The organism is Wolbachia endosymbiont (group A) of Epagoge grotiana (assembly GCF_947251775.1).
Taxonomy (GTDB): domain Bacteria; phylum Pseudomonadota; class Alphaproteobacteria; order Rickettsiales; family Anaplasmataceae; genus Wolbachia; species Wolbachia pipientis.
Map to the genome: position 1 here is coordinate 288,358 of NZ_OX366387.1, position 57,671 is coordinate 346,028.

44 protein-coding genes and 2 pseudogenes (1 of these 46 running past the window's edge) are annotated in these 57,671 nt (G+C 34.4%); 20 read left to right on the forward strand and 26 right to left on the reverse strand.

Annotated elements, in window-relative coordinates; translation table 11 throughout:
• The 16 genes from OPR50_RS01470 to OPR50_RS01545 all read right to left on the reverse strand — a co-directional run.
• Window positions 1–134, reverse strand: the 5' portion of a protein-coding gene (locus OPR50_RS01470; RefSeq protein WP_265024171.1) for a PAAR domain-containing protein. 127 nt of this gene lie to the left of the window's left edge; 134 of the gene's 261 nt are visible here — the first part of the coding sequence; its start codon is at window positions 132–134; its stop codon lies beyond the left edge, outside the window.
• Entirely contained in the window at window positions 131–595 is a 465-nt protein-coding gene (locus OPR50_RS01475; protein ID WP_230609229.1) for a phage baseplate assembly protein V, read from the reverse strand. Before OPR50_RS01475 ends, OPR50_RS01470 begins: the two co-directional genes overlap by 4 nt.
• Complete coding sequence (locus tag OPR50_RS01480; RefSeq protein WP_264374883.1) at window positions 582–1,055, reverse strand: hypothetical protein; 474 nt, start codon at window positions 1,053–1,055, stop codon at window positions 582–584. Before OPR50_RS01480 ends, OPR50_RS01475 begins: the two co-directional genes overlap by 14 nt.
• Entirely contained in the window at window positions 1,052–1,549 is a 498-nt protein-coding gene (locus OPR50_RS01485; RefSeq protein WP_230609226.1) for a phage tail protein, read from the reverse strand. The genes OPR50_RS01480 and OPR50_RS01485 overlap by 4 nt, the downstream gene beginning before the upstream one ends.
• Window positions 1,550–1,855, reverse strand: a complete 306-nt coding sequence (locus tag OPR50_RS01490; protein ID WP_264377128.1) for a head-tail joining protein — start codon at window positions 1,853–1,855, stop codon at window positions 1,550–1,552.
• 124 nt (window positions 1,856–1,979) lie between these two features.
• Entirely contained in the window at window positions 1,980–2,984 is a 1,005-nt protein-coding gene (locus OPR50_RS01495; RefSeq protein WP_264376214.1) for a major capsid protein, read from the reverse strand.
• A 31-nt stretch (window positions 2,985–3,015) separates the two neighbouring features.
• Window positions 3,016–3,387 (reverse strand): head decoration protein, encoded by a 372-nt coding sequence (locus OPR50_RS01500; protein WP_230609220.1) that lies wholly within the window; start codon window positions 3,385–3,387, stop codon window positions 3,016–3,018.
• A 45-nt stretch (window positions 3,388–3,432) separates the two neighbouring features.
• The gene (locus OPR50_RS01505) at window positions 3,433–4,509 is read right to left on the reverse strand and encodes a S49 family peptidase (protein ID WP_264374880.1); all 1,077 of its coding nucleotides are present in this window, start codon (window positions 4,507–4,509) and stop codon (window positions 3,433–3,435) included.
• Between the two features lie 14 nt (window positions 4,510–4,523).
• Window positions 4,524–5,933: a phage portal protein gene (locus OPR50_RS01510; RefSeq protein ID WP_230609218.1), complete on the reverse strand. Its 1,410-nt coding sequence runs from the start codon at window positions 5,931–5,933 to the stop codon at window positions 4,524–4,526.
• Window positions 5,927–6,613, reverse strand: a complete 687-nt coding sequence (locus OPR50_RS01515; RefSeq protein ID WP_264707985.1) for a glycoside hydrolase family 25 protein — start codon at window positions 6,611–6,613, stop codon at window positions 5,927–5,929. Before OPR50_RS01515 ends, OPR50_RS01510 begins: the two co-directional genes overlap by 7 nt.
• An 8-nt stretch (window positions 6,614–6,621) precedes the next feature.
• Entirely contained in the window at window positions 6,622–6,846 is a 225-nt protein-coding gene (locus OPR50_RS01520; protein ID WP_230609214.1) for a gpW family protein, read from the reverse strand.
• Window positions 6,839–8,668 (reverse strand): phage terminase large subunit family protein, encoded by a 1,830-nt coding sequence (locus tag OPR50_RS01525; protein ID WP_264707983.1) that lies wholly within the window; start codon window positions 8,666–8,668, stop codon window positions 6,839–6,841. The genes OPR50_RS01520 and OPR50_RS01525 overlap by 8 nt, the downstream gene beginning before the upstream one ends.
• Window positions 8,665–10,155 carry an ankyrin repeat domain-containing protein gene (locus tag OPR50_RS01530; protein WP_264685685.1) on the reverse strand — a complete coding sequence of 497 codons (1,491 nt, stop codon included), beginning with the start codon at window positions 10,153–10,155 and terminating at the stop codon, window positions 8,665–8,667. The genes OPR50_RS01525 and OPR50_RS01530 overlap by 4 nt, the downstream gene beginning before the upstream one ends.
• Before the next feature lie 7 nt (window positions 10,156–10,162).
• A complete protein-coding gene (locus OPR50_RS01535) occupies window positions 10,163–10,639 on the reverse strand; it encodes a hypothetical protein (protein WP_264374889.1) in 477 nt (158 codons plus the stop codon).
• The gene (locus OPR50_RS01540) at window positions 10,636–11,862 is read right to left on the reverse strand and encodes a DNA modification methylase (protein WP_265024172.1); all 1,227 of its coding nucleotides are present in this window, start codon (window positions 11,860–11,862) and stop codon (window positions 10,636–10,638) included. The genes OPR50_RS01535 and OPR50_RS01540 overlap by 4 nt, the downstream gene beginning before the upstream one ends.
• 102 nt (window positions 11,863–11,964) lie before the next feature.
• A complete protein-coding gene (locus OPR50_RS01545) occupies window positions 11,965–12,429 on the reverse strand; it encodes a crossover junction endodeoxyribonuclease RuvC (RefSeq protein ID WP_264375270.1) in 465 nt (154 codons plus the stop codon).
• Between the two features lie 258 nt (window positions 12,430–12,687).
• On the opposite strand from OPR50_RS01545, the gene OPR50_RS01550 reads away from it, so the two are divergent.
• The 7 genes from OPR50_RS01550 (at window position 12,688) to OPR50_RS01580 (ending at window position 23,745) form a co-directional block, all read left to right on the forward strand.
• Window positions 12,688–16,224 carry a DEAD/DEAH box helicase gene (locus OPR50_RS01550; RefSeq protein ID WP_265024173.1) on the forward strand — a complete coding sequence of 1,179 codons (3,537 nt, stop codon included), beginning with the start codon at window positions 12,688–12,690 and terminating at the stop codon, window positions 16,222–16,224.
• 2,484 nt (window positions 16,225–18,708) lie between these two features.
• Window positions 18,709–20,766 (forward strand): AAA family ATPase, encoded by a 2,058-nt coding sequence (locus OPR50_RS01555; RefSeq protein ID WP_264336553.1) that lies wholly within the window; start codon window positions 18,709–18,711, stop codon window positions 20,764–20,766.
• Window positions 20,767–20,800: 34 nt separating this feature from the next.
• The gene (locus OPR50_RS01560; RefSeq protein WP_007302862.1) at window positions 20,801–21,301 is read left to right on the forward strand and encodes a sigma-70 RNA polymerase sigma factor region 4 domain-containing protein; all 501 of its coding nucleotides are present in this window, start codon (window positions 20,801–20,803) and stop codon (window positions 21,299–21,301) included.
• 17 nt (window positions 21,302–21,318) lie between these two features.
• The gene (locus OPR50_RS01565; RefSeq protein ID WP_265024174.1) at window positions 21,319–22,128 is read left to right on the forward strand and encodes an ATP-binding protein; all 810 of its coding nucleotides are present in this window, start codon (window positions 21,319–21,321) and stop codon (window positions 22,126–22,128) included.
• 23 nt (window positions 22,129–22,151) lie between these two features.
• Window positions 22,152–22,958 carry a helicase RepA family protein gene (locus OPR50_RS01570; protein ID WP_264704353.1) on the forward strand — a complete coding sequence of 269 codons (807 nt, stop codon included), beginning with the start codon at window positions 22,152–22,154 and terminating at the stop codon, window positions 22,956–22,958.
• A 33-nt stretch (window positions 22,959–22,991) separates the two neighbouring features.
• Window positions 22,992–23,492 carry a hypothetical protein gene (locus tag OPR50_RS01575; protein ID WP_264375670.1) on the forward strand — a complete coding sequence of 167 codons (501 nt, stop codon included), beginning with the start codon at window positions 22,992–22,994 and terminating at the stop codon, window positions 23,490–23,492.
• Window positions 23,493–23,595: 103 nt separating this feature from the next.
• A complete protein-coding gene (locus tag OPR50_RS01580) occupies window positions 23,596–23,745 on the forward strand; it encodes a hypothetical protein (RefSeq protein ID WP_264704352.1) in 150 nt (49 codons plus the stop codon).
• A 191-nt stretch (window positions 23,746–23,936) separates the two neighbouring features.
• Here OPR50_RS01580 and OPR50_RS01585 read toward each other — a convergent pair whose 3' ends face one another.
• Both OPR50_RS01585 and OPR50_RS01590 read right to left on the reverse strand, forming a co-directional pair.
• Complete coding sequence (locus OPR50_RS01585; RefSeq protein ID WP_265024175.1) at window positions 23,937–25,007, reverse strand: hypothetical protein; 1,071 nt, start codon at window positions 25,005–25,007, stop codon at window positions 23,937–23,939.
• Complete coding sequence (locus tag OPR50_RS01590) at window positions 24,967–26,202, reverse strand: hypothetical protein (protein WP_264375672.1); 1,236 nt, start codon at window positions 26,200–26,202, stop codon at window positions 24,967–24,969. Before OPR50_RS01590 ends, OPR50_RS01585 begins: the two co-directional genes overlap by 41 nt.
• Before the next feature lie 146 nt (window positions 26,203–26,348).
• Between OPR50_RS01590 and OPR50_RS01595 the strand changes: the two genes are divergently transcribed.
• The 5 genes and pseudogenes from OPR50_RS01595 to OPR50_RS01615 all read left to right on the forward strand — a co-directional run.
• A complete protein-coding gene (locus OPR50_RS01595) occupies window positions 26,349–27,032 on the forward strand; it encodes a hypothetical protein (protein ID WP_265024176.1) in 684 nt (227 codons plus the stop codon).
• A 16-nt stretch (window positions 27,033–27,048) separates the two neighbouring features.
• Window positions 27,049–28,986, forward strand: a complete 1,938-nt coding sequence (locus tag OPR50_RS01600) for a DUF4815 domain-containing protein (RefSeq protein WP_265024177.1) — start codon at window positions 27,049–27,051, stop codon at window positions 28,984–28,986.
• 12 nt (window positions 28,987–28,998) lie between these two features.
• A complete protein-coding gene (locus OPR50_RS01605; RefSeq protein WP_264376220.1) occupies window positions 28,999–30,186 on the forward strand; it encodes a hypothetical protein in 1,188 nt (395 codons plus the stop codon).
• A 4-nt stretch (window positions 30,187–30,190) separates the two neighbouring features.
• Complete coding sequence (locus tag OPR50_RS01610; protein ID WP_214303306.1) at window positions 30,191–30,376, forward strand: hypothetical protein; 186 nt, start codon at window positions 30,191–30,193, stop codon at window positions 30,374–30,376.
• A pseudogene (locus OPR50_RS01615) lies at window positions 30,373–30,912 on the forward strand (hypothetical protein); the annotation flags it as partial. The gene OPR50_RS01610 and the pseudogene OPR50_RS01615, both read left to right, overlap by 4 nt.
• Before the next feature lie 49 nt (window positions 30,913–30,961).
• Here the strand turns inward: OPR50_RS01615 and OPR50_RS01620 are convergent.
• Window positions 30,962–32,115 (reverse strand): annotated as a pseudogene (locus tag OPR50_RS01620) (IS3 family transposase).
• 66 nt (window positions 32,116–32,181) lie between these two features.
• On the opposite strand from OPR50_RS01620, the gene OPR50_RS01630 reads away from it, so the two are divergent.
• The 7 genes from OPR50_RS01630 to OPR50_RS01660 all read left to right on the forward strand — a co-directional run bounded on the left by OPR50_RS01630 (window position 32,182) and on the right by OPR50_RS01660 (window position 36,421).
• The gene (locus OPR50_RS01630) at window positions 32,182–33,084 is read left to right on the forward strand and encodes a phage tail tape measure protein (RefSeq protein WP_264376221.1); all 903 of its coding nucleotides are present in this window, start codon (window positions 32,182–32,184) and stop codon (window positions 33,082–33,084) included.
• Entirely contained in the window at window positions 33,084–33,431 is a 348-nt protein-coding gene (locus OPR50_RS01635; RefSeq protein ID WP_214303300.1) for a phage tail protein, read from the forward strand. Before OPR50_RS01630 ends, OPR50_RS01635 begins: the two co-directional genes overlap by 1 nt.
• Before the next feature lie 26 nt (window positions 33,432–33,457).
• Window positions 33,458–33,637, forward strand: a complete 180-nt coding sequence (locus OPR50_RS01640; protein WP_214303299.1) for a tail protein X — start codon at window positions 33,458–33,460, stop codon at window positions 33,635–33,637.
• Window positions 33,634–34,599: a phage late control D family protein gene (locus OPR50_RS01645; RefSeq protein ID WP_264339203.1), complete on the forward strand. Its 966-nt coding sequence runs from the start codon at window positions 33,634–33,636 to the stop codon at window positions 34,597–34,599. Before OPR50_RS01640 ends, OPR50_RS01645 begins: the two co-directional genes overlap by 4 nt.
• A gap of 58 nt (window positions 34,600–34,657) precedes the next feature.
• Window positions 34,658–35,203, forward strand: a complete 546-nt coding sequence (locus tag OPR50_RS01650; protein WP_214303457.1) for an ankyrin repeat domain-containing protein — start codon at window positions 34,658–34,660, stop codon at window positions 35,201–35,203.
• A 67-nt stretch (window positions 35,204–35,270) separates the two neighbouring features.
• Window positions 35,271–35,492, forward strand: a complete 222-nt coding sequence (locus OPR50_RS01655; RefSeq protein WP_214303297.1) for a hypothetical protein — start codon at window positions 35,271–35,273, stop codon at window positions 35,490–35,492.
• A 14-nt stretch (window positions 35,493–35,506) separates the two neighbouring features.
• On the forward strand, window positions 35,507–36,421 hold the full coding sequence (locus OPR50_RS01660; protein WP_265024160.1) for a patatin-like phospholipase family protein: 915 nt from the start codon (window positions 35,507–35,509) through the stop codon (window positions 36,419–36,421).
• A gap of 95 nt (window positions 36,422–36,516) precedes the next feature.
• On the opposite strand, the gene wmk (OPR50_RS01665) is transcribed toward OPR50_RS01660, so the two are convergent.
• From wmk (OPR50_RS01665) to wmk (OPR50_RS01685), 5 genes are all read right to left on the reverse strand, one after another.
• The gene (wmk, locus tag OPR50_RS01665; RefSeq protein ID WP_264685731.1) at window positions 36,517–37,452 is read right to left on the reverse strand and encodes a WO male-killing family protein Wmk; all 936 of its coding nucleotides are present in this window, start codon (window positions 37,450–37,452) and stop codon (window positions 36,517–36,519) included.
• An 89-nt stretch (window positions 37,453–37,541) separates the two neighbouring features.
• Window positions 37,542–38,450 carry a WO male-killing family protein Wmk gene (gene wmk / locus OPR50_RS01670; RefSeq protein ID WP_264374906.1) on the reverse strand — a complete coding sequence of 303 codons (909 nt, stop codon included), beginning with the start codon at window positions 38,448–38,450 and terminating at the stop codon, window positions 37,542–37,544.
• Window positions 38,451–38,536: 86 nt separating this feature from the next.
• Window positions 38,537–39,724, reverse strand: a complete 1,188-nt coding sequence (locus OPR50_RS01675; RefSeq protein ID WP_264376223.1) for a hypothetical protein — start codon at window positions 39,722–39,724, stop codon at window positions 38,537–38,539.
• Between the two features lie 170 nt (window positions 39,725–39,894).
• Entirely contained in the window at window positions 39,895–40,560 is a 666-nt protein-coding gene (locus OPR50_RS01680; RefSeq protein WP_264376224.1) for a JAB domain-containing protein, read from the reverse strand.
• Window positions 40,561–40,731: 171 nt separating this feature from the next.
• Entirely contained in the window at window positions 40,732–41,661 is a 930-nt protein-coding gene (gene wmk, locus OPR50_RS01685) for a WO male-killing family protein Wmk (protein ID WP_264377138.1), read from the reverse strand.
• A 364-nt stretch (window positions 41,662–42,025) separates the two neighbouring features.
• On the opposite strand from wmk (OPR50_RS01685), the gene OPR50_RS01690 reads away from it, so the two are divergent.
• Entirely contained in the window at window positions 42,026–42,922 is an 897-nt protein-coding gene (locus OPR50_RS01690; RefSeq protein ID WP_264376226.1) for an Rpn family recombination-promoting nuclease/putative transposase, read from the forward strand.
• Here the strand turns inward: OPR50_RS01690 and OPR50_RS01695 are convergent.
• Together OPR50_RS01695 and OPR50_RS01700 are read right to left on the reverse strand one after the other, a co-directional pair.
• Window positions 42,906–56,297, reverse strand: a complete 13,392-nt coding sequence (locus tag OPR50_RS01695; protein WP_265024178.1) for an ankyrin repeat domain-containing protein — start codon at window positions 56,295–56,297, stop codon at window positions 42,906–42,908. The two genes, OPR50_RS01690 and OPR50_RS01695, sit on opposite strands and share 17 nt — an antisense overlap.
• 101 nt (window positions 56,298–56,398) lie before the next feature.
• Window positions 56,399–57,634, reverse strand: coding sequence for a hypothetical protein (locus OPR50_RS01700; protein ID WP_265024179.1), 1,236 nt, complete (start codon window positions 57,632–57,634; stop codon window positions 56,399–56,401).
• Window positions 57,635–57,671: the final 37 nt, after the last annotated feature.

Consider the following 57,671-nt stretch of genomic DNA (forward strand, 5'->3'; position numbering starts at 1 on the left):
TTTCCTTCACTAAAACTATCTCCTTGCCTGCAAATTTGCTTACCATTTACAAAAATATTGTTACTGCCGCTAATGCAGAAATGTGGTATAGCTTCTCCACAGTAGTCTCCTAACCTCACTATTCCTTTGTTCAATTTAAGTCGATCCTTTCTGCTTTCAGTTTTATTCCACTTTTTGTCATTTCTATACTTGATCCCCCAGCCTTAAGTGTTATTTTGTCTACTACTTCAATCTCTAAATTATGCTTCTCTTTATCATATAATAATCTTGTCCCATCTTGAAATTTTACACTATTTATTTCTTTTTTATTCTCTGGTGCAGGGTATTTTTCCTGATATATTCCTGCTAACACTACTCCTAATGATAGTTCACCAAGAGGAGAAAATACCATTACTTGTTCATCGATATCTGGCGGAGACCAATCTCTATCTTTTCCTGCTTTGCTCGTTATCCAAGGTAAATAATCTGTTAAAAGTTCTCCTATTTTTACTCTTACTTTTGCTTTGTCATAATCTACCTCTTTTACAAGCCCTATTCGTACAATGTTTGCTAGCTTCCTATTCAGCTCTGAAATCGCAAAACTATGATCCAACATTTATATTTCCTACGTTTATGGTATGTGGCTTAATTTTTCCTTCTTCCCATACTGATTTACCTAAATGAAGCTGATGACTCCAATCAACCATCCACACCAAATATGCATCTAATTCGGGTCTAAATCCATCAGGCTCTGCAGAAAGAAATTCAGCCGGAGATACATTCTTTTCCCAGGTATTCTTGTTCACTACTCTTGCAACCTCAGCAGCTAATGATCTGACAATGAGAGGAGCATTTTCTATTGTGCTATCAACTACTATTCTAGCTTCAAATCTTGCTTTTAGAGCTAATTGTTCAGTACCTGGATCTTTACCTGGTTCTAAACTTGCTAGTTCCACAAACACCGCTGGCGCTACTAATTCTTTTCTTATTGCTGGATAAATTTCACACGTCTGTATTGCTGATATTTCTTCTTTTAACTTAGTGCAGATTGCTTGATGTAAATCTTGCCAATTCATATAGGTGTAATGTAACTTAATTCGCGGTGGAAGAATTTTTCAAATACCTTTTCAACTTCATAATTAACAAGATTCTCTATTATCCTTGAAGCCTCAGGTTCTAGTAGCAACTTAATTTCCTTTATTGGCAGGGCTGTTCTTCCTTCACGTTTAAAAATACCGCTATTTCCTTTTGGCATAACTGCTGCAAATCCTCCTATAAACTCATGCTTTCCTACTTTCGATCCTCTTCTTGTTTTTTGTATTTTGCCAATTGTCGATGCTCTAATGTCATAGAGATTTGCTCTAATTAACACTTCTAATCTGCTAGTTTTCGCCTTAAAAATTCTTAATCTCTTTCTTATCAAACCTAAGTTTATTCTCTTTTCCTCACTGATTTCCTTAGCTGCTTTTGATTTTAGCCATATTGCTGTTTTGTTTAATGCACTCACCATTGCTTTTTCCACTTTTTTCCTTTCAGCATCTATACTTTGTATAATACTACCGGTACGCATTTATACTCCTGACGCTCGAATTTTCCATATCATTCCTGAATTATCTTGCAGCGGTGGAGAATATACTTTATATTTACGGTCACCTATAACAAAAACATCTCCTACTATTGGCCTTAACACATCAAACGCACTTACTTCTAACGCTAAAGTTTCTTCCACAAATTGTCCTTCACCAATCTCGTATAATTTATCTGGCTGTTGCTTTAATACTTGTACCATATATGACTTATCCTTTGACTCATATAAAGCTATCTCCCCTAAATGGATAAGACAATCTTTCAATAACCTCTTTACATTTTCCTGCATACCATTTTCTATTCATTCAAATTCACTTCTAAAGGCTTCTAAAAATATATTGCATCCTTATATTTTTTTAGCATACTCAACACATATTAAAACCATAAGTAGAGTTTTCTACGTGAGGGCTCTACTATGTTGTTACTATTTTTACCAAAACGGACGGACGGTGGCACATTGGCAATGGATTCGACTGCGTATGTAAATCAGTTCCTCTATCAAATCTCCTTGGTTCTTGTTTTGCATATAGTGGCTGTCCAAGAGTATTTACTGTTTCATTAAAATCTGCTGGTGCAAAATATGTTGTAAATGTGCTTGCTGTTCCTAGTGGAAAACAGTGTCCCGTATCTCTTTCTATAAATCTTCTTACGGTTCCTTCAGGATCAGTTGCTTGCCCTCTATATTCCTCAAATGTAATTCCACAAAACGTAAATCCTGACCTCATATCGTTCCTTAGCGCTGCTCCTTCTTGCCATCTCTCATATGCTTCTTTTACTTTAGCATGAGAAGTTAGTGCATCAAAAAACTCAGGACTTACCAAGGCATGAATTCCGGTCATATATTCACCACTTAGATTATCTTCTATATGCCGGAGTACTTCCAGACACTTACGCTTGACATCTGTTGTTGCTGTTCCAAGGGCAAAATTTACTATTTTTGGTGTTATTTCAAATTCGTTGTACAGATTTAGTAATTCTGACCCGTCAGCATCAAGAATAATTCCCTTCAGCGCTCCCATTCGTAAATGCTCTAATGTTATTGCGTGTTTGTTTCTCATTAGCTGTAAATGGTCAGTTATTACGTCTGCCAGCGCTTTCAGTTCACTTTCTGATCCAAATGCCCTTATTCCCTGTACTTCCTCTGGTAACACTACATCATCATGTGGAATATGCGGAACCGTAAATGTTCTTACCTTTCTTTTGCCGCGTTTTCCTACTGTTGCTGGTGCTCCTGGAACTTGTGTTGGTAGTAAACTTAATACTCCGTTTCGCTCTTCTATGGTAATATGTCTAAATCTTACTGACCTACTTGGAAATAAATTTAAATTTTCAACTCGTCCATAATTTATCGGCAATATATTTATCGCATTTGTTAGTGCCGTCATGCTAAATGCTGTATTTGTAAATGGATTTTGCATTTTTCCCCCTTTTGTGTTTTTAATAGTTTTTTTAAGCTCCCTTGCGGATAATGATCCCTCGTCCTTCAAGTTGCTTTATTGCTGCAGTTTTCTGCTCTTCAGTTATATTTGCTGGCCATACAACTGCATGATCTGCTAGCATTGCACCGCGAGCAATAATTACTCCTTTAGCATTTTCCTTTGCGTTTACATCACTTGCAATAACACCTATTGCGGTTTGTGTGCCATCGGTTGCTGTTGGATTCAAGACCCTAATAAAACCATCTTCAGTCTTTTTAGCAACTACTGCACCAAGCTTGAGATTCTGTCCTTTGGCAACAATTATTTGATCTCGTGAATATAAATTTGATGCTTCATATTTTAGAAGATCTCCTAAATTATTTGTTTCAGTTATACAATTCATAAAATTTTCTCCTTTACTTTCTACTTTTATTATACTGCGAATATTTTAAATACCTGATTGCGCACGACTTCTTGCTACTTGCATCATCAAATCTTCTCCTAAATTCTGTGGTATTGCACTCAGTATCTCTGTCTTCTTCGTTCTCTCTGCAAGTAATTCCATTAAAACTTCCCTTGCTTGCTCAATACTTACACCCTGCTCAATAAATTCTCCTATTTTCTCTGGCATTCGTGATAAGTTACATAAACGTATTAATTCAACAATTTCAGTACGATACTTAGTTAAATTATCAGTTTCTAGGTCATCAATTTCTAGGTCAGTTGTAATTTGTTTATTCATAGTATTTTCTCCTTTGTTAATAAATTCAAAAAATGTTGTAACTCCATCTGCAAGACCTATTTCCACTGCTTTCTCACCAAAATATAGACCTGCTTCTGTTGATCGAATCTTTTCAATTGAAAGACCTCTATTTCTTGCTATTAGCTGCACAAACATTTCATATAGTCGGTCTACTTCTTTTTGTAAGCTTTCCAGACTTTCAGACGTTATTGGCTCATGTGGGTTTAAATCATTCTTTCGACTACCAGCAAAGATTGTGGTGTACTTAATACCTTGCTTTTCATCAAACCTACTTTGATCTATATGACTTGCTATTACTCCTATACTGCCAACACCAGAAGTTCTGCTCACAAATACCTTTTCAGCGCTTGAAGCTATAGCATATGCAGCAGAGTACGCATCATCATTTGCTATTGCCACAATTCTCTTTTTTGCTCTTGATTCGTAAATAAAATCAGCCAAGTCGAATAAACCGTTTACTTCTCCGCCTGAACTATCTATATCAAGCAGAATAGTTTCTATATCTTTGTTTGATAATGCTTCTTCTACTTCTTCTTGAATTTTCTCATACGATGTCATGCCTAGAAAATCATCAAAAGCTCCTGGTTTTTTGGTTAAAATTCCATGTATTGGTATTATTGCTGTCTTTTCTATATTGTTCTTTACATAGTGTTTTACGTTTTTAAAGATAGGTTGTTTTCCGTTATATAGCGACAACAGGTCAAAGCTTTTTTGCTCTATCATCATCGGCCTACATAGCCAGTTGGTTTGTAAAATTTCCATAAAGTAAACGAGATTTATTTTGTTTGTGTCCTGACATCAGAATCAAAGAAAAGGTTGAAAGAATCAGAACGCTTTTGATCTTCTGCTATTTCTTGGTCAATTTCTTCTACATCGTAACCCATTTCTGATACTACTTCCGATCGACTCTTAAATCCATTCCTTACTGCCATTTGCTGTGCTTGCTGGTCTTTCAGTGGATCCACCCAATCAAATCCCTGTGGTATCCATTTTACTTCTTCTTTCGCTGCTTTTGCCACTTTTTCATCTATACAGAGTTCTCCACACAGTACTGCTAACTCTAGCCATCTATTCCATACTGGTCTGCAAAATTGAAATACCATAATGTTGTGTTGCAGCATAGCGCATCTACGACGAAACTCTATCAGTCCTGCTCTGATTGATGAATAATTAACACCCGTTAAATCTCCTGTTAGTTGCTCATATGTTATCCCTGTGCCTATTGCTATTGCCCTCAGTTGCTGTCTCATGAATGCTTCATAACTTCCTCCAACATCAGACGGCTCTGAAAATTTTATGTCTTCTCCTGGGTCTAAAAGCTGCATAGTTCCTGGCTCTAAACCTGATAGTGCTACTCCTTGCTCATTACTTTCACCTTCTCCTAAAATATTTGCTTCTGGATCAAGTCTCGTAATAAACCCTGCAAACATTGCTGCAGTCTTTTTTCGTACTAATTCTGCATCATCGTACTGGTCAAGTTCGTAAAGCTTCAAAAGCACGTTAGAAAGCCAAGGCTCCCCTCTAATTTGTCCAGGTCTTAATGGTCTATAAATATGTAAAACATCATTTGCCGGTACTCTAACTGACTCTCCAAATGAGCCTTCTCCTGGGTGCTCTCTAAATAAATAATATGCTTCTCTTTGCCCAAGCCTATTAAACTCAATCCCGCTTCTTATTACATTACCATTTCCTAAAGTTTGATTTGTTTTATTATCTAAATGTTCAGACTCAAGCACTTGCAGTTGTAATGGCACAGAAAATCTATCTTCCAGCCTTCTCGTTCTTAAACGTACAAAACATTCTCCTCCCTCTATCATACTTCTGCATACTAGAGCTTGTAATCCATAAAAATCACTTATTCCACAGCTATCTGCTTCGTCTGTCCAACGTAGCCATAATTCTTGTACTTTCTTTCGAAATTCTGCATTCCTTGCTTTTGATTGTGGTTTTATTCCTGTTCCAATAGAGTTACTTACTATTGTATCAATAATATTTGCTGCATATGGATTTTTTCTTACCATATCACGAGAGCGGCTACGCAAGTGCTCAAGGCTTTGAGAAAGCAAATTATTTATGCTTCCTGCTTCTCCTTGCCAATACATTACCCTTCTTCCTGAGCCTGCTGCATCCCATGCAGAACTTTTGATTTTTGGCTTGCCAAATAATTGTTTGAAGGTTTTTAACATCCTGATAACCAAAATTCTCTTAATTCTTTCAAAGTTCCGTTAAATTTGTTTCTGTCACATTTTCCGATTCCTTCTACTTCATGCGGCTTTGCTCCTGTTTGACCGTCGGTATATTGCCATAGAGTCCAGTTCCTCCATCCTATTGGTAATGTCAGTTTTGTTCCCCATTTTGCTAACCATAGTGGACATTCTGTTAAAGTTGGGGTGGCAAAATCCTTGAGAAAACTAGGGCTTCCATAAATTAACGGCAAACGTCCGGTTACTAAATAGACCCTATTTACAAAGTCCTCTGCTTGTTTTGGCATTATGCTTTTTCCATCTTTGTTTTCCTCAATGTCAAGGGCTAACAATATATTTGAACTATCACCAATTGTTTCGAGAAAATGCTCAGCTTGGTCTTTGCCGCTTTTTTCCCCGACACCAAAATGGTATGCACCCCAAAGCAATTCCTCTTTTTCAGCGGCTTTTTTCCTTTTTGTATATTCAGGATCTACGTACTTTACCCCCTGGGTGGCTTTGTGAATTATGCCTACTATGCCATCTTCTTTTGTTAATCTAAAATCTATCTCCTGATTCCAGTGCGACAAATCTATTACTGCATTTATAAGCATACCTGGTGTAGCGGTAGCTATCATATACCTCAAATGCTCTAGAAAATCTGGGTATCCATTTTCTATCATGCAACTTCTCATACCACTCCTTTATTCGTTGAAATAACAATCTTTCTTTTTGGTTTTTGACCTTCAACCTTGAGCTCAGCCTTGATTCTTTGTCTTAAGTTTAAAAGATCGTTTATTTGCACTTCAGCATATCTCACAACATGGTCACCATATGCAATTGATACTACTCGCTCTCCGCTTTGCAGCTTCTTTATTGCTTGTTCAACTTGAAACAAATACTCTTCGTTATACATTTTTCAACCACTTACTCTGTCTTACTTTTTTAGGTTTTTTACTTTCCATTTTCCCACTCAAACTATTCCATTTACTCTCTGGCCATCGATCGATTCCAAGCGCAATAGATGCAGCTCTCGCATAAATTCGGCAATCTAGTACTTCATTTCTTTCTCTTACCTTTTGCCACTCTTGTTTGGTATATCCTTTTACCACTTTGCTGACTAATTGCTCTGCTGTTAGCTGCTTAAAATATTCAGGTGCATACTCAGGAAAATGACAGTATCCTGCTGGAGCTTCTTCACCTTCTTTTAAAACATTAAGTAATTGAAAAAGCTCTGACTTTAATATCGATACTCCTGCTGGCCAGAGCTTTATTCCTCTTTTCAGCTTTTGCCCTCCAACTGTTATATCTACTCTACTTGGGCTGCTAAGTGGTACTAGTGCTTTATTTACACCTTTGACTGCCATTACTCTTCCAGAGCCTTGATGGCCTCTTACCCAATTGTATACTTCTTGTGTTGCATATCCAGCATCTACTGCCATCATACTTATCATATACTCAAGCCCATTTTCACCGATAAAATGATGACTCAGAAGCTCCGAAAGCTTTCCCCATACTTCTACTCTTCCAGTATCACCTTCAAATACTCGGTAGTCTATTGACCAACTTTCGCGGCTTTTTCCCCATGCTACAACTTCTACTTCTAACCGATCTTTTTGTACATCTACTCCTGCTGTGAGAACTACTTCACCCTTTTGTACTGTGCCAATTTGATAAGATTCTCTCCTGTTAAATAATTGCTTCCAATCTGGTACTTCTCCTTTATCTACCCAAGTTTCTCCAAGCGTTGTATTTATCCAAACCTTTAACAATTGCTCACTTTCTTTACTATGCAGAAAATCCTCTACTGCTTGATTCCAACTATACCAGCCAACAGGACTATAAAGACTTGATAGATGAAAACCTGCTATTTTGTTACTTGAGGTTTGATTTGTAGCTCTCCATTCTCCACGTTCAAGCATTTCTGTCTTTTGATGATTTTCTATTTTGCCACTACATTCAGTGCAGACATAATGTGCTGTTTTTGCATCATTGTTCTCCCACTTTATTTGTGACCATTTTAGAACTTGATAGTAATTACAATGCGGACAGGGAACAAAAAAATATCTCTTATCTGTTGCTTCAAATTCTTTCTCAATTCTGCTTATTCCATGAATCGTTGGCGTTGATACTAAAAAAATCTTTCGTCGTGCAAATGTATTAGTTCGGGCTATGCTGAGTAAAACTGGATCTCCTTCTCCTCCTGAATCTCCTGGGTAGGCATCTATTTCATCAAGAAAGAGATATTTTACTGGCATAGATCTCAGTGCTACACTGCTATTTGCTCCGGTTATTACTACTATTCCACCTGGAAATTCCTTACTTTGTACAGTATTCCCTGAATCTCTTGATCTTGGGTCTTTTACTTTACTTTTTAAACATGGTGTACTTTCAATCAGTGGCGCAAATCTTCCTTTTGACCAACGCTTTCCCATTTCAACTGTTGGCTGTACTACTAGCATTGGACCTGGTGTTTGATCGATGATATAGCCTATCCAATTGTTACCAGCTTCTGTTCCTCCAATTTGTGCTCCTTTCATGAATACCACTTTTTCTACTGGCGAGGACGGAGATAGTGAATCCATGATTTCTTTAAGGTATGGTGTTCTCTCTGTTCTCCATTTTCCTGGCTCTGATGCTGCAGTTGCTGCTAAAACTCGATACTCATTTGCCCACTCTGACACCTTAAGCTCTGGATCTGGTTTCAAACCTTCAGAAAAAGATGTGGCGTATATCATTGTATGCATCTACTCATAACTGGTTCTATCTCGACATCATTAACAATAGAACTACACTCCTCAACAATAGAACTACACTTCTCCATCTCCATAAACATCTTTTTCTGAAATTTGTTTTCTATATATCTTCTGCTCATCTCACTTATCATTAGTGCTATAATAATCGCAAATATCCCTGTTGTTGTTGCAAAAATGATTGCACTGCTTATTGTTGTTGCTGTTAACCCTATATATACCGCTATTGCTACTGCACTTACTGAGGTAAAAACACAGATCGCACTATTGTATTTTCTTACTTTTGCATCTCTATGCTCCATACACCTATAATAAATTGGTACAGATCTGCCTATCTCATCTGGTAATTTGATGCTCTTTTCTTTAAATAAAGTTTTTAGTAACTCTAAATTGTTTGATTTGATTGCTAAATGTAAAACAGGTGTATAATTTGCTCCTTTTTTCAGCAATAACTTTACTACATGTAAATGCCCTTTTTCCGCAGCAAGATAGATCGGTGATAGACTCTTATTATTTGAAATATCAATATCAATTTCTTCTTTTAAGATAGACTCTACAAGCTCAATTTCTCCTCTTTGTGCAGCTAAATGGAGTAGACTATTCTTTTCAGAACCGTATTTATTACTTATCAAAGCCTTCTTTATCTCAGGTTTAGCGTAATCAAATGGTGTCTTGCCACTATCGTCTTTTACCAGAGGATCTATATCTTCTCGCGTTAGTAAAACCTCTATTGTTTTAAGTCTTTCAGCGTAATGTAGTGGCGTTTTATTTTCGTAGTCTTGCAAATTTACTTGAGCATTAGGCTCCTTTATTAAGCATTTGAGAATATCGAGACACAAATCTCTTTCATCGTAATTAGTATTACTTACAGCTATATGAATAGGTGATAATTTCATTGAATTTTGTCCTACACGTGCGCTATTTACATCTGCTCCTAGCTCCAGTAATAACTTTACTATCTCTAATTTTTTGTTGTTAACTGCATAGTGCATCGGTGTCTGATTTCGTGCATCAAAAACCTCGATTTCAGCATTTCCTTCTCTGACTAAAATCTTTACAACTTCTACATGTCCAATACCAGCTGCCAAATGTAATGGTGTATGAAATATTGCATTACGCGAATTAACATCGATGCCTCTATTTATTAGGTACCTTACAGCATTTACCTCACCCACCATTGCAGCTAAATGAAGTAAGCTATCTTGTTCTGACCCGTATTTATTATTAATTAGCGCTTTTAATATTTCTGCTTTTTTTCCTTCTTTAGCGTAATCAAGAGATGTTTTGCCGTCATTATCTTCTACAAAAGGATTAATGTTCTTCTTCGTAAGTAGCAGATCCACCATGCTTAATTCGTCAAATTCTATAGCGCAATGTAGTGGTGTCTTGCCATTTAATCCTCTAACATTAACATCTAATCCAGGTTGATTAATGAGGCACTTTATTAATTCTAAACTTAAGTGAGCAGACATTTTATATTTAAAATTTAGTGTTAGATAATTCTTCAAGCGAGTTTGTAATTTCTTCAGTTAGCGCCATATGAATCTTTTCAGTGTCACTCAGTGATGCAAGCAGCGCTGAAACTCTATTTGGAATATTAAGCAGATTATTACGTACAACTCTTGCTACATTAAATGCTTCGTTTTTCACTTCCTCTACTGCTACAAGCTCTCCTATTTCAGCCTTAGCTTTCGCCTCAAGCAGTTTACCTCGTTCCATTTCATTTTTTATTCGCGTTTTTAGCAACATTGTGGAAAGTTTTTCTCCGTTTTCTGAATAGTTTTTTCTTCTCAATGGTTGACTTGGATCTCTTATTGCTGCCACCGCTTCATTTGCCTGTTCTCTATTGATCAAACCATTCTCCAACTCAACTATTCCTTTTTTTACTAAATAACAGACATATTGCTTTGAAAATCCTTGTTCTCTTGCCCATTCTGTTTGTGTTATTAATTTCACTTTTTTTGCTCCTTTTTTTCTTCTTGAATCTCTTGAAAAGTTTTACCAGCACCAGAAAGAATTGCCTCCCTGCCTGTATACACTTGCCAACGTTTTATCGTTACATCTACAAACTTTGAATCTAGCTCTATTGTTCTACAAATTCTTCCTGTTCTCTCACATGCAATCAGTGTGCTGCCAGAACCGCTAAATGGATCAAGTACTATGTCTCCAGATCTGCTGCTGTTTACTATCGCTCTCTCCATTAGCTCTACTGGCTTCATCGTTGGATGTAGTGTATTATGTGTTGGCTTATCATAAAACCAGAGGTCACTTTGATTTCTACCTCCATACCACTCACGTTTATTGCCACTTTTCCATCCATAAAGCATTGCTTCGTATTGTCTTTGATAATCTGATCTTCCTAGCGTAAAGTGATTCTTTGCCCAAATGATAAATGTTGACCAACGACCACCTGCTTCCTCAAATGCTTTTTGCAACGTCGAAAACTCTGATGATGATGTGCAGATGTAAATTGCACCTTTCGTATATGCTAAAATATTGGAACAGATGTAGTAGAGAAAAAGTTCGTACTTTTCACCTTGATTATCGTTTAATATCTTTTTGTCTTCTCTCTCTTGACTGTTACCATATGCTACGTTATACGGAGGATCACACACAGTAATATCTGCCATTTTATCATCTAACAGCGCTTTATATGATTCAACTACAGAGCTATCACCACAATAGATTCTATGATTTCCTAAAATCCAAAGATCACCTGGTTTTGTTACTTTTTTATCATCAATAGCTAAGTCAGAAAGATCTTCTTTTTCACCGTCAAAATCATCGAGAAACCGTTGAACTTTTTCTAATTCAAATCCTGTCATTTTTAAGTCAAACTGCAAATCTTCTAGCTCTTGAATTTCCACTCTCAAAAGATCATCATCCCACTTTGCCCAGTTAGCTGATTGATTAGCAAGTAGTCGAAAAGCTTTAGTTTGTGGTTCGTTTAAATTATCACTTAAGACCACTGGAATACTCTCCATACCAAGTTTTCTTGCTGCTTTAAGTCTTAAATGACCATCAACCACAGTACCATCACTTTTTGCAACTATTGGAATACGAAAGCCGAATTCCCTAATAGAAGCACACATTCTGTTGACTACATCGTCATTTTTACGAGGATTACGCTCATATTCGACCAGATTTTGAGTAGGATAGTAGTGGATTGCTAAATTCATATCTTAATAATTAAAAAGTTAATATTCAAAATATATCTGACGCTAGAGAAGGCCTGAGGTCTGACCCACCAAACCCGCCAATATGGCCGAAAGGACCCATTTTTATGGCATTCTTGATATATTAAAATCTTTACTAAGATTCATAACGTAAAACATTAATGCCAAAGCATCGGCCTCATTATCATCTCTAGGTGCAAAACCTTTTTCACGTATCGCTTCAATAACTTCACTCTTACTTGCATTACCTTTGCCTGCTATAAAGCGTTTGATAGTTTTAACATTAACACCTTGGTAGGGAATATTGTTCTCTTCACACCAAGCAGATAGAACGGCAAGAAAACCACCGTAGCAATGCGCTGCATCAGTTCCTAAATGTCTTCTTACTTCCTCAAAATACACTGCAGAAATGTCTTTCAAAGAATTAAGCCAATTACGAAAATTCAAGAAACACATTCCACCACCACTGAAACGACTACCATGAAAACTTTCGCTTCCACTTTCAATTACTCCATCTGTAAGAATTGCCCAGCCCGTTTGCTTGCCTAGATCTAGTGTTAGGATTGACATTTATTTGAAACTTTTGTGTTTGAAGCGCGTAGAGGTAAACTCACCTCATTGAAACAATGCCCCTTTATTATATATATACCGGATTTCTTACTACTTTTTCCGGGATTTTTTAAAAAAAAGTTAAAATAATTTTTAATCACAAAAAATGAAGAGACTATAGAAAAAAAGGTTTTCATATTGCCTTTTCTGTTGTTTTCTTGGCATTTTGTAGTGATTTATGTTAGATTACTTGAGTTTATTTAGGCTAAAATATATATAATGTCTATTTACGGGAGAACATGGTGGGGTAAGAAATGGCTTCAATCTTTCAGTGAAGTTGATTACGATAACCGCCTTTCACGTGGTAGAACTTATGCTAATACTGGTCGAGCTTTTGGTATTCAAATCAACGGCAATACAATTACAGCCAAAGTTAGTGGTTCAAGACCTCATCCATATAAAGTTAAAATAACACTCAATGAATTAAATTCATCAGCTATCCGTTGTATTATTGAAAATTCGCCCTCTATATTGCCTAAATTAATAAATAGACAATTACCAACACTTTTGTTTGATAAGCTTAACGACTCAGGTATTAAATTATTTCCTTCGAATTGGGAAGAAATGAACGCAAGTTGCAATTGTCCTGATTGGGCTATGCCTTGTAAACATATTGCTGCTGTAATTTATCTTATTGCTGCAGAAATTGATAAAAACCCTTTCGTAATTTTCAATATTCATAATTGTGACTTGTTGTCGCTGATTGATGATTTTGGAAATGGAAAATTAGAAAACATTCAAAGTATTCTAAAAATTAATGATCTATTTAAATCGTCTTCTAAAGTTAAAGTATATGACCAAGTAAACTTAAATGATATTGATCTATCGACTATTCCTAACCTTGCCAGCTGTATCGAAAATATCTTGACGAATAATCCACTCTTTTTTGAAAAAAATTTTCACAGTATTCTGCAAACAGCTTACAAGCATTGGCAAAAATATCCTACGGGGAAATCAGATTATTTTTTCTACTCTTCCAAGAAAAAGCTATCGGAAGAAGAATTGTTTACTAGCAAATGGGGAAGTATTGAACACTGGCAAACATTTCAATTATTTATCAATGACCAATACCAAGTTATTCAAGTAAGCAATGGTATAGCTAATTCATTTATGCTCAGCGAAAGTGTTTCAAGGAATATAGCACAATTTTTAAACGATATTCCTATTTCATTACTGCATAAGCTTAATCCTGAGCTTCGCTTCATGCATATGATTTCACAGTTTGCACGTATGCTCATGGAAAAATCAGCACTAGTACCACAAATACTACAAAATAAAAGAGAAGAATTTATAATTAGGTGGATCCCTGCGTTGTTTAATGAATCAGTCAAAGAAATTCATAGAAAAATATCATCTATGTGTCCACCTCTACTAATTCAATATCAGAAAACTTCTATAGAGCCTGAAGAACAGGTTAATATTGCAATTTCTTTAATCCTTTTGGGATACATGGCAAATAATTTTCCTGCAGCACTTGATAAGTATAGAGAAAAGAATACCTTTCCTTCATCGATGGATAAGTATAGAGACAAGCACATCTTTGCATTATTTTTTACTGGATCAGCATACAAGTTTAGTGAGTTTAGCAACAGAGAAATACCTCAAGCAATTAATCTCTGGTTATCACGGCTTTATTTAACAGATAAACCATACAAACTTTACTTAATGGTAAAAGATTATTATGAAAGATTTGAGCTTGATATACAGGTATCTTTAGATGATGGAAAATCGATAATAAAGCTGAAAAAAGCATTGTCTAACTGCAGCACAAAACTGAGCATTTTATCTGATATGGGAATGCTGTCCGAATACATACCTGAGCTAGAAAGATCGATTGACGACAGCAGTAGATTACTGTTTAGCTTAGATGATTTTGCACCATTGTTTTTAAATATCTTGCCGGTGTTAAAAGCAATTGGCGTTATAGTTATCTTACCGAAATCACTGGAAAAAATCCTAAAGCCAAAGTTGAGTCTTAATTTATCTGCTAAAGGCAAAATTGAAGAAGATCGGAAAAGTTTCTTAACGCTTGAAAAATTATTGAAGTTTGATTGGAAAATAGCGATAGGTGATAAAGAGATAAGCATTACAGAATTTAAAAAGCTACTGAAAGATTCTCGTGGACTTATAAAGATTATAGACCAATATGTGCTTTTGGATGATAAGGAGGTAGAAGCTCTACTGAAAAAATTTGATAAGTTACCTGAACGCTTGAGTCAAGTAGAGCTGATGCAAGCTGCTTTAGGAGGTGAACTAGATGGAGCAAAGGTAGGACTTGATCAGCAGATTAAAAGCCTATTTGAAAAGCTTAACACTTATGTACCTGTTGATGTACCAAGTAACCTAACAGCACAGTTACGTCCATATCAAAAACGTGGATTTAGTTGGCTTGTGCAGAACATAGAGACGGGGTTTGGTAGTATAATTGCTGATGACATGGGTCTTGGTAAAACACTACAAGTTATTGCAGCCATTTTATACTGTAAGAATGCAGGATTTTTAGATGAAGATAAAGTCTTGATAGTAGCACCAACAAGCATATTAAGCAATTGGCAACGAGAGATGGAACGTTTTGCACCAGAATTAAAGCTTTTTATCTATCATGGACAAAATCGAGAATTGGCAAATGATTATGATGTAGCTCTCACATCCTATGGTCTTGCACGTCGTGATAAAAAAGAGCTTAACAGAGTAGGATGGTTTTTGCTCGTGATTGATGAAGCCCAAAATATAAAGAATCCCCATAGTGAACAGAGTAAAGCTATAAAAGCTATTGCAGCAAAAAATAAAATAGCTATGAGTGGTACACCTGTTGAAAATAGGCTACTAGAATATTGGAGTATTTTTGATTTTACTAATAAATATTACCTTGGTACTCCTAAGGAATTTAAAACTCGTTTTGCAACGCCAATTGAAAAAGCGAGAGATAAAGTTTGTCTAGAGAGGTTCATGAAAGTTACTCATCCCTTTATGCTACGTAGGGTAAAAAGTGATAAAAGCATTATAGAGGATCTACCAGATAAAATTGAAAATAATCGTTATTGTTCTCTAACTCCAGAGCAAACAGCACTTTATCAAGAAGTAGTTAACACAACTATGAAAAAGATAGAAAAGAGTGAAGGAATTGAGCGTAAGGGTCTAATTCTTAAGCTTATCAATGCTTTAAAGCAAGTTTGTAACCATCCATCGCATTTTGGCAAGAAAAAGCGTGCAAGTATTGAACAGTCAGGAAAGATGCAGATGCTAGAAGAGATATTGATAGGAATTAGTGAGCTTGCAGAAAAATCATTGATATTTACTCAATACACTGAAATGGGTGAGATTATAGCTAGGCTACTTGAAGAAAAGTTTGAATCAAAAGTGCCATTTTTGCATGGAAGTTTATCCCGTAAAGCACGAGACAAAATGGTTAATGATTTTGAAAACTCATTTCGATCAAATATTCTCATAGTATCTTTAAAAGCTGGTGGAACAGGGCTTAATTTAACAGCAGCAAACCATGTAATACATTACGATTTATGGTGGAATCCAGCAGTGGAAGCACAAGCAACAGATAGAGCGTACCGTATTGGACAAGAACGTAATGTTATGGTGTACAGGCTACTTTCAACAGGTACTTTTGAAGAGCGTATTGATGAGATGATTCAAAGCAAGAAAGAGTTAGCAAACTTAACTATAAGTAGCGGTGAAAGTTGGATTACAGAATTTAGCAATAATCAACTGAAAGATTTGATCAATATAAGAAATGCTGTATAAAAAACAAGTTCAGCTATCCACTTCTTATCTTAAAAATGTAAAAAAACAACATTTGGCCTGCTAACACATATCTTATCGCATTCGGACTATTATAAGAAAGGCTATATAGAGTATGAATCTGATTTTGATGAATTAATTAAAGCAGGTGAGAAAATAACTACAACAAAGACCAGCTTGTAGTTGAGTTATCTGTGTTTGACATCTTGTCTACCACCTTTTGTTTTAATTTCAAGGGGGGTGACCCACCCTTTAGAAAGCCCTATCTGCCAATAAATAGTGAAAACATAAATCTTTGTCTCCATTGTACGCGATGAAATTGGAGACGTAAATAAATAAATTTAGATCTTTATCTCCATTTTAAGCAGTTTACGAGCTCCATAGCTTATGTTTATGGCAAAACTTTTTTTCTTTAACTTCACCTACAATTTATTTATAGAGATTATCTAAAATAACCAGCTTTTATTGCACCGATTTAAAAGATCGTCCACTTTTTTGAAAAGATATTTTACAACAAATAAAAAACGTGATAGACTACAGTAAGGCTTTTTTATAGCAAGTAAAAGTTTAAGGTAAGAAAAATTTAAAAATGACTCTTAACCGGGTTTTGAGCTACCTTACATGAGTAACTTAGGTTCTGATTGTACCAATTGTACCCTGAAGTCGTAGAATCTCTTTAAAACGCTATTATTAGCCATCTTGTCTTTTGTAAGCATTTATCTTTTTCAGGTTATCCAAAATGCAATAGTAGGTTTTTCATATTTTTGTCTCTGTGTTGTATTTTTATTTAGGGCGATCTGATTCATTAAGTCTTTTGGAAATGGAAAAATAACGTCTTATAGGTATTAAATGGATAAAAATGCAGAATTTCAATGGTTTAAGTGTATTATATTTCTATTTCCTTATTTTGAAATTTTGCTGGAAAACTCAGAACGGCTTTTTACTCCTTAAAACCTTACTTTGAAGAATAGGCCACAGTAGTAGATTAGGCATTTACCATAAAAATGTTACCTTTAGCTATTTTTAAAGGCTATTAAAGTTTAGTGATACCTTTAATTATCTTACAATAACTCGGTTTATGTCTACTAATATCATGAAATGCAGCTGGTCCACCTGTATGCATAAGTAGTTAGAGTAGGTTATAGGCAGCTTTAAAAAACCGGTTAGTTGCCACTTGAGTTTATTTTTTAAATGACTTTTATATTTCGGTTAAAAATTTAAATGGACGGTATATTAGCCTTTTTGAAAACCATTTCAGTTGAGCAGACGGCTACCGCGGAACTTCTCTTAAGGTTTATATTATAATAAACTTATTACAGTTCATGTTTTTTTGCTTAACTTGTTATTTAAAAATTAAAAAAGTAATAAATTAAACACTTAAGCGCGTTAATAATATTTAGGTAGGTATTATGAAAGGTACATATCCTATATGTTCTATTATTATATATTATTATTTATTATATATATAATATATAAGGTTTTACCTGAAACTGGGCTACACTCAAAAACCCTCTATAATCCTAGCTTTTAAAGCAATTAAGAAGTTTTTTTGAATTTCAAACTTAAATTACTCTTAACCCTTTAATATAGCCGGGTTTTTCCTTTTAGGAGATTTCATTTTCCAATCTAAAATGGCTTAAACTGCCAAAAATCTATGTAATCTCGAATCTAAAGTACTTAATTCACAAGTAATTATTATGAATACCTTTACCAACATAGCGTTTTGTGGCTACTTCTTATAGACTCTCCCCTGAGTATATTGTAAACACGTTAAGCTCTATTAAAGTTTAATAGAAAAATCGTAATGAAAAAAATTTTAGAGCAAATCATATTTCAGACTGCATTTCTAGTATATATCTGTTATGGAGGAGAAAAAAGGATGGCTTATTTGGTTATTCTCATAAGCAAAGTATAGTATATTTTGCAACATAATGCAGATGCAACTTATAGGCGGCCTTTTTGTTTAAAGTTAAAATGAAATTAAATTTTGTAATTTTTTTGAGGAGTGTAAGTTGAGAGCAGAGTTAAATTTTCAATACCACCATTTACCTCTACAGAAGAGAACTTTTTTAGTGTTGCCTATATATTTTTGTAGTTTTTCGGACGAATTTGAAATTGAACGTGTATATATACTACAGGGGAATATGAAAGATAAGAGAACGGAGTTGTGCAAAATTTTCTAAAAAGTGAACAGTTTTTGTAATTTTGTTGAACTTACTATAGTAAGACCTAGCAGACCTGGTCTTCTGAATTGTAAATATTTGGGGTAAATATGGACAGTGTCAACTTACGCTTGAAAAAAATTTCTCCACTCTTCCGGAAAAACCTATGAGAAATCCGGTATTACTATAGTAAAAGGTACAGAGACATCTCTCTACCCATTTATAACTGTATTTTAAATTACCAGCCTTTAAGAACATCATCATGAGCTATGTAGCAGAGACATTCTGTCAACAAACATAGCTTATTTTAACAGGAGAAAACAATATGCATGACAAGCAAGCTTTATTTGAAAGAGCAGCAGAAGTAAAAGCAGAACTACTCTCAAGAATAGAATCATCTTTATCCTACTTATTACCAAATGGTACTTTCCACGGTGGTAAGTTCTATGTTGGTAATATTAGAGGAGATAAAGGGAAAAGTTTAGTAGTAGAAACAAGAGGAGAAAGAGCCGGATTATGGCACGATTTTGCTACTGGTGAAGGCGGAGATATACTTAATCTCTGGTGGGATGTTACTAGTCAGACTAAGTTTCTTGATACCATAGAAGATATAGAAAAATGGCTTGGTCACTCAACAAACCATAAAGAAGAATTTTCAGAACATTTAATAGCATGTTGGGACTATCATGATGAAAATAATCAAGTAATAGCTAAAATTTACCGTTATGATAGCACTTCAGGGAAAAAACGATATAGCTGTTTTGATGTAAAAAACTCAAGTAGTACTGCTCCAGATCCAAGGCCTTTGTACAATGTTCCAGGTATAATTAAATCCGATAAAATTGTTTTCGTTGAAGGTGAAAAATGTGCTGAAAGTTTAATCAGTAAGGGCATAACAGCCACAACAATGATGTTTGGAGCAAATTCACCTGTAAATAAAACAGATTGGGCTCCACTCAAAGGTAAACACATAACCATATGGCCAGACAACGATAGTTCAGGTCAGAAATATGCTGAAAATGTTGCAAAGAAGCTTTTAGATATAGGCGTTGCATCGCTTTCTATTCTTAAAATTCCACAAGATAAACCAAAAGCTTGGGATGCTGCTGATTGTATTAAAGAAGGAGTAGACGTAAAAAGATTTTTAACCTCAACTGTTTCTCTCCCATATACAAAAAACGTTACTTCATTTCCTGTATTGCAGTACCTAAATGACAAATCACCAATGCCAGAAGACATAATTGCTCCTAGAGTTTTAACTCCTAGTGGTCTTTTAGTTTTTGCTGGCGCGCCTAAAGTGGGAAAAAGTGACTTTCTTATTTCTTGGCTTTTTCATATGGCATCTGGAACTCCATTTTTTGATATGGTGCCAAAAAGGCCCTTAAGAATCTTCTACCTTCAGACTGAAATCGGTTACCACTATATGCGTGAACGGTTGCAACAGATGAAACTTAGTGAAGAACTTATTAAACTTGCTGCAAACAATTTAGTTATTACACCACAGACTAAGCTGCTTTTAAATGAAAATGGCATTAAAGATATCGTAACTGAAGCAGAAAGAAACTTTGACCTAAACACCATTGATATCATAGCGGTAGATCCATTGCGTAACGTTTTTGATGCTGATGAATACGGTAACGAAAATGATAATAATGCCATGATTTTCTTTCTCCAGGAGAGAGTTGAAAAACTGCGTTCTCTAATCAATCCAGATGCTGGAGTTATTCTTGTGCACCATACAAAGAAAATGCAAAAGAAACTATTAGAAGAAGATCCATTTCAAAGTTTTAGTGGCGCTAGCAGCTTACGAGGATTCTATACCACTGGAATGATCATGTTTAGGCCTGATGAGAAGAACAGCTATCGTCAACTGATGTTTGAGTTACGTAATGGAAATTCTGTTATGCCAAAATTTGTTGATAAAATTAATGGTCATTGGTACGAAGTTGACGCTGAGTCACAAAGGTTAATAAATAAAGACTATGGTGAAAAACTAGATGCCGAACGTTCTCGCAGATATGACATCATCTTGGACTTAATATGTGCAGAAGGACGTAAGGGTCATGCTTATACAATTAATCAGTTTTGTCAGGCATTTGAAAATAAAGAAGGTCTCGGCAGTACACATTCTATTCGTGATCGTCTCGATGTTCTTGCTACCAAAGGCTACGTTAAATTCAACAAAGAAGGCAAAAACGCTGCAAGAAACAAATACGGAGTACTTTGCGTTGAAGGTATGGAATTTGGGCAAAAAATATTTGATCCAGAGAAGAACAAAAAGGTTACAGTCTATCACAGATTACTACCCACACACTACAAGTCACCACACTATGGCAGCGTAATTCCTGTAGAAAATCCAAATACTTGGGTTTATCACAATTAACACTTTAATCATTTCTTAATTAGAGGGAGAAAATATGCATTCTAAAAATTCCTATACTGGTATTAACCCAAAAGTTGTTAAACACATACGACACTATGCTAAACTTCTGAAGAGAGGAAAAGCTTTTGCTTATAAAGAGATTGAAGATATTGAGCAAGATCTTTTACTTGACTGTTTGCCTGGCCTTAATGAACTTGAAGGGCATTTTATAAAACAGTACGTTAAATGCCGTGCCCTCAATTTAAAAGAAAAAGAACTATGTAAAAAACGTACCATTAATTTTGTTGATGAAGCTTTATACGAAGAGAGCGATGAAAGTCTTGAATATACCTCCGCAGTACGCATTGACGTAAATGAAGCAATTGCAAAGTTACCTCGAGAGTTAAGAAAAATATGTAAACTATTGGCAGAAGATCACAGCATTTGTGAAATTTCCAGAAGGACTGGTATACCAAAATCAACTCTCTACGACACAATCAACAAGTTACGCAAAGAGTTTTCCCACCTTAAAACATACCTAAAACGAGATTTCTAACTATAAGGAGGGAAAATATGAAAATAATAAACAGCAAAGAAAGAGCGAAAATTGTCACAGGTGTGAAGATAGTAATCTTTGGACCTTATGGAATTGGCAAGACTAGCCTACTTAAAACCCTCGATGAATCAACAACACTTTGTCTCGATTTTGAAGCAGGACTTTTAGCTGTTCAAGATTGGCAAGGGGATTCTGTAAGTATTCGTACTTGGAATGAGGCAAGAGATATCGCATGTCTCATAGGTGGTCCTAATCCTGCGTTAAAATCTGACCAAGCATATAGTCAAAAGCACTATGAACATGTATCTGGCAAGTATAAAGATCTTCTTTCTGAGGTTTCTAAATACCGCTCTATTTTTATTGATAGCATAACTGTTGCATCACGTTTATGTCTTTCATGGGCAAGGATGCAACCTGAAGCTTTTTCAGATAGATCAGGAAGAGAAGATAAAAGAGCTGCCTATGGATTACTTGCTCAAGAGATGATGGCTTGGCTCAATCAATTTCAACATATCAGAGATAAAGACATCATCATAGTTGGCACATTAGGTCAATATCTTGATGACAGCAACCGTCCAACATGGCTGCCTCAATGTGAAGGAGCAAAAACTGCTAGTGAGATTCCAGGGATAGTTGATGAAGTAATTAGCATGGTTGGAATCAAGAAAGATGATGGCACAGAGGTTCGCTCATTTGTCTGTCAGACTATTAATACTTGGGGATACCCTGCTAAAGATCGCAGTGGCTGCCTTGATATGGTTGAAGAACCGCATCTTGGTAAATTACTTGCGAAAATTAAAGCCAAAACTTTTGCGCCTATTGCTTAATTAAAAATTGGAGAATAGTTATTATGGAACAAAGCTTTTTCAATATCGGTCAAAAAATTCCCTTTTTCAGCGTAAAAGAGTATTTAAACGACAAAGCACCGATACCAGAAGATATAATCTCACCAAGGATTTTAACAAAAAGAGGTCTATTGGTACTAGGTGGCCCACCTAAAATTGGCAAAAGCGATTTTCTAATTTCATGGCTTGTCCACATGGCTGCTGGAGTTTCATTTTTGGGTATGACTCCAAGCAAACCTATGAAAATTTTCTATCTGCAAACTGAAATTGAATATGAATATATGAAAGAACGTTTGCAACAACTTCAACTGGATAACGAACTTTTGAATATAGCTGCCAATAACTTAATCATTACACCAAGAGTACAATTATCTTTCACCAGTGAAGAAATAGATGAAATTAAAAATGTTATTAAAGAGCGTTTTAAACCTGACATTATTGCAATCGATCCTCTTCGCAACATCTTCAACTCAAGTGAATATGGCAATGAAAATGACAATAGCGCTATGCTATTCTTTTTGCAAAAAACGCTTGAAAGACTGAGAAATGTTATCAATCCAGATTCGGGCATAATACTCACTCACCACACAAAAAAACTGTCCAAAAAGATGCTGGAAGAAGATCCATTTCAAGGCCTAAGCGGTGCTGGATCTTTACGTGGATTTTATAGCACTGGCATGGTGATGTTTGCTCATGATGAGGAAAGCACTGTCCGTCAAATAGTATTTGAGCTTCGTAATGGTGAACGTGTAGCAAGTAAGCTTGTTGATAAGATAGATAGTCGTTGGAAGCTTGCAGACCAATGGAGTTGATTCCTTTTTTTCACTTAATTTATAGGAGACAATATGTTATCAGATTTTTTAACTGATTTTAATACTGCAAAATTACAAAGTAATTTAATACCAAAAGGTACAATAGTCAAGGTAAAAATGGCAATTAAACCAGGAGGTTATGAAAATTGGTTCACTAAAAGCTACACTACTGGTAGCATCTATTTAAACGCTGAATTTACGGTCACTGAAGGTCCATATACAAAACGTAAGATTTATCAAGTAATTGGTATTAAAAGTGGCAAAGCAAGCGTTGAAGGAGAAGATACTTGGGGAGAAATGGGTCGTTCTATGCTTAGAAGTATTTTAGAGTCAGCACGGAACATTCATTCAAATGACACTTCAGAAAAAGCAGTTATTGCTAGAAAAGTCAACTCTATAGCTGATTTTAATGGGTTAGAGTTTACTGCAAAAGTTGGTATTGAGGCTGATCGATATGGAGAGAAAAACAAGATTGCTACGGTTATTACTCAAGAGCAACATCAAAATACTGAGCGTGATTGGATACCTTTCTAAAGCTGCTGTGTTTATTTGAAACAATTTTTATAGATGAATAAATCCCAAAAAACACTATTGATTTAAAGAATGTCTGTCTTATTTATCGCCTGGTATTAGTGATATGAATGCTGAACAACAGGTTTCTAAAGATAAAAACGGTGATATAGCTGAATTTTTGAGTTCAATTATGAGTGACATAAACTTTGTTAAATTACTAAACATAAAGGAACCATACGCTGGAAGAGAGAATATGATACTGTTTTACAGTTAATTAATGAGGAAGGGACGCTTTTTTACTAAAACCCAATTTTGCTATTTTTTTGAATGGTCTTAAGAGTCATCATTCTATTCTTAGATATATTAATGCCTTAGTTACTGAAGGTTATATAAAATTTCGTGAAAAACAAGAAATAACAGACGCGTTAAAGTTATGTTACCATTAGACTGTTTTTAGCAATAGGGCTAGTTAGCACTTAAGTTAATGGTAGATGGATTAAGCCGATAGCCTGACCAGTTACACGCTTGTATCACATCATCGCGTTTTATATTTAGTCCCAAGGTGCTAGCTAGCTTTTCTGCTATTGTTTTTTGCATTCTGTTAAGAGGTCTGCGTACTTGCTGTTCTGGGTCTTCAATACCTAAACTATCTGCTATTTGAATGATACTAAGAAATTTATATTCTTTAACTGCTTCCAAGTCACGCAAAAATTGTTTAAGTAATACTCTAAAGATGCGGATGCTCGAAATTGCTTGTTTGCCTATAATTTCAATGTCATTAACATAAATAGTATTATCTTCAACTTTTAATCGCAGTATCTTTTTTTCTGGAAGAGTTGTTTCTTGCAGTGGAACATAAGGGAATGCTTGAAAAGAAACATTAGGTAATAGCTCTGGTACTCCTTTTTCAACTGCTTCGCTTAGTATTTGATTTAGAGTTTGATGTTTACAAATTAAATCAGCCATGGAAACAGTGTATAGGCTTAACAATATTTTTAAGTCTTCCTTTCCAAAAGTTATAAGAACGGCAACATTAGTTCTTAACCTATCTACAGTTAAATATGACTTATCAGTACATAAAGTTGGTATGATAATGCTTACTATTTTACTTTTAAAGCTTATATGATATATCCCATTTGCTGCCTTTTCCCATATGAGCCCTGTCAATAATTTTTCAAACCAATTTATAATTTTTTCCGTATTAAGTTTAATTGAAAGCACAAGATAACGCTGTTTTTTATAAGTATTAGGAAAAATATCACGACCACAATCCTCGCAAGCTAGATCATCACACTCTTCATCAAAATCATGAGAAATGATAACCTCGTTTTTGCAATAAGGATTTTGTATATTTGGAAAATCAAGACCTAAATCATTAGCGCAAATAACGAAGTAATGCTTCTCAAGTTTAACAAAATCAATCTGGTTGAGATACTCTGCAGCATCTATATAGTTCTCATCAGGATCTACCCAGGACCTATTTACTAACATAGTATCAATATCTTGAGAGTGTTTTCGACAAAACGGTAATTCCATAGCTATCTCTAATTAAAGACTTAAAATCATCTCGTTCTTTTCTATTGAGAACATATTCTGAGTAATCAATTTCTATATAATTTGCGTATTGCGTGTCTGTCTGAAAGGATAAAGTAACTTTTTTACTTTTGAACAATACTTTGATATGCTGAACAAGCGAAACATCATGCAGTACACTACCAACCGAAGGCTCTATCTTCTGCAACCACTCTTCAATATTATCCGTGTTTAACGTAAGATTAGTTTTAGATTTAGATGGACCAAATTTCAATTCAAATAGGCGAATATCAGGTACATGTTGTTTTACACAGTCATTCAAAAAAGTACTCACTTGTGCTGTTGTATTTTGGTGGCGCATGTTAGTAAATGAACATTCTCGTTGAAAATAACAGCTTGCTATTCTATTTGCTATTTTTAATCCTTGATCAAAACTTTGAATAGATAGATTTACTTGGTTAGCATTTAAAGCAAAGTCAATAATAATTCTACTAGGTTTATAACCGTGTATTACCTTATTTGAACTCATTACCAAATCTTCATCTTTACTAGCACGTCGTATAAATAAGTAAATACTATTTTGGTAGTAAAAGAGTTCTTGAAACTGACTTTCAAAACTATCATTTTCGAATAGATCATGCTGTTTTAATATTTCCTGTATCGTACTTTTTGATAAAAAATCCTTAAATGAAGTGGACTTTTGTCTTGGAGGATTTTTTAATACGAAAGGTAAAAAACCTTTTTTCTGCACTTGATTAAAGCAGAAAATTTGTTTCAGTAAGTTATGATTAATTATAAAGAGAGTAAACAACAAGGACTTTTTGTCATATTTGTTATTTTGCAACAGAAATGATTTCAGAAGATCTTGGCTTAATACAGACTGTGCTACTTCAGCTATAGTTGTTTCTGATTTTGCACGACTAAAACGATTGACTAAGTAATAATCAAACAGAGATTCAGAAATTTTAATAAGCATCTTACGCTTTTGCTGAGTTGAAATATCATCGGATTTTTCGTAGTCTTTAAATAATTGCCTATTTTGCTTATTCTGAAAATAGTGGTTAAAAATCACACTTAATTGTCTACCAGAAAGAGAATTAAGCCAACTTTCACGTAAACTTGGATTTTGAAAGTCCTTAAGCAAAAAGGATACTGGCATTTCTAAATTATTTTCCCAAAATTCCTCACTAGCTATCATATATCTAAAAGTAAATATATTATGTCTAAAATAGATTAAAGATTAGTCAACAAAAATTTATTATGAAATAAAAGAAGAATTTTCCTAAAAAAACTGAACAGTTTTTGTAATTTTGGTGAATATATATACAGGGGTCAAACTTTAAAATGTCAATTCTCACACAGTCAGGAAGAGCAGCAATAGCAGCCAGCATAAAAAAGCAATCTATCCATCTTGCTTGGGGAACAGGTGATTCAAGTTGGAAAAGTAGCCATAAAGTAGAAAAAACTTTCGTTAAGGGTGAAATAAAATTTGATCATCAACCTATTAAAGATGTGAAGGTTGTTACAGGGCAAACAACTTATCAGCCAAGTATTGACTATACAGTTAATGGCAGTACTGATGTAATAAAACGTACGGAAAATAGCTCTATTCCAGTAAGTGATAAAGTTACTGTAGAGTATAGTGAAAGCACACCACCAGAGCTGATAACTTCTGAAAAACTGCTCAATGAACTTGGCAGACGTACTGCAGACGAAGTGCTATTCTGCACAGGTGATGAAAACGGTGAACTTATAACTCCATCTGGAAGGTTTAGGCCCTCAAATGTACCAACTAATAATCTCTATCTCAAATTTACTTTCGATTTCACGGATGCAGCAAATCGAGTAATCAGAGAGCTAGGGGTTATGGTTGGTACTAAAGTAAAAAAAGAATTACCTGAAGGACAGAGATATTTTGAACCTCAAGATATAGAAGACCATGGGATTTTATTGATTTTGGAACATACCGTACCACTTATCAGAACTGCTGCAACTCGGGAAACTTTTTCATTTGTTGTAACTTTTTGAATTTTTCTAGCATAAAATGACTTTAAACGCCTATTACAATCGCTTTAATCCTGACAAAGAATACGAAAAAAGCTTGTTTCTTGCAGGAAGAGGTCTACAGTCAGCAGAATTAAACGAGACGCAAGAATATGCTCTCTCTAAGCTTAAAGGCATAGGTGATGCAATATTCCGTGATGGCGATGTTATAACAGGCAGCAATTGTATTATAGATAGAGAAACTGGTAAAGTTACACTTGAAGGAGGAAAAATCTATCTGCGCGGTGCAGTTAGAAAAGTTGAAAAAGAAGAATTTGTTATTCCACTGAGTACCACAGTTCGCATAGGTGTTTATTATGTAGAATCTACGATTACAGAACTTGAGGATGAAAACCTTCGTGATCCTGCTATTGGTACAAGAAACTATCAGGAAGTAGGGGCAGCAAGGCTTAAAGTTTCCACCATTTGGGGATACCAAGTAGAAAGTGTTACTGTTAACTCTACAAATGGCGAATTTTACCCAATTTACAATATTGAAAATGGAGTATTGATAGAACATTCACCACCACCACAAGCAAATATAGTAACTACTGCTCTTGCTCGTTATGACAAAGAGGCAAATGGTTCCTACGTTGTAAATGGCCTTGAAGTAATGTGTCTGCAGAGAGAAGAAGGAGACGAAAAGGGGAAAAAAATATTTGTGATTAATGAGGGCAAAGCTCATGTTGATGGCTATGAGATTGAACTTCCTCACAGTATTCGTGTTTCTTTTGATGAAGATCCAGATATAAAGTCAGTTGAATCAGAACCACATACTTTTCAGCCAAATAGCCAAAGAGTAATGGAACTTAAAGTTAATGATTTTCCAATAAGTGAAATTAAAAAAGTAGATATAACTGTTCAAAAAACCATTACCATTACTCATGGTTCATATTCAGGAGCTGTTGATCCAATACCTGACTCTGCAGTACTTGAAATTATTCAAATTAAACAAGGTAATGTTATTTATGAAAATAGTGTAGATTATAAACTAAACGCAGGAAATATTGATTGGTCATTACCCGGCAAAGAACCAGCTCCTGGAAGTAGTTATCAAATAACTTACCGCTGTCGCACTCATGTAAGTCCTGAAGATATAAGTGAAGAGAGATGTAAAGTAAGAGGAGCAGTTGATAATAGCTTGGTTCTGATTGATTACACCTGGAAAATGCCCCGCTATGATTTAATTACTATCGATAGCAAAGGAGTGGTAAGAAGAATAAAAGGAATTTCTCACCCTTGGCGACCATCAATGCCTAGAGCGCCTAGTGGACAACTTTTGCTCTGCTACATTCACCAAACATGGAAAAACGGAGAAAAAGAAGGGGTAAAAATAGTGAATAATGCTATTCATGCTGTACCGATGAATGAGCTTGAAGCAATGAAAAAAGGAATAAATGATCTTTATGCGCTGGTTGCACAGGAACGTCTACGCAGTGATGCAAATTCAAGAGAACCTACCACCAAAAAAGGAGTATTTGTTGATTCATTCTTTGATGATGATATGCGTGATCAAGGAATTTCGCAGTCTGCAGCGATAGTAAACAAGGAACTAATTTTACCAATAGATGTAACTATTGCTGATATTGATGGAGGAGAAAAAACTTATTTGTTGCCGTATGAACTTGAACCGGTACTGGAGCAGCTTTCACAGACCAAAGGAGAAAAGATCAATCCATATCAAGCTTTTGATCCAGTTCCGGCGCAAATTACTCTAAATAAAAATATTGATCACTGGACGGAGGTAAAAACAAATTGGAAAAGTCCAGTAACAAGAGTATTTAATGTTAAAGAAACGACAGAGCTGCTGTCAAGTACTTCATACGAAACTGAATTTATGAGAGAAGCAATACAGAATTTTGAAATTGAAGGTTTTGAGCCCAGTGAAAAGCTTAAGGAGATAAAGTTCGATGGTGTTGTCATTCAGCCTATGGCATAAGAGGTGAAAAATATGCTAACAGCTAACAACCAAGGAAAATTAAAGGGAAAGGTGAAGATACCGGCAAATATTCCAGCAGGTACTAAATTAGTACAGTTTTATGGTGATAAAGGAAGCTATGGAGAAGCAACTTATACTGGTAAAAAAACAATTACCATAGAAGAAAGAAGAAGAGTTATTGCAGCAAGAAGAATTGATCCTTTAGCACAAACATTTACTTTAAATGAGAGTAGGCACATAGGAGGTCTAGACTTATGGTTTATAAATAGCGGCAAAAAACGTGTTGTTGTGCAGATTAGAGAAACAGCAGTGGGAATGCCATCGCAGACTGTCATTGCTGAAAGCTATATTGAGCCAAAAGATATAAAGATAGATGGCACAGCAACACGTATTACTTGGTTACCAGTGTTTTGCCATGCAGGACAAGAGTATGCAATAGTTCTACTCACTGATGATGCAGATACTGCAGTAAAAATAGCAGAGCTTGGCAAATATGATGCAGTAAATAGCCGTTGGGTAACAAGTCAGCCATATCAAGTAGGAGTATTACTTTCATCTAGCAACGCAAGTACTTGGACACCACATCAAAATTTAGATCTAACTTTTAGGCTTTTAGCAGCGAAGTTTACTGAAAATTCTCACGTTATTGATCTTGGTAAAGTTACTGCAAACAATACTTCAGATTTAATTGTTTTGATGAACGTCGAAAAAGTAGCATTTGATACCAATGTGGAATTTATCTTAACAAATGAAGAGGGAAAAGAGAACTTTTTGTCTGATAATTTGCCGCTCGCGCTGCGTGAAAGATTATCTGGAGAGCTAACAGTAAAGGCAAATTTAAAAGGGTCAAAAGAAAAAAGTCCAGTGCTATATCCTGGGTTACAGCTAGTTATGGGTAATATAGGGGAAAAAGGAGATTATGTTACAAGAAGTATTACAGCAGGAGCTAACACTAAAATCACCATAACGTATGATGCGCTAATACCTGGCACTGCAGATGTAAAAGCATATGTGCAGAAAAGCGTCGAAGAATGGCAGCTAGTAAATTTAACCTCGGGAAAACCAATAGGGGAAAATTGGGTAGAGAGAACTCATGTACTAACAAACTTTAATGGCAATGAAACAAGAGTAAAATTAGTTTTAAGTGGAACGGTTGTCTATCGTCCTAAAGTCAAAAATCTACGAATCATTATCACTTAGCAGAATGTCAGATGATAAAACAAGCAGAGGGTATCCACTGCCTCATCCAGAGAATATTGCAGTGGAAGATGTAGTACGTATTCGAAGAGCTATAGAAAAAATAGATGAAGATATGAGTGAGAGAGAAAATGAACTTAAAAGTAATTTTGAACGATTTAGATTTGAAACTTTTTTGAATTTTTGGGAATGAAAGAAGCGATATACCAAAGGATAAAGGATTTAGCAGTAATTAGCACACCTGATCAACTGGCATATCTTGCAAAATCTCTGGAATTGATAGCAGATAAAAAAGCTATTGCCAACGTTGTGCAAATGACTGAAGTAAAAGAAATAATTGATGCACTACAGAGAAGGCTTAAGGATTTAGCAGCAAACAGTACGCCAGATCAACTAGCATATCTTGCTAAAGCACTGGAATCAATAATCGGTAAAAGTTCAGTTTCTGAAATTGTACAGATGACAGATGGTAAGTTAAATGAACTTTTAAGCGCTGCAAGGACGCACTTAAGCGACATAAACAGCAATAAGGAAAATTCAATATCTGCAATAACTGAAGCGAAAACAGATTCTGTCAATGCAATTAACAAGCTTAGGGATAATTCCTTAAACACTTTAAAAGCATCATCAGATTCACACATATCGCTACTTGATACGAGAAAGAATGCCAATATTGCAGCAATAAATAGCATTAGTAACAGTCATAAAGATGGTCTTAAAGGTTTAGTAGAGATTGACCTTACCCAGAAAAAGTAGACAGGTAGTTAAGACGTTTTTTTCATGAAAATGATGAATCAAATTTTTCAGGAATGCAATAGTTAATAGTAGAATGTCTACGCTGTTTATTATAAAAAATTTCTATATATTCAAATATTGCGGTTTTAGCTTGTTGTGCAGAGTGTTGTGAAGTATCAATGAGTAACTCTCTCTTAAGTGAACTAAAAAAGCTCTCTGAAACAGCATTATCATAACAACAACCTTTGTGACTCATACTAGAAGTAATATTTTTTGTACTTAGTAAAAATTGATAATTTTTAGAGGTGTATTGCGATCCTTGATCGCTATGAAATAGTAGATTTTTAACGGGTTTGCGCCTATCAACAGCCATCAATAAAGCATCTATAACTAATTGCTTATTTATTGAATTACTCATTGACCAACCAACTACCATGCGTGAATATAAATCTATTATTGCTGTCAAATATAGCCATCCTTCGTTGGTGTTTATGTGTGTAATATCAGTTACCCATATCTTGTTTGGCTGATCAGTGGTGAAATTCTGATCCAATATGTTAGGAGTTATAACTCTATTGTCTGTTTGAAGTTTCTTAGTCTTAAACCTTCGTCTAAGTTGGGCTTGAATGCCATTTTCCTGCATAACATTTTGCACTGTTTTGATGTTATAATTTTTACCTAAAACCTTTAATTCAGCGTGGATTTTGGGAGCTCCGTATCTGCATTGTGACGCTTGATATATCTTTTGAATATCTTTTATGAGCTCTTCTCTTGTTGATTTTTTATTACTTTTTTCCTTAGAAATCCATTTATAATAACCACAAGCAGATACGTTCAAAAACCTGCATAGCTCTCTTATTTTACAGCAGTTTTCATGCTCTTTTATAAAAGAATATTTTACTCTTTTTGGTTTGCAAAATATCCCAGGGCTTTTTTTAAAATGTCTCTTTCCCTCGTTACTCTTGCCAGCTCTTTCTTTAAATCAAACTTTTCTTTGTCACAATGAGCTACTTTCCCTTTTCCTGGAAACGCATCTACTCCAGACATTCTATCATTGTATGTTTTTACCCATCTGCTTAATGAATCACTGCTAATACCCAAATCTCTTGCTATTTTTGCTGATGATTGACCTGTTTCTTTTACTAGTCTTATAGCTTCAATTTTGAATTCTGCTGTATATTCTTTTCTTTTTGTCATACCACACCTCTTTGAAAAAACGTTTTATTTTACTTCAAAAACGTCTTAACTTTCTGTCTACTTTTTATGGGTAAGGTCAATTTACTTAAAAATGCAGTATTTGAAGCTGGAATGAATCTAGGGTCAGTAATGTTACCTACTTTAAATTATGTAGCTGGAAGTTTGAAAACAATAACAGAGCGTATAGCTTCTTTTGCAGAAAAACATCCAACTTTAACTACGGCAATCATGAGTACTTTAGCAGCTTTGATAAGTTTAAAAATTGCAGCAGTAGGACTAGGATACGGATTTACATTGCTAGGAAGTACGATTTTTGGTCTGAAAGCAAACCTACTTGGAGTATTTTCATTTTTATCAGCTACAGTTTTTCCTGCAGTAGTAACAGGACTAAGAGCAATAACGTTTGCTGTAATGAGTAACCCGATTGGACTTTTAGTAGCAAGTCTTGTCACTGGTGCAGCTCTTGTTATCACTAACTGGCAAAAAGTGAAAGACTTTTTCTCTAGCTTTTGGAAATCACTCATTAAACCTATAGGAGAAACCTTTTCATGGATGGGAAATACAGTTAGTAGCATATTTGCTGAGAATAGCCCGATTAGAAAATTTGAAAATAATAGAAATTCTGTTAATAAGCTTTCTAAAAATAGTATTTTCAGTAATGGAAACCCATTGACAAATAATAGTGCTATTAAACAATTTTCAGAAAATAGCAAAAGCAATTTTGAAAGTTTTAAAGTTAAAAGTGTTATAGAAGAAAAAAGAGCTATGGAGCAAGAAGAAGTTGAGAAAGCATTCAAGAAAAGTAGATGTGAAAATAGGGAATCGAAAGTATATAACCAAGCATTCTATCAAACGTTTAATATCAATATTAAGTCTGAAGATGTGCGCAGCGTTGCTGATGCAGTAATAGAAAGATTTAGAGAACAAGCACGTGGAGCACTTTTTGATATAGTTGAAGAGTTGCATTAATGTTGTTTGGAAAATGTAAGCTTGAACCAACAAGCCTAAGATACAGTAAAGAAGAAAGGTGGTATACAATTGAATGTATTGAAAAAACGTCGCTACAAAACATTGGTTCAGGAATTGAATGTATTGATTTAACAGGAGTGATTTATTCACGTTATCAGAGTAATGGCTTAGAACAGCTAAAAAATATACGTAACACTCAAGAACCACACGTTCTAGTTGATAATTCAGGAAGTGTATTTGGAAATTTTGTCATTACTAATGTAGAAGAAAAGCAGATATTATTTTTTCCTGATGGAAAACCGAGAAAAGTTGAGTTTATTTTGAAGTTAAAAAGTTACAGTAAGTGATTTATTATTACACGAAAGAAAACGAAATGTTGGATTACATTTGCTGGAAACATTATGGATACAGTAGTGGAGCAGTGGAGGAAGTATTGCTTGAAAATCCAGGCCTTGCAGAATACGCAAGCTTTTTGCCCGCTGGATTAAGAATTAAGCTTCCTAAAATCCAGAAAATATCGAAAGAATCTGTCATAAATATTTTAGATGAATGACGCCAGACTTTGATATAGTAGCAAAAAATAACCCAGTAACAGAGGTTTTAAAAAAGAGTTTAATATTATTACGTGTTACTGATGGATCCGGTACTACAAGTGACGAAGCTGAGATATATATTAGTTATAACTCTAGCGCTTTAGAACTTAAGGGTAATTTACAAATTTTTCTCGGATACAAAGAAACAGGTTTATTGCCTATGGGAGTATATAAGGCAAATCAAATTACAATACAAAGTCCACCGCAAACTTTAAGAATAAAATGTGATGCTGCAAGTTTAAGAGGATCATTAAAGGAAAGAAAATCAAAGGAATGGAAGGACATTACCTTAGGAGATTTAATTAAAGAAATAGCACAAAAGCATGGGTATGAAGGTAAAGTCGCTGAAAGATTTGAAAATATATTTATACCACATATCATTCAAGCAGATGAAAGCGACATGAGTTTTTTGGAAGGGTTAGGGAAAAAATATGATGCACTAGTAAAACCAGCAGGAGGATATATAATTTTTATTCCAAAGGGAGAAGCAAGATCAGCAACTGGAAAGATGTTAGGCACAACAGTACTTACACCTAAAGATGTTATAAATTGGGAGGTAAATTTTAATGTGCGTAACAAATATGGATCTGTTATTGCAAAATGGCACAGTTATGAAAAGGGAGAAACTATAGAAGAGAAAGTGGGAAATGAGGGTCCAAGTTATACCCTGCAAACGCTTTACTCTACCGCAGAATCAGCAATTAGTGCAGCAGCAGCTAAGTTAAGACAACTAAAACGTAGTACATCAAACTTAAATGTAACTGTTCCTGGTAATCCAGAATTATTTGCAGAAGCTAAGATCAGCCTTTCAGGATTTTGTCAGGAAATTGAAGGTGAATGGATAATTAGCAAGGCAGAACATATTCTCAATAATAGGGGATATCAAACTATAGTAGAGGCAACAGTGAGCAAAGCTGTTTAAGTGAAACTTAAGCAAATGATTATTTAATTCTAGATGGGTATAATTATTGCAGTACTACATGAGCAGAAATGTAAGAAGGCTTTTTCATAAAAATTCAATTATACGTCAAGGAGAATTTGATGGATTAATTTTTCTTATAGTGCTAACGGTGTGTATTGTGGTTATATATTTTTCCTTGTTTAAAAAAGGAGATGAGAGTTACAGCGCCACATTAGAAATCGCAGCTAAGAACTGTGACTTGGAAACTGTGAAATCCTTGATAAAAGATAATATAAGTATTGGTGAAAAATCATTACGTTATGTTGCAGGAGAAGGATGTTTAGAAATCGTAAGGTTTTTAGTAGAAGATGGTATTGATATTAATGCTACTAATAAATTTAAATGGACAGCGCTACATTCTGCTGCAGATCAAGGCTATTTAGAAATCGTTGAGTTTCTATTAGAAAAAGGAGCGAATCCTAACATAAAGGATAGCAATGGAAAAAGCCCTAGAAGAATAGCTGTAATGGCATCAAGGCACAACAAAGATAAACCTTACAGAGAAATAATAAAGCTACTTGCAGAAGCAGAGGATCGATACAAATCAATAGAAAGAAATCACTAAAGCTGTAAGTTTTCTATAATCTGTATATAAACTTCTAAAACTATCTATAACAAGTTAATATTTTCACATGAAAAAGCAAAAAATCCCAATCACAGTAATAGTAACGATGGTAATACAGACCATAGCAACAATTTGGTGGCTCGCTAAGCTTGATTTAAAAGTACAAATTCATGATCAATTTATAGAACGAAATCACGAACTAATGGAAACAGTTTATCGACTTGAAGAGAGAGTGAAAAACCTCACTGAAGAAGTCAATGAACTTGAAGCTATTCACAAACACAAATAAGAACTAAATTTTCAGTGACAAAGTACATTTTATCTGTAGATGGAGGTGGCATTAGAGGGATAATACCTGCCATTATTCTAGCAGAAATTGAATCTAGGACAAAAAAGCCAATTTCCCAGATTTTTGATTTAATGGCAGGAACCTCAACCGGTGGGATTATTGTTGCTGGACTTTGTAAAAGCAATAAACTTCAATACTCTGCCAATGATTTGGTTGAACTTTACCAAGAGTATGGAGCATATATCTTTCAATCATCATTTTGGAGAAAATCAATTGCTTCTTGGCTGAGTGGTTCTCAGTACTCATATAGAAATATGGAATTTATTCTCAACAAATACTTTGGTGAAAGTACTATGGCCGATGTTGCGAGTAATCTACTACTCACCAGTTATGACATTCACAATAGTTGTGAATTTTTCTTCAAAAGTTGGAAAGAAGAAAACATTAAGTTAAAAGATGCACTCAGAGCTACAACAGCTGCTCCAACGTACTTCACACCAAAACGTCTGAAAATTAGCCAAACAGAGAGAGTGTTGATAAATGGCGGAGTGTTTGCCAATAATCCAGCGGCTTGTGCATATGCAAGTGGTAAAAGGTTATTTCCAAATGATGAGATTATACTGCTATCAATAGGTACTGGTGGAACAAATAGAAGTATAAAGTATGCTAACTCAAGGAGATTTGGCAAAATAGGGTGGATCAAGCCACTACTGAATGTGATGTTTGCTTCTGGATTGGATTGCGTTGATTATCAACTAGAACAAGTAATAGATGATAAATACATAAGAATACAATCGCAATTGAAAGTAGCATCGACTGAGATGGACAATATTACACTCAAAAATATCAAATCTCTTCAGCAAGAGGCAAATGCAATGATAAAGGACAACCAGAAATTAATAGATAAACTTTGCGATTTCATATCTTAATTTATACCAAGCAAAATTCAACTGAGCCAAAAAAGTTGGTTAGCAAATTCTACTGGTTAAATCATTAACTAACTTTACTTATATCTTAAACACATTCAATTTTCACACTCACCCAACTCATCAGCAGTTAGGCCACTTGCTCGCACAATAATATCAATAGCAACACCTTCCTTAACTAGATCTTTTGCAATCTTGATTTTCTCTGCTTTTTTAACCTTTTCTTTACCAGTTTGCATTCCTTCAGATAAAGATCTGGCTACCGTATCCAGTAATTCTTGATCCTCAATTTTTTCGCATTTACCTATAAACCGCAAAACTGGCTCATTTTCATATTCTGTTAGTCCAAGAGCTTTAATGTTAACTGATAATGTCTTTGCTATCTTATATAATATTTCAATTGGAATGTCTGTATATCCTCGTTCATAGTCGTGTATTTCTTTAGGTGTTGAACCGATTTTATTTGCCAAGTCCTCCTGAGTGTATTCCCGTATTAATCTCTGCTCTTTTATCCTTTTCCCCACTTTGTAGAGTATAGAATCAGTACAAATTTCTTTCTCTATATCATCATATTCATAAGTAGATAAGCGAGTCACTTGGGAAATAATATCAACTGAAACTCCTTCTTTCACTAGATTCTTTGCTACTTCTATTTTCGCTTCTTCTTGGCTAATTTTCTCGCTAATATATACAAACCTTACTAATGGATACAGCTTCTTGCGTAATTCCTGATCCTTAATTTCTCTATGTATTTTTGTTAGATAGACTATTTCTTTATCCTCATCTTCATACCAACTGTTTTCTCTTAGTACTGTTGGTACTGGAAGTAGATCTATAACATTAACTGATAATGCTCCTGCTATTATATACGATTCTTTGATTGTAATAGCCTTGCACCCTAGTTCAAAGTTATGTATTTCCTTATATGTTAAACCAATTTTGCTTGCTAATTTTGCCTGAGTATACCCTTGTACTATCCTACAACCTTCTATTTTTTTCCCCAGCTCGTAGCTCAATATGCTCTGAATTATCATAGATAAATCCTCTAAAAGCTGTTTTTCCTACAGAAGCAAACATATATTCTATCACAAAAAAATCCACTATTGGCTAAGTTTTTATGAAATCACAAAAATTCCTCAATCATATAATTTGATAAGCCTGTCGTTTGCAAGATAATATCAACAGAAATTCCTTCTTTCACTAAATTCCTTGCAACTTCAATCTTCTTTTCCTCTCTGACCTTTTCTCTACAAACATGTATACCTTCAAATAAAGACTTGATTAGCATATCGCGTAATTCCCGACTCTCAATCTTTTTGTATTCTTCTATCAACTTTGATAGCTTTTCTTCCGCTTCACTATCCTCATCTGATTCGGGAAGTAGATCTATGATACTGATTGATAATACCTTTGCTATTTCATCTAACATTTCAAGTGAGACAGCAGCTCTCCCTTGTTCATACTCGTATATTCCTTGATTTGTTATGCCAACTTTATTCGCTAAATCTTTTTGTGTATATCCTCGTATCAATCTCCACTCTTTTATCCTTTGCCCTACTTTGTATGGAATGGGAATTTTGTTCTCCTCACACTCACCAATAGATAAGTTAGTTGTTCGAGAGATAACATGAGCAGAAACTCCTACTTTCATCAAACCCCTTGCTACTTCTATTTTTACCGCTTTTCTGCTTCTTTCCTCACTCAAACGAATAAATTTGGTTAATAAATAAAATACCTCGCTTAATTCTTTATCTTTATAACCCTTTACTAAATTTAATATTTCTTCATCTTCAAAATATCTTTTTTCATTTGGTAGCGTCTCTCCACAAACTAGACCTTTAACATTTACTGATAATGCTTCTGCTATAGCATATAATTTCTTAATTGGAATTTTACGACTCCCTTTTTCATATTGCAGTATTGCCCAGTACTTTACACCAACCTTCTCCGCTAAATCCTTCTGAGTATACCCTCTCTCTAACCTCCAATTTTTTACTTTTTGCCCTACCTCACAGTCTAGACTTTTTTCCATACAAAGAACCATACATATAATATTTTCTACTATAGCTCAAAGGCTCCAGATATAATGGTAGACTCTGGAACCTTAAAATAAATGAATTAAAGCCCCCTAAAAGTTTCTTTACTATTTTCACGTACTTTATCTACCCATGAAGACAATTTTTCACTTGGGCTATCAACCTCCTTCATAAGCTGCTTGCTATTCCATATGCCACATCTCATAAAACTTCCCTTTTCTACTGCTTCTTTAAGTTTTACTCCAGCAAAAAGACAATTTTTTCCTATTTCTTCGCCTCTTTCTTGTAATTTAGACCACATTTCCTTATTTTCTACTCTGACTTGTACTTGATCATATTTTTTTACATCGTGGTACAATATAATATCTAGCTTACCAATGCTTGTAGGAAATTCTAATATAATAGAGCTTCCATCTGACATATCGATATAGTTTCTTATACCTCCCTTCTCACTTTTAACCTCAACTGCATCATTGCCAATTTTTAAAATATTACTTCCTAACTCTCTCAGTATTTTGGCTACCTCTACCTTGCTATCCCCAGAAAATTCTATATACGATGTTGTATTATCTATTTCAACATCTATTAATTCTCCTTCTTGCACAGCACTTTCTCCAGCTTTCTCTAGTTCTTCTAGTCTCTCATCTATCTGTGGCTGAACTTCTGGTTGTAGCTCATTATAGATTTCACCTATCAATTTATTCTCCAATAAAGTATCATGAAACTCTGCACCGTTTAGCATTAGTTTACGTATTAGCTTTTTACGATCAGCCTTATCAAATTTATGAAAATGTGTACCCAATATCACATACTCAGCAAAGCTCCATTCCCCATCATTACATGCATTTAGCCTTTCTCCAGATGCTAATACTTGGTCTATGGCTTTATGCAATTCATTTACGCTTTTTGCCTCTACTACAGAACTCTTAAACCAGCTTAACTTTTCACTTTCGCTTGCACTTGGCTTTATTTTTTTCAAAGCTGAAGTAAATGGATTTAAATATTCTGCTTGATCGTTTAAAGGTTTTGTACCATATATATAATCAAGCCCTTTTCCATAGTTGATTTGAACGTCTCTATTAGAGGAGGGCACTTCTCCAGGTTTTTTAGCCTTATTAATTTTGCCTACAAAGGTGGATTGCTCCTTAGTACGACCAATTCCTATAATCGCATTTGATATTTCACCCTTTGATAATCTATCAAGATCAACATTTAATTCGTAAACACCTCCTTCTTGATCATCAAAAGGTACAATTATTTTATTAACCATATTAGCCTCCGCTATTAAATATACTTTACTAAGTCTACAACCGACTTTATTACTTTATTATTAACTTAATATATACTTTTTCATTAATTATAAGCAATAATTAATGCATTTACAAATACTTTCTTCATTCAAGTAGTTAAACAGCTCATGAAAATCTTCAAACATCTCCTTTATAACAGTCCTTGCTCTTTAAAGCTAAAATACCCAACACTTGTGATGATAATATGATCCAGTAACCTAATCCCTATAGTCTGACAAGCTTTAGCCAAGTCTTTAGTTACAGCTTCATCCTCATCAGATGGCTTTAACCTTCCTTCTGGGTGGTTATGCGATATTATTATTGACGTCGCTTTTCTTATTAATGCCTTTCTTGTTACTTCTCTTATGTAAAAAGGTACCTTATCTACTGTACCAGTAAACACTTCTTCCCCCTTTAAACGGCACTTTTGATCAAAATATATTATTTTCATCTTTTCCTCCTCTGAATAGCCAATACTCACCCTTAAATATTTTACTATGGTTTCCAAGTTATCCATTACAGGTCCTTTCTTTAACTCTTCTCTTGGTACTCTCTTTGAAGCTTCCTTTAGGCATAAAATTACTGCTACTGTAGAGTCAGTTATCCCTTCTATAGTTTTCAAGTCATCTATTTCCTGGCCTAAAACTCCTCCTATTCCAAAACTATCTATTAGCTTTCTAGCAATAATTCGAGCTTCTTCCCTGTCATGCACTGCACTTAGAAACGTTTCTATTACTTCACGATCAAGTAGTGCTTTACCGTTGCTTTCTAATGCTCTGAATTCTATTTCTTCTCTACGATCTTTCTTATTATTCATAAAAATTACCCTTCACTAATAACAAAATGTTTTTATATATTTACTGCTGTTTTTTTGTCAGCATTGGCATAGAGCCATAGCTTTCGAGTGAAGTCAAATCAATTTTTCAATCTTTTTTACTTATTTTTTCATCAAAAAGTAAAAATGTTAATAGATACTGATTTTTTTATTTTAAATTTGTTGAATTTCGTCTAAAGAGATGCCCACTGTTTTTAAAATAATATTGATAGAAATTCCTTCCTTAACTAAGTTCTTTGCAATTTTTATCTTTTCTATTTTCTTTACTTTCTCTTTGCAAACTTGTATGATTTCAAGCAGAGACTTTATTAGTACATAACGTAGTTCTTGGCTTTTAATCTTTTTGTATTCTTCTATTAACCTTGATAGCTCTGCTTCACTATTCTCATTTTCTGTTGTTTCTGGAAGCAGATCTGTAATATTAATTAGTAGTACCTTTGCTATTTCATCTAACATTTCAAGTGAAACAGCAGCTCGTCCTTGTTCATATTCATATATTCTTTGATTTATTATACCCACTTTACTTGCTAAATCTTCCTGAGTGTATCCTCTTCTCAACCTCCATTCTTTTATTCTTTGACCTACTTTATACGGAATGGAAATTTTTTTCTCATCATTATCATATTCATCAATAGATAAACTGGTCGTTTGAGAGATAACATGAGCAGAAACTCCTTCCTTAACTAAACCCTTTGCCACCTCTACTTTTACTGCCTTTCCACTCTCTTCCTCACTAATACAGATGAATTTAGTTAATAAATAAAACGTTTCGCGTAATTCTTGATCCTTAATCTCTTTATGTCTTCTTACTAGATTTACTATCTCTTCTCCCTCATACCTTTGCTTATTTGATACTTCTTGTCCGCAAGCTAGATCTCTAGCAGTTGTTGATAATGCTTCTGCTAATTCATATAACTTCTTAATTGAAATTCTGCGTGTTCCTTTTTCATATTGCAGTATTACCTGATATGTTGTTCCGATTTTTCCCGCTAAATCTTTTTGAGTATATCCTTTTGCTAACCTACAACTTCTTACTTTCTGTCCTAGTTTGTAATCTAAAGATTCAAGGTCGCTAGCGGTCATTCTTTTTCGTAACCTGCCATTTTAGAAATTTTATATAGAAGTTTTGCTAGCATATTGTTATCTTTATTGAAGAGTAGTATATTAAACTTCTATGCTGTGACAAGCTAAGAAGTTCACACTTTAAATAGGTATCTTTGAGGCTGCTAAATCACGAATCCATTTGTTGGCCTTTTAATGTACCTTATAGAAGAGTTGATAAAAAGATCTATAAAAGGACGTCCAAGGTGCGTACTAGGGTCATCTATGAAGGTAGTTTTTTACCAACTCTTGAAATTTAGCTAACTTTAATAGACTTTGGCATAAAAACGTTGAATATTTCTTCACAATTGTGTATAATTATTAATGCTTTTTAGGTACTCGCGCTATGGCTCTTTCGAAGTTTCTCGATCCAAAATTAGACTTAACATTTAAAAAAATATTCGGTACTGAAAAAAATAAGAATATCCTTATTCACTTTTTGAATGATATCTTAGGCTTTACTGGAGTCAATGCTATTCAAGATGTTGAGTTCCTCAGCACCATTATGGACCCTGAAATTGCCTCTGATAAGCAGAGTATTGTTGATGTTCTGTGCAGAGATTCCACTGGGGCCAGATACGTGATTGAGATGCAACTCGCTCGTGATAAAGGCTTTGAAAAACGTGCTCAATTATATGCTGCTAAGGCTTACTCAAGGCAGGCTGATAAAGGTGGTAAGTACATTGATTTAAAGAAGGTTTTCTTTATTGCTATTTCCAATTGTAATTTATTTCCTGATAAGCCTGATTATATATCTAGCCATACCATAAGAGATGAAAAAACTAACGAGCATGACTTAAAAGATTTTCAATTTATTTTCATTGAGTTACCAAAGTTTCCTAAGAGTAGAGAAGAACAGCTAGAAAATGTAGTAGATCGTTGGCTATTTTTCTTCAAATATGCAGAAGAAACAACTGATGAAGATTTAAGGAAAATAGCAGAAAAGTCACCGATAATAAAGCTAGCATATGATGAATTAGACAAGTTTCATTGGAATGAGAAAGATCTCGTAGCTTATGAAGAAAGGGTCATGGATTTACAGAAAGAAGCTGCTATCTTGGAACAAAAACTCGATGATGCTAAACATGAAGGTAGACAAGAAGGTATCCAAATCGGCCATCAAAAAGGTAAAATTGAAGGTAAAATTGAAGTTGCAAAAAATTTACTTAAAGCTGGCATCTCTATTGACGTTGTATCACAAACTACGGGCCTTTCTTTAGATGAGATTAAGAAATTAATTTAACCTTATTCCTAGTCAAATGGCCTTGAACTGAAGCATTACTTAAATAACTTTGAGGCTCTAAACTCATTTGCTTTGCATCATCAACTTCTAATCTACCATCTCTGTTGTGTAATATCTGCTCTATTGATTGATTTAGCAGACCCTTATTAAATTGAGCTATAAACTTGTCAAATTTCTTCGGATTTAATTTACCAGCTTCTTCATCAGGACATGCTTTCTCTACATACGATTTTAAAATCCCTGAAATTTCATTGAATTTACCACCCATGATTTTTCCAGTAATCTCTTTGTGCATTCCCACAAAATCAATATTCAATCGATGCATTGATACACCACTTTTTAATCCAGCTTGCTCTACTACTTTCTCAAATTCCTTTGTAATATTTAATGCATAGCCCTGTGCTTCTAGTGGGGATATAGACTGACCTACTGTAGAAATATACTTTTGACCTGTAACTTTTCTAATTAATAAATCAAGTAACATTATTGTACCATTTACATCGATTGGTGGACTAATTTGTGAGATTGAACTTTGAGTGAATGTTTTCTCAGGTAAAGCAGCTCTAGAACCTAATAACCCACTCACAGAGCTTCTTATCCAACCAAATACATTTATCCATGAAGATGGTCTTGTGCCACTACTTGCTGCTATCTCAGGTTGATTTATAGCAAGTGGTTTTCTTGAAATATGATGACGAGCATGATCTCCATGGTGATGACGACGTCTGCGTTGCACAGGTTTTTCTCTTTCTTCCTTGAGTTTTTCTTTTAAATATTCCACAATATCATTGTGTCCTTCGCTTCTAGCAATATCTAGCGGTGTTCCATCAGCATTACATTTAGCATTAATGTTGGCCCCCTTAACTATAAGGTACTCTACTACATCCAAATGACCACTCCAAGAAGCCCAGTGCAGTGGTGTATGACCTTGTGTATCAGTATCATTAACGTTAGCTCCCTTGCTTATCAGATCTATAGCCTTATTAAGATCACCACCTTTTGCTGCGATCAACAATTTTTTATCTAAGTCTAATTGCGTTTGCTTCAAATATTCTACAACATCACTAAGTTTTTGATAGGCAGCAATATCTAGCGGTGTTTTACCAGCCTTGCACTTAGCATTAATGTTGGCTCCCTTACTTATAAGGTATTTTACTACATCTAAATAACCAACAGCAAGGTGCAGAGGAGTATCATCATTGTTATCTTTAACATTAACATTAGCTCCCTTGCTTATCAGATCTATAACTTTATTAAGATTACCACCTTTTGCTGCGATTAACAATTCTTTATTCAAATCTAATTGTGCTTGTTCTAGATATTTTACAACATTATTATGTTTTTGATCGATAGCAACATTTAACGGTGTTTTACTACCCTTGTCTTTGGCATTAATATTAGCCCTTTTATCTACAAGATACTTTGTTATATTTAGATACCCACCCCAAGAAGCCCAATGTAGTGGTGTCCAGTAACCATTATCTATTATATTAACATCGACTTTCTCTTCATCTATAAAATATTTTACTATATCTAATTTACCGTTGGAAGCAGCACAGTGCAGGGGAACTCTGCCACTATTATCTCTGATTTCTAAAATATTTTTCTCACCTATAGAACATTTAATTATATCTAAATGATTACCTAAAGAAGCATTACATGGAAGAGTGCTACCATTATTGTATTTAAATATTGAATCAGCGTATTCTTTTATCAAAAACTTTGCAACCTCTAAACGTCCTCTCCATGCAGCATAGTGCAGTGGTGTGTAACCTTGTTTATCAGTATCATTAATACTTACTCCCTTGCTAAGAAAAAACTCTATGATATCTTTACTATTATTCTCAGCAGCAACATGTATAGACTTTTTACCATAAGGGCCTTTATCTGCAGCATTAATATCAGCGCCTTTCTTTACCAAAAACTCTGCAACTTCTAAATGACCTTTGTATGCAGCCCAATGTAGTGGTGTCCAACTGTACTTATCTCTAGTATTAACATTAGCATTTCGACTAATAAGACTCTTCACTTTATTGAGATCGCCATTTTGTACTGCAGTCAGCAATTCTTTATCTAAATCTGACTGTACTTGTTCTATTATTTGTATTATATCTGTATAACCTTCTTGCACAGCCAAATCCAAAGGTGTTTTACCATCCTTGTCTTTAGCGTTAATATTAGCACCTTTATTGAGAAGAAGTTTGACTGTACTTGGTTTATTTCCTTGTATAGCTAAATGTAAAGGTGTTGAACCGTTATTATTTACATCATTAATGCCACTAGCATTTCTATCTAAAAGAAATTCAACTATTTCAAGCTTACTATCATACTGAGCAGCCACATGTAAAGGTGTATTACCATACACATCTTTAGCTTTAATATTAGCGTTCTTATCAAGAAGAAACTTAACTATGTCGAACTTGTTGCTAAAAACAGCAAAGTGTAAAAGTGTCCAATCATTACTACCTTTAGTATTCAATCCAGCACCTTGATTTGCAAGGCCTTCAACTTTATTGAGATCTCCATCTTGCACTGCAGTCAATAATTCTTTATCCAAATCTAACTGTGCTTTTTTCAAAAATTCTATTACATTTACGCGATTCTTTTGAGCAGCTAAGTCTAAAGGTGTTCTACCGTCGGCAGTTAAAGCATTAATATTAGCACCTCTCTCAACAAGATACTTAACTACATCTAATGAACCCAATTGAACAGCCCAATGAAGAGGCATCCAACTTTCATTATCTTTGGCATTAATATCAGCACCGTTATTTATGAGAAGTTTAACTATATTTAAATTATCCTTTTGAATTGCCCAGAACACAGAGACCCAACCCAGCCTACTTTGAGCATTAACATTAGCACCTCGTCTGATATTGTCTCTAACTTTACCAAGATCTTCTTTTTCTACAGCAATCAATAATTCTCTATCCAGATTTAATTGTGTTTGTTTTAAAATTTCCACTATATCTGTGTAACCCTTTTGCTCAACCAACTCTAAAGGTGTTTTATTGTCTTTATTTTTAGCCTTTAAACTAGCTCCCTTTTCGATAAGATATTTTGCTACGTTAAAGTGACCATTATTACAAGCATTATGTAGAGGAGTATTATCATTATTATCTTTAGCTTCTAAATTAGCACCTTGAGCAATAAGATCTTTTACTTTATCAAGATTACCATCCCTTGCATTAATTAATAACCCTTGATCCAACTCCGCCTTCTTCAAAATTTCTATCATATCTCCTTTAGTAGCTAAGTCTAAAGGTGTTTTATTATTCTCATCTTTAGCATTGACACTAGCGCCTCTATCAAGAAGAAGTTTTACTACGTTCAACCTTCCTGCTTCAACAGCAAGATGTAGAGGTTTTCTATTATGGTCGTCTTGAGACTCTATGTCAGCACCTTCATCAAGAAGAAATTGAGCTATATCCAGATTACCCTCTTGAGCAGCAAAATGTAAAGGCGTTCCCTGATACGTTATCTCATTATTAAATTTTGCACCGTTACTAACAAGAAGCTTGACCACACCCCATTTACCTGACTGAGCAGCATAAAGTATCGGTGTCCAATCACGCCCGTCTTGAACTTCGATACTTGCACCTCTGTCAAGAAGGAATTGAACCATATCCAAATTATTTCCTGATGCAGCAAAGTGTAAAAGTGTTTTACCTTCCTTATCTTGAGCATCAATATTAGCACCTCTATCAAGGAGTAGTTTTACTATACTACATTTACCTGACTGAGTAGCAAGAAATATTGGTGTGTAACCAAACTCGTCTTGAATTTCGGTATTAGCACCTCTGTCAAGAAGAAGTTTGGCCTTATCCCATTCACCAGCTCCAGAAGCAAGATGCAAAGATGTCCTACCAAGTTTACCTTGAGCATTTATGTCTCCACTGTTTGGAGCCTCTAAAGGTATAGAATTCTTTTGTGAATTAATAATAGAACTCACATTATTTAATTCATCAATACTATCTGAATTACGTATTTTATCTATTTCGTTACTTAATAATATTTCTTTGTCAGCAAATTTTATAGATAATGTTTCCATTTTAAGTTCTTTATAAAAATCTTTAAAATGTATAATACACAACTCACTTGCTTCTATATCAGCATTAAAGGCATTGGTAACTATCAGATCATATTTATCATGAAGATAGGTATACTGCCCTGCTTTTTTAGATATGATTAGTTTATTCTTTTCTTCCACGTCTTGAGGTGTTACTACAATAATTTTCTCATCAGAAATAAAGAACGAAGACTTTAAACCTAAACTATCATCTATTTCCATCGGTGCATTATCAAGAATAATTTGTAATTTTTTATACCACTTATTTACAAGGGCATCTTTTAGCCTAACTGTTACTACATCTTGCTGCAAGCCGGTAGCTGATATAGATAACTTAATTAATAAATCACTTTTGTCTTTAATAACTGTTGGTATCGGTTTTATACTCAAATCCCTATCTACTTGTTGCACCAACTGATGTAAATCTAATGTACTTCTTAAACTTTTCTTTCCATTGACATCATCATTAATCACTACTTCTTGAATAGGGAAGTTTTCAATATCAAGTGTTTCATAACCTGAAGTAATTGCACATACATCGTTTCCGCTTAGAACAATATTTCTTCTCCCACTTGCATTGAGTTCACTACATACATCTCTCCTCATAGAATCCGCAGCATTGCTTCTCCCTCTATTATTTAAATAAATATCTAAATCTAACTTATTTTTTGACTGATTTAAAAAGGTGTGCCTTTCAACATCTTCAACTATAGCAGATATTCTACTTGCTATTTGCTGACTATTTTCTTCAGTCAATATTGACTGATAGTCTACTACAGTTTGATTATAACCATTTAATTCTTGTATGCTACGTCTCTTGCGAGTAGATCCACAATCTTCAATTTTCCACTTAAATTGATCATTATTTCTATTTGAAGGCCAAGTGAACACATACCGCCTATCCCTGTCACAATTGTTTAAGTGGTACATACAATCATTATTAGGTGAGTACAAGTACCTTCCATACTCAACATTTTTTAGATACACATTACCACCATCAAGCTCAACTTTCCACTTGCCATTGTTTCCTAGCTTTGAAGGCCAGGTAAATACATACCGCCTATCCCTGTCACAATTGTTTAAGTGGTACATACAATCATCATTAGGTGAATACAAGTACCTTCCATACTCAACATTCTTTAGATACACATTATCGCCATTGAGCTCAACCTTCCACTTAAATTGATCACCATTTCCATTTGAAGGCCAAGTGAACACATACCGCCTATCCCTGTCACAATTGTTTAAGTGGTACATACAATCATTATTAGGTGAGTACAAGTACCTTCCATACTCAACATTTTTAATACATACTTCTGATGAAAATACTGCATTTCTCACTGATTCTGGTAATTTATTTTTTAGCCTTTCAAGATCAGATTTCTCTTCTGAATTGACCCTAGGCATTTTCATGGTCTCTCTAATAGAGTAAGCTAATTTGAACATTGCACCATCATTCTTTGGTATTTTGTCAAACGCAGCTATATAACCTGGAATAAACTGACCAATATAATGGTGACTGCGTATAAACCTTAATATTCCTTCTATACCTACACCCGCGTATGTGTCATTTACAGCTTCCTTAATTGCTTCATTAAACAACCTTTCATCGAAATTATAAACCTTATCTATGAGTTCAATAGTCGAAGCACTACGACTATGCAGTATACCCTCCTTTAGCACCTTTTTGGCTGCACTTTTTATTGAATCTCTTAAACTACTTATACAAGACTCTACCAATCTTTTTGCATTAGATGGAATATTTGCTTGGTTAACAACTTCCTTCTTTAAAAATCCAACCTGTTTTATCATTTTAGATGCGTCATTACTTTTAGTCTTGATCCTGTTACAAAGAAGTTCAATTACACCTGAGTCATTATTGTAAGCAGCTAAGTACAGAGGTGTTCTACCATCGTTGTTTTTAGCCTCGATATCAGCACCTCTATCAAGAAGAAGATTAATTATATTTTGCTTGGCTTCTTCAACAGCCAAATGCAGGGGTGTCTGACCCTCCTTACTTCTAATTTCAATGTTAGCACCTTTATCTACAAGAAAACTAACCATATCAAAGTTGCTGTAATGAACAGCATAGTGTAAAAGTGCCCAATTATCATTGTTACAACTAGTTAAGGCATTAATGTCACCTTTCTTCTCTAAAAATGATTTAAATATACTTTCGCTTAATTTCACATTACCGTTATAAACAGCATGATTCAAAGTCGTCCAGTTCTTTGAACACTGGTTTTTATACTCAACATCAGCTTTACTTTTTCTAGCAGTTTTATCAAGAAGAGTTTTAACTTCATCCCATTTACCTTCATAAATTGCTGTGCTTACCAAAGGTTTCAATACTCCCAATCCTGAAGTGATCATCCACTTATTGCACTGATCTATTATGTTTGAATCATAGCCATTCAGCAAAAGGTTGTTTTCTAACTTTTCAAGCAATGTTAAAATCTGATTACTACTTGGCGTTTTATTTTTTAATTCCTCAATTTGTTCTAAACTACAGGAACTTTCTGTAAAGCTAACCCGGTCTTGCAGTGAAGGAAAACCAAGACATTGATGTACTGGATCTCTATTTTCTCTTTCAAAATCGTCAACTGATATTAAACATTTAAAGTCATTTTCTACTTTAGGGGTATATTTACTTCTATTTTGATAATTTTCTGAAGCTTTATCAATTAAAGCTTGTATTTTTCTTACCTCAGGCAAACTAAACCTATCTAACTTACGGATTGTTATTGGTTCTAAACCCAGATCGAATTCCAATGTGGAAATTCTATAAGATTCAGAATTATTCCAATTGTTTATGTTGATCGTATGATTAGACTTCTTATCACGAAATATCAGATCTGTACCACTACTAGAAACTTCAACCTGATCCGGAGTAATATTTTTTAGTACCATTACTCCTATTCGTTCCTCATCTTGTCCTACAGAAGTAGAGATATTTTTTTCTAATTTTTGATTGTGCTGAATGATACTAGTAGAATCACTAAAGTCTTCAATATATTCTTTTACAATTCTTTCATAATCACCTCTAAGTTTATCCTTATACTCCACTACATTATCAACATTTTCTAATAAGCCAGAAGATAGGAAAAGGTCATTATTATTCCATAAAGAATAAGAAATATTTTCCCATTTACTTCGATCAGTATAGAATCCTTCTATTCTAATGATAAAAGGATTTTCACTTTCTCTTATTAATAAGAGATCATCCTTATCTTTATATTTCTCAATATCTTCAAGACGGGAATCTATCACTACATGATCATCTTCAAAATCTTTAGGCAATAAAAACATATTCTGAATTTGTGTAGCCTGTAAAAAAGGAACTAATTTATCCTTTCCCGAAGAAAAGGGAGAACAAGACATTGATTGTATATTGGGGATAAAAGTTTCTCCTTTTTTGTTCATAATTATAAGATGCCTATAATTAGGATCTTGAAAGTAGTTTTTCACTCGAATGTTACTATTATTGTATTTTAAATACAGATCACATTGCTGGATTGAAAAATCTTTCTCAACTGCCGACATAAATAGTGTATCTAGTTTTTTATCACTTGAGTTATTATCAATTTTTACTTCTCTACTATTTATATCATTGCTAATAAAATACACATCACTTCCTCCTCCTCCCCTAGCAAACATAGTTCCTTGATCGAAGTTAATTATATCATCTCCTGAAGAACCAAAAACCATGTGTGAAACTACACTATTATTTTGACTTTGTGTTTTACCTCTAACAACGCTCAAGACTTTATAACCCTTATGATTATTTAGAATTTTCTTGTAATGATTTTCTACAGCTCTAAAACCCTTTAGAGAATGTTCTGAATGTAATTCAAATGAGGTGATTTTTATAGTTGATGAATCTGATCTTTCAATCTTAGGAACAATATTACTACCATTTTTATCTATTAGTACAAAGTAAGGCTTATTACTGCTTCGCTCAACGTAATTTTTTATATCGAGAGTAAATTGATTATTTTGACCAAAATTTATTTTCAAAGATAAAGTATTACTGTTTTTAGAGTAAGTTATTTGATCACAATCACTTAATAAATCAAATTCAGGAAAACTTACAGTTCCTGTTCCATCTACGTCAATTTCTGAATATAACCCCCTACCCTTATAGTCTGCAGTTTTTACGTAAAAAGTATAATTGCTTTTTCTACCTTTGACTCTAGTATACGGCGAAATAATTACTTTTTTGCAACTTTCAACTACATCTTTCTCATTGTTGTTAGAGCCACCACCACTATCTATGATAACGTCACGATCATCGGTTCCTGTAAAGTGTTCAGAATAACCCATGCACAAGATCTTATCTACCTTGTCCTTCCTTCCAACATAATGGTAATTAAAGAGGTTATTACTAACATAATCATCAATCAACAAACGACTATTTATTTTTACCTTTAATCTTCCATATGCACTAGGCTTAAAACGATAGTCAACATTTACTCCTATAACTTTCTCTTTTGTTAACTGGCTTAAATCAAGTATATTAGTAGAGTTGCTTCCACCAATAATTTTACCTGAAAAGCTAGGGTTATTTACAAGAACAAATCTGTTTGCTACATTATTGCCACCAGTTATTCCTGCTGTACCTGAGTAAATTAGAAAATTATTGTTCCACACATTACTTCCAGCAATGGTACCTCTGTCCACATTTTGTAAATCGTAAACAATCGTCTTGTCTTTCTGTTTCATCTTTACTCTACCACCGTGGTCAATAATCATTGCATTTTCACAGTAGTATACAGCCGACTTAACTGAGCTTTTAATACCTTTTTCATAATCTTGATTAGTAATCTGTGGTAAACAAATCCTGTCAGCACCTTTGATATAATCAGGTACAACACGTGAAAGATTTTTTGTATTGGCATTTGTTCTATTCATCATAATCGTTGCATAATCTGGACGAAGAGTATTACCGTTTATTTTTCCAAGACCAATACTATAAGCAACAACATTACTAGGGTCATTATTTAAAGCTTTCCAAACTCCTTTAGCTAGACTATTAACCATTTCCTTTCTTGCTGCAAGATGTTGTACATCTTGTGGTACAGGTTGAAAAACAAATGTATGCCAAAAAATACGCCAATTTTCATCATGGGTTGTATCATACTTTTTCTCGTACTCCACGATATTGCTAACACCACTATAAACTCCGGAAGCTACCATCAATGCAACTCCAACTGCAATGCCGATTCCAGGCATACCAAGTGCTGTAAGAGCAACACCAGACACAAACGATATAGTGGAAAAAGATATAGTTGCTATATTATCTCTTATTTCTTTCTCTCCACATGGATTATCACTATTCTCTCTTTTTTTACAATCAACAAGATTGTTTACTGACATGCCTATATCAACAATATCAAAGACACCAGTTACAGCTCCTGCTGTACCTCTTGCTATTGTACTTCCAAATTTTACTCCCACAACTCGAATAGCAAATTTTGTCTGTTTACCTAAAGTACCTGGTATAATTTTTCCCACAACCTTTTCAGCTGATGCTACAACTTTTGGAGTAATTTTAACCATTACATTTTCAATCGGTTGAGATGCAAAAGACCATCCTATTCCGCCTAGATTTAATCCACAATCTGTAGCTGTCCCTTCCTTGCAAGATACGATAGCACCATGGATCCCTCTTATTAATTGTATCCCACCAGCAGCATTCATTAACCTGCCTTTTAATTTTGAGCCTTTTGTTGCACTGCTAGCTTGCTGTGAGATATCTCCATGCAAATTCTTAACACGTTCATTCTGAACATAGCGTTCATACCCTTGATCTCCAACAACCTTATCAAGTAAATACTTACGATCACCTTCAATACTTTTATCTCCAACAAACTCTACTAGTTGAGCGTTTTTTGCTTCATCTTGACTATTTTTAACATAAGTTAGGAACTTTTCACTATCAATTATAGTTTTGTCTACATTATTTTCATCTACCTTTCCTTTACTAAACTTTTCTACATCACTCTTTGAAAATAAACAAGGATTGACACTTCTTTTGCTTCTACCACCAGACCTTACACAACTGTTTAGGTTGAATTTCTTCCTATTTGCTTGTGTTTCAGCAAGTATAGCTTCATCTAAGTTAGCTATACGTTGTGGATCTATACTTAATCTATCTGAAATATTTTCTCTTTGTTCTTGAAAATATGCTTCATTTCGATTAAATAGTAACAGATCTCTAACCCAATCGGAATCATAGCCATTTGCTATCATTTGGTTTAGGGAGTGAGCATTTTCTAATGCCCATAAGCCGCAATTGTGACCATCTGTTTGTTGAGCAATAGAAACGTCATTAACGGTAATTCGAGCACGTTCTAGAACTTGACGAATATTACCTGGAATATCATTACCCAACGAGTCTACATAGTATCCATTATATTGCCCATTTTGATGGGAAATGACTAACGTAACCCAGTGATTATTATCTAAATTAACAATTAAAGTTAATGGCCGTTTTTCACCTCTTGTTGCTACGCTATTCTGAAACTGTTGTAATTGATTAGCTATATGCTTCGGTGATCCCACTACTTCAAACAATGTGTTAGCCCCATCAGTACCATAGCCATATTCTATTCTTGCAATATCAGCTATATCGTGTTGTTGAAGCCAGTAATGATAATCCTTTTCTGCTGTTGCAGACTCTAATGTACTTAGGTTCTCTTCTTGTATACCCATATCTTTGAGTCTCTGGGTTACTTCTTGTATTCCTTCTAAATGTTTTCTCTTAGCTATGTCAATAGAACTATGAACTACTAGAGCAGGAACAAACTTATCACTCGTTAATATTAAAGAATTTTTATCCTTAGCCTTCACATTAACAACTACACCCATGAAAAACATTTTATCACTATCTGTAATTGCTTTCAGTGCCGCACCTTTAGCATATCTAATGTTTTGTTCTTTTGTTAATTTATCAACTTCCTGTTTTAGCTGATCTTGATTTAAGTTTTTACCTATAAGCTTAAATTCCAGTGCTATAGGAGTGTATTCTTTAGCACCCTGAGGTGAAGGACCAATACCTTGAATTACCATATCGACACGACCACCTGCTCCTACTTGAAATTCAGGTATAATTACAGTCTTCGCAGAAGTCTCCTGTAGCTTTAAATCACTGTAACTACTAAATAAACCATTAAGAATGGCTTGTAATCTTGCTTCATTAGTAATCAAATCTTTGATAGGGTAAATCGTATCTGCTACTTCAGTAAGCAACACTTTATAGGCTTGCAATGAAACCTCACCGTCGGAAGCATGTTGAGAAGTGATTGCTTGATCAAATTTTGCCTTTAATTCATCAGAATTAGGTATCTCAATAAACTTGCCATCTGTAAATTGTTGATCATTACCACTTGATTCATATTTACTTATCTGTTCTATTTCAAAAAGGTCTTCAAAAGATAACCCTGTTTCATATTTTTTGAGACTCATTTTAATTTCTATAACATTGCCTACTCTTCCTATTTCAGGTATGTTCAGCACTGGAATTTTTTTATCAGCATAGAATTCTTTTGTATTGGACTCTCGTATATGAAAAATGAATGCTGTGTTTTCTTGCCCTTCATTACCTTGAACAAATATTAATGTCATAACCGGGCTTTTGGACAAAGTGTACTCCGTTCCTCCAGACCAATCCAGAGGGTACTCACCATATGAGTATATATATTTTTTAATGTTACTTTGATCCTGACCAATCTTGTTGATTAAAATTGATTGACCTAATATGTCTCGACTGAAATAGTAATGATCTTTTGTTTCTTTATTTGCTGGAAAAGTATGGTATTCACTTGATAACAAATCCGTTATTTCTTGCTTAAAATCTTCCTCAGAAATTTGTTGATTATCCCACTCGCCAACTAGTTCGATAAATTCCTCCATCAAAGGAGCTGGTGGTTGTTTAATAGGTTGTACTTCGGTTTTAAACGGTTCCGCGTCATCTAAATTTAACCCAACAGCAATGGCATTATCTGCATTGGTTGAAATCCTCATCTTATTTGGTCTAAAACCTTTTATATAATCTTTAGCTTGCTCAAGTGCATCACTTGGATCAACTTGTCCTTCAGTTCCAGCCTTGAGTTCAATAAGAATTGGAACTGAATCAATAGCACGATTAGGCCCACGAACAAGCAAAACAATATCAGCGTAACCTCCACCAGCAAATTGTTCCAAATAGAGTTTGGTATTATCACGATATCGAAAATTATCGAATATTCCTGCTACAAAGCCATGTTGAGCAGCTTCGCGAGCTTTAATACCATAAACATTACCCTGTAAATCTAAATTGGTATGAACTTCTTTTATGTAAGTTAGAATTTTTTCAAGATTATCCTGAACTTGATCTATTTCTGCATCTGGGTTAGCAAGCTTTTCAATATAACTTTCCAGATAGACAGATTTATCTAACTTTTTTGTCACTTCTTGAAACTTTACTGTAGGCTCGATGGGTTGATCTACAATCTTCTTTTTACTTTCTACCTTAATGTTTATTTTTTCATCTTCTCCATCACTCTTTAAGGTATATCCCTTTGCTGACGTGATTCTTGATAACTCCTTTCTAACATCATCACTAAGATCTTTACCTGACTTATCTAAAAACTGCTTGATTTCATCAAAAAATTTATTTTTAAATGCATTATTACCTTTTAATTCATCAGGACCAATTTGTATCGTTTGAGTATTTCCATATACATCCTTAGCTTTACACTTCAATACGTTATTCCTCAAGTATAAATATAACTTCTTCGATTTAACATCTTTATCTGACTTCGATCTGCTTTTTACTAACTCATACTTATCTTTTAAAATTTTTATTACATCAATTTGAAGCTTATGCGCATCTGATTTAGTATAATCTCTACCCATCACATTCTTCCACTCACCTGTGGTGAATTCGAAATTCTTAGTATTTGTTTGTTTAGAATGTTGAGCTTCTATATCTTCAGTGAAAATAAAAACATGTATTTTGGATTCTGTTTCTGCTACAACTTTTAAAGTTCTCGCCCCCTCAAAACGAAAGTGCAATTTCTTTATGCCTAACTTGTCATTAAGTTTAGTATCTAATACACTGGAAAAAGAACCTAAAAATCGATGAGGAAAAAAGCCAGGCTTTTCACTAGAATGTAAATAAGATTGTATTTGATCAACCAACGACTGATATCTTGCTTCAAAAGATTTATCCAGTGAATCAGAAGTTGAAGAATCTACTTTCCCAAAAAGTAACTCCATTAGCTCGAAATCTTGTGGTTTTTCTTGCTGTTGATCGTTATTAACCATAACTAGCCCCCGATTTTAACCCTTTACAAATTTTATCCTCACTAAGCTCTTTGCATGCTTTCGTTTAAGTCTAAGTAACTGAATTTTTAAAAAGAGAAACTCTACACTTCGCCTCTAACACCACTTACCTTCTGCTGTATAGTTTCTACATCTAATGATGAACTTGGCAACTGATCACCACCTCCACCAACTAGTTGCTTATTTCTAACCTTGGCAAATACCTCATACCTTGACTTATCTTTATCCATAATATATTGTATTTGCTCTTGACTAAGTGAATTGATAATTTCTGACAATATCTCAATAGCCATATTCCTTTCAATTAAACAACCAACTCTATATCTGGACGGTGAGTACTGTCCACTTAACTCATGCAAAAAGTGTTGTCTATGAGACTCAAAGCCAGGACAATTCCACATAGAGGTGAGCATGTCACTGCCAGATTTAACACAATTATCATCTGGTGCAGAAACAAGCGAGTTTAATGCTGAAAACATTGATGTACTGTAAGCTTCAGGAGATAAATCTTCTGGCTTTAAATGTTCAAATAGCTTTCTAGCATTTTCGAAAGAATGGTTTCTTCTTAATATACTTAAAGTATAATAACACCCATGTTGTTTAAAATCCCTTTTCAATAACTCATGATACTTATCTTCATGAAGGTAACGTAGACAGAAATCAACCATACCAACATCGTCAGTGGAAAAACGCCCTTTATTATATGCTACCTCCATCAATAAATCTTCTTTCCTTTTTGGGGATACAGAACCAATTGACTGTAACTTATTCCAGAAGAATTCCAAAGCTTCAACATGCTTTTCCAGCATTGCACATTTAAAAGCGTAAACGTATGGATGCTCATTATTTAATTCTAACTGATGTTCTTGGTTATTCATAGCATGTGACCAATAGATCATTAAAGCCCCTTTATCACATCCCTTAACTAAACTCTCTACTGGTTTACCACCTAATGTTAATTTAAATTCTTCAAAAATAGCTCTTATCTCGTCCTCAAAACAACACCAGCAGGCTATTTTGTAGCGATCAAAGGGTCTAATAAGACTTCTTTGCCCATCCAAAGTTTTCAAGGCTAACAATTTTTCCCCGAAAGTATACCTATTGAGTCTAATTTGTCCTGAAGCATCTTCTATCTTCCAACAAGTTTCATCTTCTAAAACTTTCTTAAAAAGGGGTGGTATTATTGTTCTACCCCATTTATTCAGCAATATCTGATATGCAATACACCATCTTTTAATCTCTAACTCTTTAAGCCCTTTATGAGGATCATCTTCTTTAATAGACGTTAGTAATATCTTTTGTACATCTTCGTAATCCATACTTACCCCTTAACAAGATTTAATATATTTTAGGAAT

Bases quoted from the DNA above. Each gene is read 5' to 3' on its own strand.
- OPR50_RS01525 (WP_264707983.1), bottom strand. From the start codon at position 8,668: ATGATATACGCCACATCTTTTTCTGAAGGTTTGAAACCAGATCCAGAG.
- OPR50_RS01635 (WP_214303300.1), top strand. From the start codon at position 33,084: ATGTTGTTTGGAAAATGTAAGCTTGAACCAACAAGCCTAAGATACAGT.
- OPR50_RS01515 (WP_264707985.1), bottom strand. From the start codon at position 6,613: ATGATAGAAAATGGATACCCAGATTTTCTAGAGCATTTGAGGTATATG.
- wmk (WP_264685731.1), bottom strand. From the start codon at position 37,452: ATGATAATTCAGAGCATATTGAGCTACGAGCTGGGGAAAAAAATAGAA.
- OPR50_RS01575 (WP_264375670.1), top strand. From the start codon at position 22,992: ATGTTATCAGATTTTTTAACTGATTTTAATACTGCAAAATTACAAAGT.
- OPR50_RS01610 (WP_214303306.1), top strand. From the start codon at position 30,191: ATGTCAGATGATAAAACAAGCAGAGGGTATCCACTGCCTCATCCAGAG.
- OPR50_RS01650 (WP_214303457.1), top strand. From the start codon at position 34,658: ATGAGCAGAAATGTAAGAAGGCTTTTTCATAAAAATTCAATTATACGT.
- OPR50_RS01695 (WP_265024178.1), bottom strand. From the start codon at position 56,297: ATGGTTAATAACGATCAACAGCAAGAAAAACCACAAGATTTCGAGCTA.
- OPR50_RS01640 (WP_214303299.1), top strand. From the start codon at position 33,458: ATGTTGGATTACATTTGCTGGAAACATTATGGATACAGTAGTGGAGCA.
- OPR50_RS01490 (WP_264377128.1), bottom strand. From the start codon at position 1,855: ATGCAGGAAAATGTAAAGAGGTTATTGAAAGATTGTCTTATCCATTTA.
- OPR50_RS01530 (WP_264685685.1), bottom strand. From the start codon at position 10,155: ATGTCTGCTCACTTAAGTTTAGAATTAATAAAGTGCCTCATTAATCAA.
- OPR50_RS01645 (WP_264339203.1), top strand. From the start codon at position 33,634: ATGACGCCAGACTTTGATATAGTAGCAAAAAATAACCCAGTAACAGAG.
- OPR50_RS01680 (WP_264376224.1), bottom strand. From the start codon at position 40,560: ATGAATAATAAGAAAGATCGTAGAGAAGAAATAGAATTCAGAGCATTA.
- OPR50_RS01475 (WP_230609229.1), bottom strand. From the start codon at position 595: ATGTTGGATCATAGTTTTGCGATTTCAGAGCTGAATAGGAAGCTAGCA.
- OPR50_RS01700 (WP_265024179.1), bottom strand. From the start codon at position 57,634: ATGGATTACGAAGATGTACAAAAGATATTACTAACGTCTATTAAAGAA.
- OPR50_RS01545 (WP_264375270.1), bottom strand. From the start codon at position 12,429: ATGTCAATCCTAACACTAGATCTAGGCAAGCAAACGGGCTGGGCAATT.
- OPR50_RS01675 (WP_264376223.1), bottom strand. From the start codon at position 39,724: ATGGTTAATAAAATAATTGTACCTTTTGATGATCAAGAAGGAGGTGTT.
- OPR50_RS01580 (WP_264704352.1), top strand. From the start codon at position 23,596: ATGAATGCTGAACAACAGGTTTCTAAAGATAAAAACGGTGATATAGCT.
- OPR50_RS01520 (WP_230609214.1), bottom strand. From the start codon at position 6,846: ATGTATAACGAAGAGTATTTGTTTCAAGTTGAACAAGCAATAAAGAAG.
- OPR50_RS01540 (WP_265024172.1), bottom strand. From the start codon at position 11,862: ATGAATTTAGCAATCCACTACTATCCTACTCAAAATCTGGTCGAATAT.
- OPR50_RS01495 (WP_264376214.1), bottom strand. From the start codon at position 2,984: ATGCAAAATCCATTTACAAATACAGCATTTAGCATGACGGCACTAACA.
- wmk (WP_264377138.1), bottom strand. From the start codon at position 41,661: ATGACCGCTAGCGACCTTGAATCTTTAGATTACAAACTAGGACAGAAA.
- OPR50_RS01560 (WP_007302862.1), top strand. From the start codon at position 20,801: ATGCATTCTAAAAATTCCTATACTGGTATTAACCCAAAAGTTGTTAAA.
- OPR50_RS01480 (WP_264374883.1), bottom strand. From the start codon at position 1,055: ATGAATTGGCAAGATTTACATCAAGCAATCTGCACTAAGTTAAAAGAA.
- wmk (WP_264374906.1), bottom strand. From the start codon at position 38,450: ATGGAAAAAAGTCTAGACTGTGAGGTAGGGCAAAAAGTAAAAAATTGG.
- OPR50_RS01630 (WP_264376221.1), top strand. From the start codon at position 32,182: ATGGGTAAGGTCAATTTACTTAAAAATGCAGTATTTGAAGCTGGAATG.
- OPR50_RS01485 (WP_230609226.1), bottom strand. From the start codon at position 1,549: ATGCGTACCGGTAGTATTATACAAAGTATAGATGCTGAAAGGAAAAAA.
- OPR50_RS01570 (WP_264704353.1), top strand. From the start codon at position 22,152: ATGGAACAAAGCTTTTTCAATATCGGTCAAAAAATTCCCTTTTTCAGC.
- OPR50_RS01505 (WP_264374880.1), bottom strand. From the start codon at position 4,509: ATGGAAATTTTACAAACCAACTGGCTATGTAGGCCGATGATGATAGAG.
- OPR50_RS01595 (WP_265024176.1), top strand. From the start codon at position 26,349: ATGTCAATTCTCACACAGTCAGGAAGAGCAGCAATAGCAGCCAGCATA.
- OPR50_RS01510 (WP_230609218.1), bottom strand. From the start codon at position 5,933: ATGTTAAAAACCTTCAAACAATTATTTGGCAAGCCAAAAATCAAAAGT.
- OPR50_RS01500 (WP_230609220.1), bottom strand. From the start codon at position 3,387: ATGAATTGTATAACTGAAACAAATAATTTAGGAGATCTTCTAAAATAT.
- OPR50_RS01655 (WP_214303297.1), top strand. From the start codon at position 35,271: ATGAAAAAGCAAAAAATCCCAATCACAGTAATAGTAACGATGGTAATA.
- OPR50_RS01605 (WP_264376220.1), top strand. From the start codon at position 28,999: ATGCTAACAGCTAACAACCAAGGAAAATTAAAGGGAAAGGTGAAGATA.
- OPR50_RS01555 (WP_264336553.1), top strand. From the start codon at position 18,709: ATGCATGACAAGCAAGCTTTATTTGAAAGAGCAGCAGAAGTAAAAGCA.
- OPR50_RS01585 (WP_265024175.1), bottom strand. From the start codon at position 25,007: ATGGAATTACCGTTTTGTCGAAAACACTCTCAAGATATTGATACTATG.
- OPR50_RS01565 (WP_265024174.1), top strand. From the start codon at position 21,319: ATGAAAATAATAAACAGCAAAGAAAGAGCGAAAATTGTCACAGGTGTG.
- OPR50_RS01600 (WP_265024177.1), top strand. From the start codon at position 27,049: ATGACTTTAAACGCCTATTACAATCGCTTTAATCCTGACAAAGAATAC.
- OPR50_RS01690 (WP_264376226.1), top strand. From the start codon at position 42,026: ATGGCTCTTTCGAAGTTTCTCGATCCAAAATTAGACTTAACATTTAAA.
- OPR50_RS01550 (WP_265024173.1), top strand. From the start codon at position 12,688: ATGTCTATTTACGGGAGAACATGGTGGGGTAAGAAATGGCTTCAATCT.
- OPR50_RS01590 (WP_264375672.1), bottom strand. From the start codon at position 26,202: ATGATAGCTAGTGAGGAATTTTGGGAAAATAATTTAGAAATGCCAGTA.